General features: G+C 42.7%; 51 protein-coding genes and 2 tRNA genes (2 of these 53 cut by a window edge). 33 read left to right on the forward strand and 20 right to left on the reverse strand.

Annotation, left to right across the window (positions count from 1 at the left end; all coding sequences use genetic code 11):
* From PSF11_RS12225 to PSF11_RS12240, 4 genes are all read right to left on the reverse strand, one after another.
* A protein-coding gene (locus tag PSF11_RS12225; RefSeq protein WP_060561490.1) for an amidohydrolase crosses the window boundary here: on the reverse strand, window positions 1-655 show its start. Its footprint begins 1,067 nt before the window's first position; the window shows 655 of its 1,722 coding nt (coding positions 1-655); the start codon lies at window positions 653-655; its stop codon lies off the left edge, out of view.
* A 104-nt stretch (window positions 656-759) separates the two neighbouring features.
* Window positions 760-2,112, reverse strand: a complete 1,353-nt coding sequence (locus PSF11_RS12230; RefSeq protein ID WP_004915576.1) for an APC family permease — start codon at window positions 2,110-2,112, stop codon at window positions 760-762.
* A gap of 713 nt (window positions 2,113-2,825) precedes the next feature.
* Window positions 2,826-3,716 (reverse strand): EamA family transporter RarD, encoded by an 891-nt coding sequence (gene rarD, locus PSF11_RS12235; protein WP_004915578.1) that lies wholly within the window; start codon window positions 3,714-3,716, stop codon window positions 2,826-2,828.
* Between the two features lie 159 nt (window positions 3,717-3,875).
* Entirely contained in the window at window positions 3,876-4,346 is a 471-nt protein-coding gene (locus tag PSF11_RS12240; RefSeq protein ID WP_014657293.1) for a thioesterase family protein, read from the reverse strand.
* Between the two features lie 186 nt (window positions 4,347-4,532).
* On the opposite strand from PSF11_RS12240, the gene pldA reads away from it, so the two are divergent.
* The 6 genes from pldA (at window position 4,533) to PSF11_RS12270 (ending at window position 11,174) form a co-directional block, all read left to right on the forward strand.
* Entirely contained in the window at window positions 4,533-5,396 is an 864-nt protein-coding gene (gene pldA, locus PSF11_RS12245) for a phospholipase A (protein ID WP_376738356.1), read from the forward strand.
* Window positions 5,397-5,525: 129 nt separating this feature from the next.
* Window positions 5,526-7,352, forward strand: coding sequence for an ATP-dependent DNA helicase RecQ (gene recQ / locus PSF11_RS12250; protein ID WP_004915592.1), 1,827 nt, complete (start codon window positions 5,526-5,528; stop codon window positions 7,350-7,352).
* A 15-nt stretch (window positions 7,353-7,367) separates the two neighbouring features.
* Complete coding sequence (gene pldB / locus PSF11_RS12255; RefSeq protein ID WP_004915594.1) at window positions 7,368-8,363, forward strand: lysophospholipase L2; 996 nt, start codon at window positions 7,368-7,370, stop codon at window positions 8,361-8,363.
* Window positions 8,364-8,376: 13 nt separating this feature from the next.
* Window positions 8,377-9,183 carry a sugar/pyridoxal phosphate phosphatase YigL gene (gene yigL / locus PSF11_RS12260; protein ID WP_004915597.1) on the forward strand — a complete coding sequence of 269 codons (807 nt, stop codon included), beginning with the start codon at window positions 8,377-8,379 and terminating at the stop codon, window positions 9,181-9,183.
* 223 nt (window positions 9,184-9,406) lie between these two features.
* Window positions 9,407-10,120 carry a hypothetical protein gene (locus PSF11_RS12265; protein ID WP_060561488.1) on the forward strand — a complete coding sequence of 238 codons (714 nt, stop codon included), beginning with the start codon at window positions 9,407-9,409 and terminating at the stop codon, window positions 10,118-10,120.
* A 262-nt stretch (window positions 10,121-10,382) separates the two neighbouring features.
* Window positions 10,383-11,174 (forward strand): tetratricopeptide repeat protein, encoded by a 792-nt coding sequence (locus PSF11_RS12270; protein WP_072502701.1) that lies wholly within the window; start codon window positions 10,383-10,385, stop codon window positions 11,172-11,174.
* A 9-nt stretch (window positions 11,175-11,183) separates the two neighbouring features.
* On the opposite strand, the gene PSF11_RS12275 is transcribed toward PSF11_RS12270, so the two are convergent.
* The 4 genes from PSF11_RS12275 to rsgA form a co-directional block, all read right to left on the reverse strand.
* Window positions 11,184-11,516, reverse strand: coding sequence for a hypothetical protein (locus PSF11_RS12275; protein WP_004915603.1), 333 nt, complete (start codon window positions 11,514-11,516; stop codon window positions 11,184-11,186).
* Between the two features lie 70 nt (window positions 11,517-11,586).
* Window positions 11,587-14,928, reverse strand: coding sequence for a miniconductance mechanosensitive channel MscM (mscM, locus tag PSF11_RS12280; protein WP_040132544.1), 3,342 nt, complete (start codon window positions 14,926-14,928; stop codon window positions 11,587-11,589).
* Between the two features lie 38 nt (window positions 14,929-14,966).
* Window positions 14,967-15,923 carry an archaetidylserine decarboxylase gene (gene asd, locus PSF11_RS12285; protein ID WP_004915608.1) on the reverse strand — a complete coding sequence of 319 codons (957 nt, stop codon included), beginning with the start codon at window positions 15,921-15,923 and terminating at the stop codon, window positions 14,967-14,969.
* Window positions 15,924-16,050: 127 nt separating this feature from the next.
* A complete protein-coding gene (gene rsgA, locus PSF11_RS12290; protein WP_040133385.1) occupies window positions 16,051-17,103 on the reverse strand; it encodes a small ribosomal subunit biogenesis GTPase RsgA in 1,053 nt (350 codons plus the stop codon).
* Between the two features lie 117 nt (window positions 17,104-17,220).
* Between rsgA and orn the strand changes: the two genes are divergently transcribed.
* The 3 genes from orn (at window position 17,221) to PSF11_RS12305 (ending at window position 18,300) form a co-directional block, all read left to right on the forward strand.
* A complete protein-coding gene (gene orn, locus PSF11_RS12295; RefSeq protein WP_014657301.1) occupies window positions 17,221-17,763 on the forward strand; it encodes an oligoribonuclease in 543 nt (180 codons plus the stop codon).
* A 346-nt stretch (window positions 17,764-18,109) separates the two neighbouring features.
* A tRNA-Gly gene (locus PSF11_RS12300) sits at window positions 18,110-18,185 on the forward strand.
* A 39-nt stretch (window positions 18,186-18,224) separates the two neighbouring features.
* Window positions 18,225-18,300 (forward strand) — tRNA-Gly (locus PSF11_RS12305).
* A gap of 698 nt (window positions 18,301-18,998) precedes the next feature.
* Here the strand turns inward: PSF11_RS12305 and queG are convergent.
* The gene (gene queG, locus PSF11_RS12310; protein WP_060561487.1) at window positions 18,999-20,156 is read right to left on the reverse strand and encodes a tRNA epoxyqueuosine(34) reductase QueG; all 1,158 of its coding nucleotides are present in this window, start codon (window positions 20,154-20,156) and stop codon (window positions 18,999-19,001) included.
* 241 nt (window positions 20,157-20,397) lie between these two features.
* Between queG and tsaE the strand changes: the two genes are divergently transcribed.
* From tsaE to PSF11_RS12355, 9 genes are all read left to right on the forward strand, one after another.
* Window positions 20,398-20,862 carry a tRNA (adenosine(37)-N6)-threonylcarbamoyltransferase complex ATPase subunit type 1 TsaE gene (tsaE, locus tag PSF11_RS12315; RefSeq protein ID WP_004915627.1) on the forward strand — a complete coding sequence of 155 codons (465 nt, stop codon included), beginning with the start codon at window positions 20,398-20,400 and terminating at the stop codon, window positions 20,860-20,862.
* Between the two features lie 14 nt (window positions 20,863-20,876).
* Window positions 20,877-22,172, forward strand: coding sequence for an N-acetylmuramoyl-L-alanine amidase AmiB (amiB, locus tag PSF11_RS12320; protein ID WP_036942650.1), 1,296 nt, complete (start codon window positions 20,877-20,879; stop codon window positions 22,170-22,172).
* 11 nt (window positions 22,173-22,183) lie between these two features.
* Complete coding sequence (gene mutL / locus PSF11_RS12325; RefSeq protein ID WP_014657304.1) at window positions 22,184-24,139, forward strand: DNA mismatch repair endonuclease MutL; 1,956 nt, start codon at window positions 22,184-22,186, stop codon at window positions 24,137-24,139.
* The gene (miaA, locus tag PSF11_RS12330; RefSeq protein ID WP_004915633.1) at window positions 24,132-25,073 is read left to right on the forward strand and encodes a tRNA (adenosine(37)-N6)-dimethylallyltransferase MiaA; all 942 of its coding nucleotides are present in this window, start codon (window positions 24,132-24,134) and stop codon (window positions 25,071-25,073) included. The genes mutL and miaA overlap by 8 nt, the downstream gene beginning before the upstream one ends.
* 106 nt (window positions 25,074-25,179) lie before the next feature.
* Entirely contained in the window at window positions 25,180-25,476 is a 297-nt protein-coding gene (gene hfq / locus PSF11_RS12335; protein ID WP_004915637.1) for an RNA chaperone Hfq, read from the forward strand.
* A gap of 101 nt (window positions 25,477-25,577) precedes the next feature.
* Window positions 25,578-26,858 (forward strand): ribosome rescue GTPase HflX, encoded by a 1,281-nt coding sequence (gene hflX, locus PSF11_RS12340; RefSeq protein WP_060561486.1) that lies wholly within the window; start codon window positions 25,578-25,580, stop codon window positions 26,856-26,858.
* Between the two features lie 86 nt (window positions 26,859-26,944).
* Window positions 26,945-28,159 carry an FtsH protease activity modulator HflK gene (gene hflK / locus PSF11_RS12345; RefSeq protein WP_004915644.1) on the forward strand — a complete coding sequence of 405 codons (1,215 nt, stop codon included), beginning with the start codon at window positions 26,945-26,947 and terminating at the stop codon, window positions 28,157-28,159.
* Window positions 28,160-28,161: 2 nt separating this feature from the next.
* Window positions 28,162-29,163, forward strand: a complete 1,002-nt coding sequence (hflC, locus tag PSF11_RS12350; protein WP_004915648.1) for a protease modulator HflC — start codon at window positions 28,162-28,164, stop codon at window positions 29,161-29,163.
* 251 nt (window positions 29,164-29,414) lie between these two features.
* On the forward strand, window positions 29,415-30,716 hold the full coding sequence (locus tag PSF11_RS12355; protein WP_014657305.1) for an adenylosuccinate synthase: 1,302 nt from the start codon (window positions 29,415-29,417) through the stop codon (window positions 30,714-30,716).
* 63 nt (window positions 30,717-30,779) lie between these two features.
* Here the strand turns inward: PSF11_RS12355 and PSF11_RS12360 are convergent, their stop codons facing one another.
* The gene (locus tag PSF11_RS12360; RefSeq protein WP_004915659.1) at window positions 30,780-31,982 is read right to left on the reverse strand and encodes a mechanosensitive ion channel family protein; all 1,203 of its coding nucleotides are present in this window, start codon (window positions 31,980-31,982) and stop codon (window positions 30,780-30,782) included.
* A 455-nt stretch (window positions 31,983-32,437) separates the two neighbouring features.
* Between PSF11_RS12360 and nsrR the strand changes: the two genes are divergently transcribed.
* From nsrR to rplI, 7 genes are all read left to right on the forward strand, one after another.
* Window positions 32,438-32,860 (forward strand): nitric oxide-sensing transcriptional repressor NsrR, encoded by a 423-nt coding sequence (gene nsrR / locus PSF11_RS12365; protein ID WP_014657306.1) that lies wholly within the window; start codon window positions 32,438-32,440, stop codon window positions 32,858-32,860.
* A 42-nt stretch (window positions 32,861-32,902) separates the two neighbouring features.
* Window positions 32,903-35,377, forward strand: a complete 2,475-nt coding sequence (rnr, locus tag PSF11_RS12370) for a ribonuclease R (protein WP_040132542.1) — start codon at window positions 32,903-32,905, stop codon at window positions 35,375-35,377.
* Between the two features lie 67 nt (window positions 35,378-35,444).
* Complete coding sequence (gene rlmB, locus PSF11_RS12375; RefSeq protein WP_060561485.1) at window positions 35,445-36,194, forward strand: 23S rRNA (guanosine(2251)-2'-O)-methyltransferase RlmB; 750 nt, start codon at window positions 35,445-35,447, stop codon at window positions 36,192-36,194.
* Window positions 36,195-36,350: 156 nt separating this feature from the next.
* On the forward strand, window positions 36,351-36,746 hold the full coding sequence (gene rpsF / locus PSF11_RS12380; RefSeq protein WP_004915670.1) for a 30S ribosomal protein S6: 396 nt from the start codon (window positions 36,351-36,353) through the stop codon (window positions 36,744-36,746).
* 8 nt (window positions 36,747-36,754) lie between these two features.
* Entirely contained in the window at window positions 36,755-37,072 is a 318-nt protein-coding gene (priB, locus tag PSF11_RS12385) for a primosomal replication protein N (RefSeq protein WP_071599631.1), read from the forward strand.
* Between the two features lie 4 nt (window positions 37,073-37,076).
* Window positions 37,077-37,304, forward strand: coding sequence for a 30S ribosomal protein S18 (rpsR, locus tag PSF11_RS12390; RefSeq protein WP_000135199.1), 228 nt, complete (start codon window positions 37,077-37,079; stop codon window positions 37,302-37,304).
* A gap of 38 nt (window positions 37,305-37,342) precedes the next feature.
* Entirely contained in the window at window positions 37,343-37,792 is a 450-nt protein-coding gene (gene rplI / locus PSF11_RS12395) for a 50S ribosomal protein L9 (RefSeq protein WP_004915671.1), read from the forward strand.
* A gap of 404 nt (window positions 37,793-38,196) precedes the next feature.
* Here rplI and PSF11_RS12400 read toward each other — a convergent pair whose 3' ends face one another.
* The gene (locus PSF11_RS12400) at window positions 38,197-38,838 is read right to left on the reverse strand and encodes a LysM-like peptidoglycan-binding domain-containing protein (protein WP_004915675.1); all 642 of its coding nucleotides are present in this window, start codon (window positions 38,836-38,838) and stop codon (window positions 38,197-38,199) included.
* A 230-nt stretch (window positions 38,839-39,068) separates the two neighbouring features.
* Between PSF11_RS12400 and fklB the strand changes: the two genes are divergently transcribed.
* Entirely contained in the window at window positions 39,069-39,689 is a 621-nt protein-coding gene (gene fklB / locus PSF11_RS12405) for an FKBP-type peptidyl-prolyl cis-trans isomerase (protein WP_004915679.1), read from the forward strand.
* A 95-nt stretch (window positions 39,690-39,784) separates the two neighbouring features.
* Here the strand turns inward: fklB and PSF11_RS12410 are convergent, their stop codons facing one another.
* Window positions 39,785-40,753, reverse strand: coding sequence for a hypothetical protein (locus tag PSF11_RS12410; protein WP_036942656.1), 969 nt, complete (start codon window positions 40,751-40,753; stop codon window positions 39,785-39,787).
* A gap of 586 nt (window positions 40,754-41,339) precedes the next feature.
* Between PSF11_RS12410 and cysQ the strand changes: the two genes are divergently transcribed.
* Window positions 41,340-42,080 carry a 3'(2'),5'-bisphosphate nucleotidase CysQ gene (cysQ, locus tag PSF11_RS12415; protein WP_004915686.1) on the forward strand — a complete coding sequence of 247 codons (741 nt, stop codon included), beginning with the start codon at window positions 41,340-41,342 and terminating at the stop codon, window positions 42,078-42,080.
* Window positions 42,081-42,133: 53 nt separating this feature from the next.
* On the opposite strand, the gene mqo is transcribed toward cysQ, so the two are convergent.
* The 4 genes from mqo to PSF11_RS12435 form a co-directional block, all read right to left on the reverse strand.
* Entirely contained in the window at window positions 42,134-43,627 is a 1,494-nt protein-coding gene (gene mqo, locus PSF11_RS12420; protein ID WP_004915691.1) for a malate dehydrogenase (quinone), read from the reverse strand.
* Between the two features lie 11 nt (window positions 43,628-43,638).
* Window positions 43,639-44,028, reverse strand: a complete 390-nt coding sequence (locus PSF11_RS12425; RefSeq protein WP_014657311.1) for a cupin domain-containing protein — start codon at window positions 44,026-44,028, stop codon at window positions 43,639-43,641.
* A gap of 422 nt (window positions 44,029-44,450) precedes the next feature.
* Window positions 44,451-45,044: an NUDIX domain-containing protein gene (locus PSF11_RS12430; RefSeq protein WP_014657312.1), complete on the reverse strand. Its 594-nt coding sequence runs from the start codon at window positions 45,042-45,044 to the stop codon at window positions 44,451-44,453.
* Between the two features lie 145 nt (window positions 45,045-45,189).
* Window positions 45,190-45,594 carry a YgiW/YdeI family stress tolerance OB fold protein gene (locus PSF11_RS12435; RefSeq protein ID WP_036942658.1) on the reverse strand — a complete coding sequence of 135 codons (405 nt, stop codon included), beginning with the start codon at window positions 45,592-45,594 and terminating at the stop codon, window positions 45,190-45,192.
* Window positions 45,595-45,771: 177 nt separating this feature from the next.
* On the opposite strand from PSF11_RS12435, the gene qseB reads away from it, so the two are divergent.
* Window positions 45,772-46,434, forward strand: a complete 663-nt coding sequence (gene qseB, locus PSF11_RS12440) for a quorum sensing response regulator transcription factor QseB (RefSeq protein ID WP_036942661.1) — start codon at window positions 45,772-45,774, stop codon at window positions 46,432-46,434.
* On the forward strand, window positions 46,431-47,777 hold the full coding sequence (qseC, locus tag PSF11_RS12445) for a quorum sensing histidine kinase QseC (RefSeq protein WP_053110811.1): 1,347 nt from the start codon (window positions 46,431-46,433) through the stop codon (window positions 47,775-47,777). The genes qseB and qseC overlap by 4 nt, the downstream gene beginning before the upstream one ends.
* A 159-nt stretch (window positions 47,778-47,936) precedes the next feature.
* On the opposite strand, the gene PSF11_RS12450 is transcribed toward qseC, so the two are convergent.
* Window positions 47,937-48,497, reverse strand: coding sequence for a YtfJ family protein (locus PSF11_RS12450; RefSeq protein WP_004915703.1), 561 nt, complete (start codon window positions 48,495-48,497; stop codon window positions 47,937-47,939).
* Between the two features lie 307 nt (window positions 48,498-48,804).
* On the opposite strand from PSF11_RS12450, the gene PSF11_RS12455 reads away from it, so the two are divergent.
* On the forward strand, window positions 48,805-49,011 hold the full coding sequence (locus PSF11_RS12455) for a DUF1107 domain-containing protein (RefSeq protein ID WP_014657315.1): 207 nt from the start codon (window positions 48,805-48,807) through the stop codon (window positions 49,009-49,011).
* Window positions 49,012-49,106: 95 nt separating this feature from the next.
* Here PSF11_RS12455 and PSF11_RS12460 read toward each other — a convergent pair whose 3' ends face one another.
* Complete coding sequence (locus PSF11_RS12460) at window positions 49,107-50,474, reverse strand: hemolysin family protein (RefSeq protein ID WP_014657316.1); 1,368 nt, start codon at window positions 50,472-50,474, stop codon at window positions 49,107-49,109.
* Between the two features lie 148 nt (window positions 50,475-50,622).
* Window positions 50,623-51,264, reverse strand: a complete 642-nt coding sequence (gene msrA / locus PSF11_RS12465; RefSeq protein WP_036942667.1) for a peptide-methionine (S)-S-oxide reductase MsrA — start codon at window positions 51,262-51,264, stop codon at window positions 50,623-50,625.
* 132 nt (window positions 51,265-51,396) lie between these two features.
* Between msrA and tamA the strand changes: the two genes are divergently transcribed.
* The 3 genes from tamA to PSF11_RS12480 are packed head-to-tail and all read left to right on the forward strand — an operon-like array spanning window position 51,397 to window position 57,257.
* The gene (gene tamA, locus PSF11_RS12470; protein WP_036944083.1) at window positions 51,397-53,139 is read left to right on the forward strand and encodes an autotransporter assembly complex protein TamA; all 1,743 of its coding nucleotides are present in this window, start codon (window positions 51,397-51,399) and stop codon (window positions 53,137-53,139) included.
* Complete coding sequence (gene tamB, locus PSF11_RS12475; protein WP_072502702.1) at window positions 53,136-56,906, forward strand: autotransporter assembly complex protein TamB; 3,771 nt, start codon at window positions 53,136-53,138, stop codon at window positions 56,904-56,906. Before tamA ends, tamB begins: the two co-directional genes overlap by 4 nt.
* Window positions 56,907-56,909: 3 nt before the next feature.
* Window positions 56,910-57,257 carry a gamma-glutamylcyclotransferase family protein gene (locus PSF11_RS12480; RefSeq protein WP_004915721.1) on the forward strand — a complete coding sequence of 116 codons (348 nt, stop codon included), beginning with the start codon at window positions 56,910-56,912 and terminating at the stop codon, window positions 57,255-57,257.
* Window positions 57,258-57,351: 94 nt separating this feature from the next.
* Here PSF11_RS12480 and ppa read toward each other — a convergent pair whose 3' ends face one another.
* Window positions 57,352-57,671, reverse strand: the 3' portion of a protein-coding gene (gene ppa / locus PSF11_RS12485) for an inorganic diphosphatase (RefSeq protein ID WP_004915724.1). It continues 211 nt past the right edge of the window; only the last 320 of its 531 coding nucleotides appear in the window; its start codon lies beyond the right edge, outside the window — the gene reads right to left on this strand; its stop codon occupies window positions 57,352-57,354.

Genomic DNA, 57,671 nt, shown 5'->3' on the forward strand with positions numbered 1-57,671 from the left:
CCAGTTCAGCAACTTCAATGGCTTGGTCATCGCGAATTGATGGGATGCTGTCTGCTGCACGCATCGCCGGTGCATCTTCTAAAATCCCATTTAGTTCGCCGTTAGCATGTTTACCAATTTTACCATCGGGTGGCTCAGGGGTGTCTTTGGTAATACCAAACAATGCTAAAGCACGGCTATTTGCTAGCAGTGTATGGCAGTCATTGGAAAACAGCACCACAGGGCGATTGGTTTTCAGTTTGTCCATGTCCTCGCGGTACATATCAATACCTGCCGGTAGCATACCTTGGCGTAGCCAAGCTGTGACTTTTAGCCAATCATTTTCCCCGGTACGCGGGTCTTTATCTAAATGATCTTGGACACGTTGTAGTATCTGCTCAATCGTTAGCGACTCGTAGTTGAGGTGGCAGCCAAATAGCTGGATCCCACCCCAAAATGGGTGCATATGGCCATCGATGATGCCGGGCATCATCATTTTGCCTTCTAAATCGATACTCTCAGTTTCCGGCCCAACGTATTGGTGTAATTCCTCTGAAGTACCACTTGCGATAATGTAGCCATCTTGTACGGCAATGGCATCTACAACACTGTTTTGCTTGTCTGCGGTGTAGATATAACCGTTGAAATAAATGACATCTGCAACTTTATTATTCATTTCTAACCAGTCTTTATCAGGGCCCTATCGGTATGGGCAAGAACAAAAATAATGGGGAAATTATGCATCCCCATTATTATCATACGTGTACTAAAGTATAGGTACTAATTGATGATCATATTGGTCTCATCGTCCGAAATTGCGGGTGGACGACGTCTGAAACCATGTGTGAGCAATGTGAGATAAAATGCACCAGCCGCTAGCCAGCACAGGCCCACAGTAAAGGCCTCTTTATCTAGGCTTGTCCATAACCATAGGGTGAGTATGACACCAATCGACGGCATAATCAGGCAAGTGATAAATTTTTTACCATCAAGCGCTTCTTTGCGATCGATATAGAAGTGTTTAATCACGGACAAGTTCACAAAGGTAAATGCAATCAGTGCACCGAAGCTAATCATTGAAGCTACCATGCTGAGCGAAAGCACCAGCGAAAGCAGTGATGCGATGGCAACAAAAATGATTGAATACACAGGGGTATTCAGTTTGGGATGCAGGTACGCAAAAACTGAGCGTGGCAAGACGCCATCACGCCCCATCGCATAGAAAATACGCACAATGCTGGCTTGTGATGTCATGGCTGAGGCAAAGACACCAATGACATAAGCGGTAATAAAGCTAGATGCCATCATTGCGCCGCCGACTTTTTCCATGACCGCGAGGCTAGCAATATCGGTATTTGGAATAAAGTCTTGCCATAATGGATAACTCAAATGGGCGCTGTAAGAGATGATGATAAACAGCGCACCCGCAATAAAAACGGTATAAATAATCGCTTTTGGTAATGTGCTACGCGCATCTTTTGTTTCTTCTGCCATGGTTGAAATGGCATCGAAACCTAAGAAGGCCAAACATAGCACGGCAGCACCCGCGAATAATCCAGGCATTTGATCTGCCGTTAGCGTAATCGGTGCGAGTAGTGCGTCTGTATCTAGCACAAAATTAGTCTTAAAGCTCAAGAACAAGAATACGGCGATAAAGACAATTTGCATGCTAATAATCAGCATATTCATTGAAGAGACGAGTTTGATCCCTAAAATATTCATGATGCTGACAACGGCAATCGTGGTGCAGATAATGACTGGCATTGGAATATTAGGGAAAGCTTCATGCACGAAGATCCCAATCGCAATATAGTTAATAATCGGCAAAAATAAATAATCGAGTAATTGCGCCCAACCGACTAGGAAACCCAATGTTCCGCCAAATGTTTTTTGCACATAAGAGTATGCGGAACCCGAAAGAGGTAGCGCACTCGTCATACGGCAATAGCTCATGGCAGTAAAGAGAACGGCAGCCAATGTCACAAGATAAGCGATAGGCAAATGGCCTTCACTTAATACTGTCACTTGTCCATAGGTAGTGAAAATCCCGAGTGGCACCATATAAGCCAGCCCAAAGAAAATGAGCGCAGGCGTGGTCAGTACACGTTTCATTTGAACGGTATTCTGTTGCATTTTTAAGCCCTTCCCAAAAGCCCTTAACAACTATCAACTCTTTCTGAATACACAGGCGGAGTGAACCTAAAATGCAGCCATATAAACTGACTACACTATTGTATTTAAAAAATTTTTTTAGAGCGGACCTGTATTCAATTTCAGAAAACCTCGCACCAGGACATAAATAAATTACATGTCATCGTGCGCACTTTAATGAAACGTCAGTGATGAATCGGACCATCACCATCCGCTGGGGTGAATACAAGCGGCGTACAATATAGAGTCGATGTTCCTTTAACGCAATGATTAATTATTAAAAAATAAAAAATGACTTTTTTTCAAAGAGTTGGTTTTAATTTAGAGATAAACCGGAATTTAATTTTAGATAAATTTAATAATAGCCTGTTTTAAGCGTAACGCAACCCTATTGGATTATCATTCAACACTTTGATTTTATGGGTTTTTCTTTTGTGCGTAAAAGTGGGTTCTACTGAAAGGTGAGTGTTTTATATTGTCGAGAGTTATGGCTTATTTTAATAATAAATGGGCTTTTTTTAATATATTTAGGTTGAGTTAACATTTAGATAAACGTGATGAATTAGCATATTGTCTATTATGCTTAAAATAAATTAACTCATTCAGTTCCATAAAATGAAACACTGACCTTTTATTCATAAATAAATAAAGGTCAGTGTTTTGGACTTTGCCTTTATATAGGCAATTTACAGGAATTACTTTCTTAACCTTTGTTGTGTGTAAAGTGCATCCAAGGTAAATAAAATTAATGCGACCCAAATAAAGCCAAATGTCACGAGTAGCTCTGATGTCATTTTTTCGCCGTAGATAAATACCGCGAGTAAAAACATAATAGTTGGCCCTAAATATTGGAAAAAGCCCAGTGTCGACAAGCGAAGGTGGTTAGCTGCTTCAGTAAATAGCAACAATGGCACGGTTGTGATAACACCAGCAAGGATTAATAACACATTTAAGTGCCAATCATTCATTGCCATGTTGCTGGTTGGGCTATCGGCAAAGAACAGCAAGAAAATAACGCCCACTGGGAGTAACCACAGGGTTTCAAATGTCATTCCCGTTTGGGCATCAACTCCAAGTTTTTTCCGTAATAAACCGTAGGTTGCAAAAGTCACGGCGAGGCTAAGTCCGATAACCGGAACGGAGCCAAATTGCCATAACTGAATAAGAACACCCGTTAAGGCTAAAATAACCGCGACCCACTGCATGCGGCGAAAGCGCTCTTGCAGAAATAGCATTCCAAATAAAACGTTCACCAGAGGGTTAATAAAGTAGCCTAGGCTAGCTTGCAACATATATCCATGGTTAACGGCCCAAATATAAATTAGCCAGTTGGAAGCGATAGTCACCGCGGTGACGCCTAATATAAGGATTTTTTTAGGCTGCTTTAACACTTGGCGCATATAGCTCCAGTGTTTTGTTGCAGTTAATAAAACCAACATAAAGAAAAATGACCAGATAATACGATGAGTCAGTATCTCTTCTGCCGGCACCTCTTGGATGGTTTTAAAATAAATAGGTGCGACGCCCCAAATTAAATAAGCGCCCAAGGCACATAACACGCCTTTGATGGTATTTTGTTGGCTCATTATTGGCTCTGAATTTGAATAAACGGCTAAAAGTAAGTCGATTGAGATATCGAGCCTTAGAAAATATCGGCTCGATTTATGACCTTATTAATGTGACATTGCTCGAGTTTTTTTACAAGTTATTAGTTGAGTAAGTAACTAATTTTTTACTTTCTCGTTTCATCCAATGAGATAAGTGGCCGTGGCTGTTGCGATATGCTGATTACGTTCGTTATGTAGTTCGCAACGCGTCACTGCAATTTTATTGCCATCGCGTAATAAACTGGCGCTTGCAGTAAACACTTCACCTCGACCAGGACGTAAATAATCAACTCGTAGATCAATGGTGCCCATTTTTGACATTTTATCGACAATATCTTGATGCACTAATGGTGTGATCCGTTGGAGAATACGGTTAATACATACCATGCCACCAGCGACATCTAATATTGATGCAATGACACCACCGTGAAGAATGTTTTGTGTAAAATTACCAATCAATTCTGGACGATTCTTAATTGTTAGTTGGACAAAATCATCATTTATCTGAGCCAATTGTATTCCCAAAAGCTGATTAAAAGGCATTTTATAGATAAACGCATCACTCATGAGCTTACTTGCTTCTTCTAATGTATAAGTACGGTCATTCATCTTATTCATCCTTTAAAAAATATGTGAATAATAAGTTATCACTATGTATAAAATATGTCTCTATGAAATGAACGAATAATCTTTCAGCAGTTGTCAGATTTTGTGTGTAAAATGAGATAAACTTTTTTGGGATTTTTTCAGAATAGGAATAACAGAATGCGCGTTTTTCACAAATTAGTTGGTACTGTGCTCTGTTTTTGGTCTGTATCATTATTCGCCGCAGAAAATACAGATACATTAACTTCCGTAGATACAACAGAGAAAACGCCAATTAGAGGCAGCATTATTTCTGGGTTATTACAAAATTACGAGAGTCCTTTTGTACTTTACCCTTATGAATCCAATTACATTATTTATACCTATACCTCATCTATGAATAAAGAGGCGATAAAAAGCTATGATTGGGGTAAAGATGCATTGCGCGATGAAGTAAAGTTTCAGATTAGTCTAGGTTTCCCTTTATGGCGCGGAATTGCGGGGGAAAACTCCGTATTAGCGGCGTCATATACTCAGCGTTCTTGGTGGCAATTAAGTAATAAAAAAGAGTCTTCACCATTTCGCGAAACCAATTATGAACCTCAGCTATTTATTGGTTGGGCAACAGATTATCAATGGGGAGGTTGGACATTACGAGAGCTGGAAACAGGCTTTAACCACGAGTCGAACGGTCGCTCAGAGCCAACCTCTCGCAGTTGGAACCGCATTTATGCGCGGGCCATGGCACAAAATGGCAATTGGCAAGTTGATTTAAAACCGTGGTATCGCATTCATGAGAGTGAAGGCAGCGATGATAATAAAGATATCACCAAATACATGGGCTACTATCGACTAAAAGTGGGTTATGCTCTAGGTGACAGTGTGATTACCGCGACAGGGCGTTACAACTGGAACAGTGGTTATGGTGCCGCGGAATTGGGTTGGAGCTATCCCATTACCAAACATGTGCGATTATATACCCAGTTGTTTAGTGGCTATGGCGAATCGATGATTGATTATGATTACCGACAAACACGTTTTGGTATCGGTGTGATGCTAAATGATATGCTTTAGTCATTAGCGCTTATTTGCTAGCATACTGCAACTCTATTTCAAGTGATACCTTGAAAAACACCGAGTGCTAACCCGCTATTTAGATGCTGCTCTATTGAGCAGCTATCAGTTTGTCATTTGAGGATCCGCGTGTCTACAGCTGAAGTGATCTCCCAGTTTTCACTGGCTGAAAGTATACTCAATAATACTTTTGGTTATCAGTCTTTCCGCCCTGGGCAGGAAGCTGTTATTCGTGCCATACTCGATAACCGCGATTGTTTGGTGCTTATGCCAACTGGGGGCGGTAAATCGCTATGTTATCAAGTTCCTGCTCTGGTTAAAGAGGGGGTAACGCTGGTGGTATCGCCTTTGATCTCCCTAATGAAAGATCAGGTCGACCAATTACGCCTTCATGGTATCAAAGCAGCTTGTTTAAACTCCTCTCAAACCGCTCAAGAGCAGCGAGACGTGATGGCCTTATGCGCCCAAGGCGCCATCAAGTTGCTGTATGTTGCGCCCGAAAGGTTATTAACTGACTATTTTCTTAGCCAGCTGAGTAGTTGGAATATCAGTTTATTGGCGGTGGATGAAGCACACTGCGTTTCGCAATGGGGGCATGATTTTCGTCCTGAGTATCGCGCCATTGGTCAGTTACGGCAGCACTTCCCTGATGTTCCTATCATGGCATTAACGGCAACAGCAGATGAAACGACACGAGCCGATATCGTACGTTTATTGGCCTTACATGACCCTTTGATACAAATCAGCAGTTTTGATAGACCCAATATCCGCTATACCTTAGTCGAAAAATATAAACCGCTTGATCAGCTTTGGTTCTTTATCAAAGCACAAAAAGGTAAAGCGGGTATTGTCTATTGCAATAGCCGCAGCAAAGTGGAAGAAACGGCAGAGCGTCTGCAAAAACGTGGGTTAAGCGTTGCAGCTTATCATGCAGGGTTAGATAACCAACAACGAGAGTGGGTACAAGATGCTTTTTTAAAAGATAACCTACAAATTGTTGTGGCAACAGTGGCTTTTGGTATGGGGATCAACAAGTCCAATGTGCGCTTTGTGGCGCATTTTGATATCCCTCGCAATATCGAGGCCTATTATCAAGAAACAGGGCGAGCAGGTCGCGATGGGGTTGAAGCGGAAGCCGTACTATTTTATGACCCTGCGGATATGGCATGGCTACGCCGCTGTCTTGAAGAGAAACCCGCTGGCTTGCAGCAGGATATTGAGCGCCATAAGTTGAATGCGATAGCTGCATTTGCGGAGGCTCAAACTTGCCGCCGATTAGTGCTGCTCAATTATTTTGGTGAAAATAGGCAAGCACCGTGTGGCAATTGTGATATCTGTTTAGACCCGCCAAAACAGTATGATGGGCTAGTGGATGCCCAAAAAGCGCTATCTTGTATTTACCGTGTTGGTCAGCGTTTTGGTATTGGTTATATTGTTGAGGTCTTGCGCGGGGCAAACAATCAGCGCATCCGCGAGCTAGGCCATGATAAATTACCGGTATATGGCATCGGTAAAGATCAATCCCATGAGCATTGGGTCAGCGTTATCCGCCAGTTGATCCATCTTGGGATGATCACACAAAATATTACGCATTTTTCAGCGTTGCAATTAACGGAAGCGGCTCGGCCGATATTACGCGGCGAATCCGCTTTGCAACTTGCTGTTCCTCGTGTTTTGGTGGCAAAAAGCCGTAATCAGCAAAGCAAAGTTTATCGAGGAAACTATGATAAGAAGTTATTTGCTAAGTTGCGCAAATTGCGTAAATCTATAGCAGACGAAGAGAATATTCCTCCATTCGTTGTGTTTAATGATGCAACCCTGATTGAGATGGCTGAGCATTGTCCGGCTTCCCCTTCAGAATTGTTGTTAATTAATGGTGTGGGGGAGAAAAAGCTTGAACGCTTTGGTGATGCTTTTATGACATTGATTAGGGACCATCTTGAAGGTTACGAATGACGAAAGGATATACATATGACCCCAGAAAAGCTGAAAGAAAATTGGTTAAACCGAGAAACTCAATTTTCTGCATTTGCTAACGGTCCACTTTTAGACTTTTGGTTGCGCAGAGAAGAAGCCGAATTTCTAGGGGTCGATGATGTTCCTATTCGCTATGTTCGTTTTACCCATTCCCTAAATAATAAAGCCGTTGTTATCTCCCCTGGTCGTAGCGAAAGCTATATGAAATACCCAGAAGTTGCCTATGACTTCTATCACCTCGGTTTCGATGTCTTTATTATTGACCATCGAGGGCAGGGGCGCTCCGGACGTATGTTGGATGATCCACAAAAAGGCCACGTTGAAAAGTTTACTGACTATATTGATGATTTTGCAAAGTTTGTTGAACTTGAAGTGCAATGTCGGCATTATCTCAAATGTTATGCATTAGCTCACTCAATGGGGAGTGCGATCCTCGGCGGCTATTTATTACGGGATAATGTCACCTTTGATGCAGCGGCGTTTTGCGCCCCTATGATTGGGATTAATTTACCGATCCCACACTGGTTAGCGAGCTTTATTGTTGATCGGGCGGAGCTACACCGCAGTGTGCGTAATGACTATGCGATTTCAACGGGGAAATGGCAGCCGTTGCCTTATTTGATCAATGTGTTGACTCACAGTCAGGAACGTTACCGGCGTTATCTCCGCTATTATGCGGATTATCCCGAATTGCGGCTAGGTGGCCCTACCTATCATTGGTTAAAAGAAAGTTTTGCAATTGGCGATGAGCTAATTGCCCGGGCGGGAGAAATTGATGTACCACTGTTGGTGTTAGAAGCAAGTGAAGATAAAGTGGTCAGCAATCGAGAGCTACAGGCTTTTTGTCAAAGTCGGCAAAAAGCACAGACAGGAAGAGAAGAAAAATTACCCCTCGTGATTGAAGGGGCACACCACGAAATCCTGTTTGAAGTGGATGCATTAAGAGCGATGGCGCTTAATGCTATCTGTGATTTTTTTGAGCAGTATTAGCTAGGAATGATTTATGAAATATCCTGTTGTTGCTTCTGATTTGGACGGTACTCTTTTATCTCCTAATCATGATTTAACCGCTTTCACCAAGGAAACACTGAAACAATTAGTAGAAACACAAGATATCCATTTTGTGTTTGCGACGGGTCGTCACCATGTGGATGTTGCACAAATTAGAGATGGTTTAGGTATTGATGCCTATATGATCACGTCGAATGGTGCACGGGTACACAATACAAAAGGTGAATTGATCTTTAAGCATAATGTTGATCCTGAAATTGCTCATGAGTTGTGCTTGATGGAGTTTGATCACCCTGATTTGGTGACCAACTATTACGGGGGAGATGACTGGTTTATTAACCGTGAAAGCCCCGAACAGAAAGAGTTCTTTAAAGAATCGGTATTTCAGTACACGCTATTTGATCGCCATAACTTTGATACTTCAGATGTTTGTAAAGTCTATTACACCAGTGAAGATCACGATATGTTGGTAGATTTACAAAATCGCATCCGTGAACGTTGGCAAGATCGTGTTAATGTGACTTTTTCACTACGTAGTTGCTTAGAGGTCATGGCTGGTGTGGTTTCTAAAGGGGAAGCCCTGCAACAAGTTGCGGCACTTCAAGGTTATCAAGTGCATGACTGTATCGCCTTTGGTGATGGTATGAACGATAAAGAAATGCTGACCTTGTCAGGGAAAGGTTGCATTATGGAAAATGCTCACCAGATGCTTAAAGATGAATTACCTCAACTTGAGGTCATTGGCTCTAATGCCGATGATGCGGTAGCGCGTTATTTAAGAAAGCTCTATTTAGCATAATGTAAAAATTAAATGTTATCCGAAAATAGAGGTCGATAAAACGACCTCTATTTTATTATCGCAAATCTATTCATTCATCTACTGCTTAGCTATTTAAATATTAAATAAAAACAGCGTTTATATGTGAAATATAAATTTTAACTCTAAATTAAGTTAGTTTAAGCTATGTTATTAATATTAAAATAATATTGTTTATCTAGGCTTGAAAATAGAGGGAATTTGTATGGATATCGACGTCAGAGTGGAAAAGCTCCTAGAAAAAATAAGTCTCGCCCATCGTTCAATAAAGCTGTATGAAGAGAGGATATTGCAATTAAATCAATCAGCTAAAATGAGTTTTAACTCAATAGATAATGAGGTTAACGAAGGTGATTTTCAATTTATTTTCAGTATGTTAAATAATCTAAAATCTGATTTGGAAAATAACAAGGAATTATTTGGATTGATTTTAGAAAAACAAATAATATATAAAAATATACTCGATGAAATTAGCGCAATTAATGTTGGTTCAGCATTATATCAAGCCACTCAATTTGATAATGATATTGAAATGCTAAATAGCTTTATAGTATCACAGGAATTTTTCGATAAAGTTAACGATGAATTAAGCCGCATTAGTCATTCTTATTATGGTTCATACCGTCAAATTATTGAGGAAATGCAGCAGTTAATTGAAGTGAGAGGTTATCTTCAATATGACCTACAAGGGATTAATAGTGACCTTGAGCCGATTAAAGAAACATTAGATGTATTTCGGTTAACTGGGGAGCTGCCTCGAGACATTGTGTTATACCGGAGAATACAAGAGAGAGCCGATGAGTTATTGCTATCAAGCCATATTAGTGCGCTCCCTCCAGCAGAAAGCGAAATACCGGTATTTCGAGACAACTCTCTCGATGCTTTTTTACCCAATCAATTGTGCCATGCTAAACCGTAAGCGTGTGTCTTACCATAACGAAAGTAAGGTGTTGCCGACACCTTACTTGGATCAGGAAATATCTCATTTTATACAACAAACTTAAAAAAAGATGCTGAATTTGCAATAAAGTCAATTTTCCTATTCTTTCTGTATGCAAGTGGCATTAAACTATCAACGAGTCGGCAGTGTGTTTAGGCTATAGCTTAGCAGCAGTTTGCCGATAATAATGGATCACACTGTTTTCGCAGTCGGTAATTTGCACTGTTGAGGGTTGTTTAGGATGAAAAAAATTGCGTTAGCGCTATTGTTGGGCTCTGTTTGCTATAGTTCATTATTACTGGCTACTCCCCCGATAAAATCGGCACCTTCACAACAGACAATAGAGCAAATTACGCAATTAGCACAAAAAGGTGATCCAACCGCACAATATCTTCTCGGTCAACGCTATTTTAAAGGTAATGGCATTTCTCAAGATTCTAAAGTCGCTGCCGAATGGTTTATCAAGGCGGGTGATCAAGGCAATGCAGACGCTCAATTCCAATTAGGAACAATGTATGTGAACGGCTTTGGCGTTCGCCGAGACTACGATAAAGCGATGCTTTGGTATCAACAAGCGGCTAAACAGAATGATACACGGGCAGAAACCAATATGGCGATGATGTATGCTCAAGGCCTTGGTGTCGCTCAAGATCTCGAAAAGGCAGCTTATTGGTTCAGAAAGGCCGCTCAAGGGGGCAACGTGATTGCCCAATTCCATATTGGCCAAATGTATTCTATCGGCAGTGGTGTTGATCTCGATAATGAAAAAGCGGTGTTTTGGTTCCGCAAAGCTGCGAAGCAGCGCGATGCAAAAGCACAAGATCGTTTAGGGGTCATGTACTCTGAAGGGAAAGGTGTAAAGAAAAACCTTCAGCAATCTTATGCTTGGCTAACCACCGCGGTGTATAGCGGTAATAAAGAGAGCCATCGGCTGCAAAGTAAAGTCGCAGAGCAATTAAGCGAAAGCGAATTAAAGCAAGCGCAAAAATTAGCAGAGAACTATATTCAATCCTATGGATTTAAAGCAGGTTGAATGATCTGATCATTCGTGGGATATGATCCGATATCCCACCATAATGATCACGGATAATACAAGATAGGCCCAGCTCATACGGTAAAAACGGTTATATCCCCATCCCCGACGCACATCCAACTGTAGTTGCTTATTTGATACTTTACTCACCAAAATACGAAACGCCACAATATATAACAGGGTCAGCACTTGCCATAAATACAGGATGTTGACTGCAAATGATTTACCTACCACCAGTAAGATGATGAGTGGAATAAGAAAAAACAAAATAGAGCCGATCTTCTCAAGTTGAGAGACTCGCAATAAAGTCAGTTCATCTTGTGGTTCAATGGGCGCTTTCATTTTTCTACCTTAATCATCGATTGAGTATTAAGGCCAACGGCTTGATGGCCGCTGACCTTGAATATCGCCATTATAACTCCCCGGATTTACGCGGAGGGTTGCGACCAGAGAGGTTGTTTGTTGCGCTTTGCAGTGCATTCTCCCGTATGTCCACTCGAGCTTGGAATGGTGGGAATGGCAAGGTAATGCCTTGCTCTGCAAATGCTGCCAGTATGTTTTGATGGATTTCATGACGTGCAGGTAACCGATGCCCCATCTCGGCAGCATAAACACGCAATTCAAAGATTTGAATGCCTTGTTGTAAATCAACTAAATAAACCTCTGGGTTCGGGTTATCAAGTATCATCGTGGAACGCTCGGCCGCACTGAGTATGATAGAGGTCACTTGCTGGCTATCTGCATCGGCAGGAGCAGGGATCGTCATCACGATACGCGTGATCGTGTCAGATAAGGACCAGTTAATAAATTGCTCAGTAATAAAGGCCTTATTAGGCACAATAATCTCTTTTCTATCCCAATCTGTTAAGGTTGTGGCTCGAGTATTAATCTTTGTAATACTCCCTGTCAGATTACGGATCGTCACGGTATCGCCAATTCGAATTGGTTTTTCAAATAAGATCATCAACCCAGAAATAATATTGGCAAAAATCTCTTGTAAGCCGAAACCTAAACCAACCCCCATGGCGGCTATCAGCCATTGTAATTTTGACCAATCAATCCCGAGCATTGAGAAACCAACGATGGTACCAATGATGGTCAATGAGTATTTGGTTAATGTCGTGATGGCATACCCTGTACCAGGGGTTAAATCTAAGTGCTGCAATACTGCCAATTCAAGGAGTGCAGGTAAGTTACGCACCAACTGAGTCGTGACGATAATGATCAGTATGGCGATAAAGATAGACCCCATAGTGATCGGCTGAACAGTATCGACCCCATTAATTGTCGAGGTTACATCCCACAGACGAATATTTTCAAGGAACGAAAATGCAGTGTGGAGTTCAGACCAGAGCCAAATGAGAGAAACCAACGCTATCATCGTGAGGATTGAGCGGACTAACCCGACGGATTGCGCGCTGATTGCATCAAGGTCAATCACTTGCTCATCAATATCAATGTTCCCTTCGCCACTCGCATTGGGTTGGTGAATATCCTCTTCCCCTTTGGCCCTTTGCGCTAAGATTTCTGCACGACGTTGTTTGGCTCGTTCAAAGGCTAATTTACGGCGCTGTATTGACATCCAACGGCGGATAGCATGGTAGACAATCAATAATACAAACCATATCGCGACAGAGGTCTCTAAACGGCCAAGCAGGGCTTGAGACGTTGAGAAGTAGCCTAATAGTGAGAAGAATGCAGCGATAATCGGTGCAACCAGCAGCATCCACCACAGTGCTTTATTGATTAGGTTATCCCCTGAACCATGTCTATCAAGGTAGAGAGGCACATGGGTGCGGCGCAAATTGTTTGTCATTAAGCTCAATGCAAAGCACAGTAGCAAGAAGCAGAAGCGACCGATGGAGGCAGAAAATTCCCTATCACTGTAGTGCTCAAAAGTGATCAGCGCCATCATCAGAGGTACGATGACAAATATCGCGAGCCGGTAATAACGCATCGCACGTTTTACCGCATCTTTATCCCACCCAAAGTGCGCAATAAATAGACCCGTTGGGCGTGAAAATGTTTCACTGATCATAAATAGCCATAGCACGGGAGTTGTGGCACTGACACCATAACCTATTGCCGCCGCCATCGGGTATTGCCAAGCACTTTGCAGGCCATAACCAATGGCAGACCACATCATTGGGAGTGGTAGCGCCACAATAATAGACCAAAAAATCGTGCGTATGGTGAGGTAAAAGTGGTCTTGAGTCACTTTACCAATGCGTAAGCTTGCTCTATCTAGAAAGTCTTGATAATGCTTACGCGTGCTAATACTAAAAATCACTAAAATGATCGAGCCAAACAGATATAGGAAGGTGTCTTGAGTTGTTAACATCACTTTAAAGGCACCAGTGAGCTGCGATAAGGTGTCTAAAGAGAGCAACTGAGTAATATCTGTTATCAATAAAACAGGATAGTGGAGTGTCACCGGTGGAGCATCGGCAACCCAAAACAGATAACGGTGTGACGCATCTTTAACATCTTTTAATGCGTCTGTTAGTTGGCTAGTGGCGACATTTAATTTTGTCAGCTCTAACATCTCGGTATCAAAGCCAGAAATGAGCGCGGTTAGCAGCTCTTTACGCGTCTTAATTAATGATGAGTAGACTTGCGCTTGTGCTGGGCTTAAATTATTTTCGGTCTCTTGTGTGGCGGTATCCAGTTTGGATAACCGGTCTAGCATATCTTCATAATTTAGGCGTTGTACCCGTAAATCTGCCATATCACGGTTAAGCTGCTGGCTTTTAGGAATTTCCGGTAAACGTGATAATTGGGTACGAAGTGCCTCACCTAACGTACTTGAACCATCAAGCCACTGCGCTTGCTCGCGGATAGTTGTCAATGCTTGGCGTGCATCTTGTATTCCCGAGGAGATTTCTGCTTGGCTCGTACTGATAGTGTTCATACGAACCGCTTGCTCAGTCAGCTCTTGGGATAGCTTGCGGTTAATATCAATTTGATCTTTAAGGAAAGGGGTCAACTCACCTTGTTCTGCAAGCATTTCGGTGTGTTCGAGTGCTAATACCGCTTTTTGCTGGCGCAACGTATTTTGCACTTCACGTAATTTTTGTAATTCAAGCTCCAGCCGGTTATAACGCTTTTTATTCAGTTCTAAAGCGACGCGTGAAATTTCTTGGCGGTTATTCGCGGATAATTGCGCCATTTCAAGCTCATTAACCTCAGCTTTGCGAGCACTCACTTCGGCTTGAGCTAAGGTTGTTTGGGCTTCTGCTAATGGTGTAGTAGGAGAGCTTAGTGATTGTAAGCGAAATGACGCTTCAGAAAGGAGGCGGCGTGCTTCTGATAATTGTTTTGGTAATGCACTTAGCGATTCACTGATTTCTCGGCCTTTATCTTGCTCCTGCTGTGTCTTTCTTCCCTGATCGAGAAGCTGACTACTCACTTGAATGATTTGTTGTTCAAGCTCAGACAAGCTGATATTGGTTGGAATATTGGTTGGCTCATCGCTTTCATTGAGTAGTTCTTGTCTTAGCCCCTTGATAATTTTAGGGAAATTATCGATGGCGTCTTGATAAGACTTGGCTTTAGCTTCCGACTGATTGGCTTCACTGATCCAGTTAAGTGCGCCTTGAAATGCTTGCGCTATTTCCGCATCTTTAGGGTTTTTACTGGGGTCGAGCTGAGCAAGCTCTTGCTTAATCAGTGCTTCATTTGGCGTACTATTGGAAGCCCCTGCCGCAGAGAAGGCGATTAGCAGGCTGAAAAAAAAACCGATAATCAAACGCACAGTCAGGAGCTCCTTCAAGCAATTAACAATATAAGGTATTACTGGGTTTCAATTTGCTCAGCGGCGGTATCCACTGAGGTATCATTTGCCACGGTTTCCGCCAGTAGCTCTCCCATACGAGTCGCATAGCCGGGGATCAGTGAGGCATTAAAACGAATAGCGTTCGGTTCAAACAGGTTAATGACGGTTGAACCTAGCTTAAAGAGACCCATTTCTTCGCCTTTTTTCAAGAATACGGCACCTTCAGTCAGTTGATCTGGGTAGGTCCAGCGCTTAATAACCCCTTCACGCTGTTGGTTAACACAACCACCCCAGACAGTTTCAATGCTACCAACGATAGTGGCACCGACTAAGATTTGCACCATCAGACCCACATCGGTTTTAAACACACAAATTAGGCGCTCATTACGGGCAAAGAGGTTGGGAACATTGGCGGCGGTCAATGGGTTGACAGAGAATAAATCACCCGGTACATAAATCATCTCGGTTAATAACCCATCGCATGGCATATGTACACGATGATAATCGCTAGGGGATAAATAGGTTGTGATAAACTCACCGCCACGGAATTTATCAGCTAGCTGATAATTACCCGCGAGCAAGGCTTCGACCGTATAATGGTGACCTTTGGCTTGAAAGATTTGGTCATCTTGAATTGAACCTAATTGGCTCACCGCACCATCAGCCGGTTGCGCTAATTGGTGTTTTCCTGTCACTAATGGGCGCGCTTCTTCTTTTAGCGGCCGAATAAAGAAATCATTAAACGTTGCATAAGCGGTGAACTCGCTTTTTTGTGCTTCACTCATATCCACTTTATAGGCTTTTGCAAACAGCTTAATTGCCCATTGAGTGACAAAGCCTGCATTCTTATCGGCGAACCAGCCGGCAAGTCTTGTAAGACCCTGTTTTGGTAGCATATATTGCAAACGTATTTTAATCTTATCTAGCACGTTAACCTCAAATTCGTAAAGGCCAGTTAGCAAAAAGGCAGTCATTGTACCTTTGCTTTTTTAAATAGGCTATTTTGTTTCGATAGGCTTAAAAATCTTTACCATTGATGAATCACCTACCAAAATAAATGTAAGTACTCGCTCACTTGGTTAGTGAGTCGTTAAGCCAAAACTACTTATCTTTACCCGTAAAATTCCCACGAGGCTTAATCTGTTCCATGCTCTCCAAAATACGATGATAATTTTCAAACCGTGATTCGGCGATTTTCCCTTCTTCCGTGGCTTCACGCAGTAGACAACCGGGATCATCCAAATGCTTACAATCGCGGAACTTACAGCCACCTAAATAGTCTTTAAATTCGACAAAACCTTTTGTTACTTGTTCCGTAGAAAGGTGCCATAGGCCGAATTCACGTACTCCCGGGGAGTCAATGACATCACCACCTAACGGAAAATGATATAACCGCGCTGTCGTTGTGGTGTGTTGGCCTAGCCCTGAAGTATCTGAAACGTCATTGACTAAAATGGTTTCTTCATTATGAGGCAAAAGAGCGTTCAGTAAACTGGACTTGCCAACGCCAGATTGACCTACAAACACTGATATTTTGCCGATCAGTGCGTTAGTAAGTGCTTCCATTCCTTCGTTGGTATGGCTAGAAACTTCCAGTACTTGGTAACCAATATCACTGTAAATAGTCATTAATTCGCTGACCCATTCACGGTTTTCTTGGTCTAATAGGTCAATTTTGTTTAGGACAATAATGGGTTGGATGCCTAAAGTTTCGCAAGCCACTAAATAGCGATCGATAATATTCAGAGATAGCTCGGGTAAAATTGAGGAAACGACCACAATTTGGTCAATATTTGCAGCAATAGGCTTTAGCCCATCATAATAGTCAGGGCGTGTTAGGACGGAGTGGCGTTCGTGAACGGCTTCAACAATGCCATTAACTTTGATATCGGCTTGTGTATTCAACGCAGGGCGCCAAACTACGCGATCTCCTGTGACGAGAGATGAAATAGTTCGGCGTAAGTTACAACGCTGTAATGTGCCATCGCTTGCTTCGATGTCAGCATGTTGCCCAAATCGGCTGATCACTAGCCCTTCTTGCGCTTCTCCTAATAGGCTGTCATCAATCTCAGTGACTTTTTGTTTTTTAAGTCTTTTTTGATGATTTGCCTGTACTCGGCGCTGTTGGCCTTTTGACAGTTTCTGCTTAGCCACCTGACCTCTCTTGATATTGTTGGCTGAGTTTTCTTGTTTACTAACTTGAGTGGATCGCGTCGATACCTCAAACGCGTTATCATACACGAACTCCATTGGATCAAGTTAGGGTATATGATGCAAAAGAATGAGAATAATTTAATCTGGATCGATTTAGAAATGACGGGTCTCGATCCTGAGCGTGACCGTATTATCGAAATTGCCACTATCGTTACCGACAGTCAGCTTAATATTTTAGCACAAGGTCCTGTCATTGCGGTTCATCAAACACAAGCACAATTGGATTTGATGGATGAATGGAATGTGAATACCCATACAGCAAGCGGCTTGGTTGAACGCGTTAAAAGCAGTACTTTCAGTGAGCGTGAAGCTGAATTAGCGACGATTGAGTTTCTAGAGCAGTGGGTACCAAAAGGGGCATCACCAATCTGTGGGAATAGCGTTGGTCAAGACCGTCGTTTTCTATTCCGCTACATGCCTGAGTTAGAAAGCTATTTCCACTATCGTTACCTTGATGTTAGCACCCTAAAAGAGTTAGCTCGTCGCTGGAAACCTGAAATTCTCGCGGGCTTCACTAAAAAAGGCACACACCAAGCTTTAGATGATATTCGCGAGTCTATTGCAGAATTGGCTTATTACCGTGAGACCTTTATCAAATAATCAAAGCAGAAAACTGAGATTGGCGACCAAAAGGTGGCCAATTTTTTTAGCGGTTAACTTATTACAGCGCGTTAAAAGTATAAGTAACAGGCATTCGGGTTTTCATGGCATGGACGTCATTGGGCGATGCGTTTTTAGAAAAAAGTAAAAAATGTTAACTGATTGAAATCAGAAGTTTACTTGCAACGCTGATAAAATCATCACAATGCCCAATTTATCAGCAAACAAATAAAAAAGTGAAAAAATTGAGCCAAGGGGCTTGCCTGCCGTGCAATTTCTCGTATAATGCGCTCCCCGTACCGATGAAGATTTTCATGAGTACGGTAAAGCAAAAAGAAAGTATTTTGCGGGAATAGCTCAGTTGGTAGAGCACGACCTTGCCAAGGTCGGGGTCGCGAGTTCGAGTCTCGTTTCCCGCTCCAATCTCTCTTAGTGTTTTAGTTGTAGTTACCTATCCAAATGCGGGAATAGCTCAGTTGGTAGAGCACGACCTTGCCAAGGTCGGGGTCGCGAGTTCGAGTCTCGTTTCCCGCTCCAAAATCCTTAGTCTCTTACCTCTTATTGTTAAAAATCCAACTGCTTTCATTAAGAAAAGACACCTATTTGATGCACTAGGTGAATTGCGTTCGAATCTGTTTATTCATCAACAAATGCTTTTCTTTTAGTGATGATCGGCAGAGAGTGATGATCATCACACTCTTTGGGATCTTTTTCAGATCTTGCGGTTTTTTCTGCTTGCATTCATTAACTTGTCGCCATAGAATAGCCACCCCCTGACCAATAGGGGCGATCAATAAGTATCCAAATTGTTATAATTTCAGTTGTAATAATAAACAAAAAATCCGATTTTTGCAGTTTCAGTGACTTTTTTGTACCAACCTTGTGTTTTAAGCGCTTTAATTTTGCTGAGAGTAGTAAAAAAGAGGACTTATTTAATTTCCTATCATTAATAAGTTATCCACAACCTATCATCAATGCTGTGGTGCTTTTACGCGTCTGTAATACTTTAATGCACCGAGTTATCCACAGGATAGCATGATAGGTAATCGCACATGTTCCAAAAAGCTATTGCTTCGTGGTGATAGATATCTTACTGAATTTAATAGTAAATATTTTTGTTTAAAATGTGGCTAACCTAGCTTGCAAATTCTTTACCTATTGTCAGCTAAGCAATTTTTTATTTTATTCACACGGAGTTGATTTTTATTCGTTTGCAGTATAGGGGTGTATTATTTTTAAGCATCCCTAGGTAAACCTTTAGATATGGCGCGTACAAGGCGTTTCTGCTGTGAAGTTTGAATAGTTACTTGGTTTTCTTCTCGGCGCTGTAATTGTTGTTGTATTGCCCATTGGATATGCTCATCCAACATCTCCCCCATGCCTAACCGTGAGTGCAATGCGTTGACAATCGTGTCCTGATAGGGGGCATTGCCTAACGCGACACTGATATTTCTGAGCCATTTTAAGTAACCAATGCGGCGAATTGCTGAACCTTCAGTCACTTTTAGGAAAGTCTCTTCATCCCAGCTAAATAGTTCAAGAAGTTCGGGCGTGTGTAATACGCGTCTTGGGCTAAAATCTTCTTCATCGGTTAATTGTGAAAAACGGTTCCAAGGGCAGATCAATTGGCAGTCATCACAGCCGTAGATCCGATTCCCCATCAGTGGGCGAAACTCTTCCGGGATCGGGCCATCAAGCTCAATGGTTAGATAAGAAATGCAGCGGCGAGCATCGACGACATAAGGTTCAACGATCGCGCCGGTAGGGCAAGTGGTCATACAGGCCACACAGCGACCACACTGCTCTTCAACAGGTTGATCGATAGGAAGAGGTAAATTAACTAAAAGTTCACCGAGAAAAAACCACGATCCAGCTTCACGATTAAGGATCAACGAATGCTTGCCTGTCCAGCCTAAGCCTGCCTTGACGGCGAGAGGGCGTTCTAAAATAGGGGCAGAGTCGACAAATGGGCGAAAATTGAGATCGTCAGAGCAGATATGTTCTCGGCAGTATGCCAAGATGCGATCACTGAGCATTTTCAAGCGCTTTTTTAATAGCTTATGGTAATCTCTACCTAGTGCATAGCGGCTAATATAACCTAATTCAGGGTTACTTAATGTGCTGGCAAAAGCTGCTTTTGCAGGCAGGTAGTTCATACGCACGCTGATCACGCGCAATGTGCCGGGATGTAATTCGTGAGGTCTTGCTCGCATCATCCCATGGCGTGCCATCCACGCCATCTCACCGTGGTATTGCTTATCGAGCCATGCCTGTAATTTTGGCTCTTCAAGGGAAAGGTCAGTGTCACAAATACCGACTTGCTGGAAGCCAACTTCACTCCCCCATTGTTTGATATTTTGTGCAAGAAGGTTGAGATCGAGATGTGTTGCCATTAGATTTTATATTGATGCTAAGCTGAGTGAAATTGCAGGGGCACTTTACCATGATCCCGTGATTTCACAAAATCATCACTGATGCCTTGTTGTGTGATGTAACAGGATTAGTCGCTTATCTGATATCCACTATCTAAATATTTCTGTAATGTTATTTAAGAAAAATGGATCGGCTTAGGTTAATATAGTCATTATATCTATATTGATCTATTTTTCCTTACTATAGCTGATTGAACTTTCCATGAAAGAACGTATTTTACAACTTGCCAACGAAGAGCAAACAGTGGCGCTAGGGCGCGCTGTCGCAAATGCCTGTCAACGAGGCGTCGTGATTAACTTGTATGGCGATTTGGGCGCTGGCAAAACGACATTTAGTCGCGGTTTCTTACAGGCACTCGGGCACCAAGGTCACGTAAAAAGCCCGACGTATACGCTTGTGGAGCCTTATGATCTTCCTGATGGGCAGGTTTTTCATTTTGATCTTTATCGTTTAGCTGATCCAGAAGAATTGGAATTTATGGGGATCCGAGACTATTTTTCCCCTGAGTCGATCTGTTTAGTGGAATGGCCTCAACAAGGCAAAGGTTTTCTGCCAGAAGCGGATCTTGAACTCCATTTGACTTATCAGGATGAAGGGCGTCAGGCTCACTTTATTGCTTTTTCTGCAAATGGGGAGTCGTTGTTAGAAGAATTACAAGCACTCTAAGGGATATATTGCTCATGACGAATGCATTGCCGAGAAAAATAACAAAAAGAAGTTTTTTCTCCTTCTTATTGCTGTTGATGATTGTTGCATTATGGTTAGTTGCACGACCTGTACAGGCGGCGACCTTATCGAACATACAGGTTGATAATAGCCCATCAAATGCACAGGTGACACTATCCTTCATGGATGGTAAGCCTGATTACAAATATTTTCCCCTGCATTCGCCAGAGCGGCTAGTTATTGATGTTAAGCAAAATGGCGAAATTATCGGCCTACCAATGAGAGTGCCTGCTGGTGATTTGGTTAAAGTGGTTCGTACCAGCCAGCCACCGGATAGCCGACACAAACGTATCGTATTGGAACTGTCAAAAGCGGCAAAAGTACAAACGTCGCTGAAACAAGTCGCTGGGCAGTATCAAGTGGTATTTACGCTTTCCTCGGGGCAAAGTCGTGCACCAACGTCTTTCAATAATACGACTCAACCGATGCAAGTGCCTAATAATGCGGTGCAAGATAAACCGTTAAAAATGAATTCGCAGGCACAGCGACCAGCTGTTGCACCTGCACCAGTTAAAACCAATAAAACAATGCCCAAGGGGGCAAAACAGGTCGTGATTGCTATTGATGCTGGGCATGGTGGCAAAGACCCCGGAGCGATTGGTAAAAACGGCTATCGAGAAAAAGATGTTACGTTAAGTGTTGCACGTAAACTGTATGCAAAACTTGAGGCTGACCCTATGTTCAAGCCAGCGATGACCCGTGATGGTGATTATTTTATTTCTGTCAGTGGGCGTTCAGATGTTGCACGTAAGAAAGGGGCTAACATGTTAGTTTCTATTCACGCTGACTCTGCACCAAATAGTAGTGCGCGAGGCGCTTCTGTTTGGGTATTGTCAAATCGACGTGCAAATAGTGAATTAGGTAACTGGTTGGAACAACGAGAAAAACAATCCGAGCTATTAGGTGGAGCAGGCGATGCATTAAGTGGTGCGGACCCTTACTTGAGCCAAGCGGTACTCGATTTACAATTCGGTCATTCACAGCGGGTTGGCTATGATGTGGCGGTACAAGTACTCCATCAATTAAGAAAAGTGGGTAATATTCATAAACGTAGCCCAGAGCATGCCAGCCTTGGGGTTTTGCGTTCGCCTGATATTCCTTCAATTCTGGTAGAAACAGGGTTTATTAGTAATAGCGCTGAAGAGCAGTTGCTTAAATCCAATGACTATCAAGAGAAGGTCGCCGAAGCTATCCACCAAGGTTTGCGGCAATACTTCCTTGCAAATCCGTTGCAAGCGGCACCTAATTAAGGGGGATGGTGATGGCAATACAGATCCTCTCTCCCCAACTTGCTAACCAAATCGCTGCCGGCGAGGTTGTCGAACGCCCTGCCTCAGTGGTTAAAGAGTTGGTTGAAAACAGTCTCGATGCAGGTGCAACACGCATCGACATCGATATTGAACGTGGAGGAGAGAAGCTGATCCGTATTCGCGATAATGGTAGTGGGATCAGCAAAGATGAACTGGTCTTAGCGTTAGCGCGCCATGCGACCAGCAAAATTGCCACGTTAGATGACCTAGAAGCCATCATGAGTATGGGGTTCCGTGGTGAAGCACTGGCGAGTATTAGCTCCGTCTCTCGTTTGACGCTCACATCAAAACCGGCTGAGCAATCAGAGGCGTGGCAAGCTTATGCGGAAGGGCGAGATATGGCGGTGACCGTCAAACCCGCCGCTCACCCAAATGGCACCACCGTAGAAGTGCTTGATCTATTCTACAATACGCCAGCGCGTCGCAAATTTATGCGTACCGAAAAAACCGAGTTTGGCCATATTGATGAGGTCGTCCGGCGTATCGCGCTTTCTCGCCCTGATGTGACAATCAATTTGAACCATAATGGGAAGCTGGTGAAACAGTACCGCGCTGCAAAAGGGGAAGCTCAACAAGAGCGGCGGCTGGCAAACATCTGTGGTACAGGTTTTATGCAGGGGGCGCTAGCGATATCTTGGGAGCATGGTGACCTTGGCATTAAAGGCTGGGTGGTTTCACCGTCTTCGACGCCAGTGAGTGATATTCAGTACTGTTATGTAAATGGTCGAATGATGCGCGATAGGTTAATTAACCATGCGATCCGCCAAGCGTATGAAGGGCATCTTGATGATAATCAACAGCCAGCCTATGTCCTTTATTTGACCATTGACCCCCAACAAGTGGATGTTAACGTCCATCCTGCTAAGCATGAAGTGCGTTTTCACCAAGCTCGGCTAGTGCATGATTTTATCTATCAAGGTGTGAGAACGGCCTTATTAAATGCGCATGAGCCAGATGAGTTGCCCGGTATTGAACCTGTTACCCATGAATTAACTAATCGTTCATCCGCGGGAGACAACTACTTTTCGTCATCATCCACGCTCAATGAAAACGATGAAAATGAGACGAGTCGTACGGCGCAACAGCAACATGACAGCACGGGCAGTAGTCGTTCGCATTCAGCCCCTTCCGTAGCGGCTACATCGCCGACATCAACAAATCATTTTAGTCGAGAAAAAAGCGCGTTTACGCCTTCTAATACGCATTATGACCGAAAAGCGGGGCAACTGTACCAAGCATTGATGTCTGTTCCTGTTGCTGAAGAAGATAAAAAGCCACTATTTCCTAGTCGGCAACCATTAGATGTTCCAGCAGTTTCTTCGCAATCAGTGGAAGAAAATACCAATAACTTCACATTTGGCAAAGTATTGACAATTTACGCAAAAAACTTTGCATTAATTGAGTCTTCATTAGGGCTAATCCTGTTATCCTTATCAGAAGCAAATTATTTACTGAAGTTGGCTCAGTTATCACCTGATGGCGAAGCGTTAAAACCTCAACCGTTGTTGATCCCGCTAAAATTATCACTTAATTCTGATGAAATTGCGGTTTTTCAGCGTAACAAGGAACAATTGACATTATTTGGTATTGAAGCCACGATATCTCATGGAAAAGTAACTATTCATGCGGTATCGTTACCGTTAAGAACGCAAAATTTATCTCAGCTTTTTTCGGGTTTACTGAATTTTTTGTCGACAAAAGAGCAGGCATCTCGTCAAGATATTGCTCAATGGCTTGCAAAAACAGTTTCACAAGAAAAAACACAAGAAAGCTGGAGCTTAGCACAAGCAGTTCAGTTACTCGCTGATGTTGAGCGGCTTTGCCCGCAGTATGTTAAAAAGCCGTCACCAACATTATTACAATTAATTAATTTACAATCCGTGGTAGCTACACTAACAAATGAGTGAACTTGTAACTCAGAAAAAACCGAATGCAATATTCCTGATGGGGCCAACGGCCTCAGGCAAGACAGCGTTAGCTATTGCTCTACGCCAACACTTGCCTGTTGAGATAATCAGTGTCGATTCGGCGTTGATCTACCGTGGTATGGACATCGGCACAGCGAAGCCAAATGCAGAGGAGCTTAGTCAAGCGCCTCATCGTCTGATCGATATACTCGATCCCTCTTTACCATACTCCGCTGCTGATTTCCGGCGAGACGCATTAAATGTAATGGAGGAAATAACTTCTCAAGGTAAAATTCCATTACTTGTGGGGGGCACAATGCTTTATTTTAAGGCATTACTAGAGGGGCTTTCGCCTTTGCCTTCTGCAGATCCCGCTACTCGTGCTGAGATTGAAAAAATTGCACAGCAGCAAGGGTGGGGTGAAATCCATCGTCGTTTAGCGGAGGTCGATCCGGTTGCGGCAGCGAGGATTCATCCTAATGATCCACAAAGATTATCCCGAGCTTTAGAGGTATATCTCATTTCAGGGCAAACTTTGACTGAAATGACACAAACAGCAGGTGAAGAATTACCTTATAATGTGTTTCAATTTGCTATTGCGCCCCAAGATCGTAAAATTTTACATCAGCGCATTGAACAACGTTTTCATCAGATGTTAGACGCCGGTTTTGAAGAGGAAGTTCGTGCTCTTTATGAACGGGGTGACCTCCATGTTGATTTACCCTCTATTCGTTGTGTGGGGTATCGGCAAATGTGGTCGTACCTAGAAGGCGAAACAGATTATGATGAAATGGTTTATCGGGGAATTTGTGCAACACGCCAATTGGCAAAACGTCAAATTACCTGGTTGAGAAGCTGGGAAAATGTTCATTGGTTAGATAGTGAACAACCACAGCAAGCGCTTAAGGCTGTTATGCAGGTTGTATGTGCATAGAGCTATGGTTTGTGTACAATTAGAACGCTAAGCGCAATTTTTGAGTAGTTAATTTTTGGAATCGAAAGGTTCTCATTTAAAAACAACAAAATAAGGAAAACATAGAATGGCTAAGGGGCAATCTTTGCAAGATCCGTTCCTGAACGCATTACGTCGTGAAAGGGTTCCGGTCTCAATTTATTTGGTTAACGGCATCAAATTGCAGGGTCAGATTGAATCTTTTGACCAGTTTGTCATTTTACTAAAAAACACGGTTAGTCAGATGGTTTATAAGCATGCTATCTCTACCGTTGTCCCTGCTCGCCCTGTTTCTCACCATAGTGGCAGTGCTACTGGCGGTGCGGGTAATGGTAACTACAACTCTGGTGCTTCAACTCAACAGGATGGCGAAGCTGCTGAGTAATACCAGTTGTGCGTTAAAATTCAAGGAAAACATGGGTAGGGAGACTTTACCTGTGTTTTTCCTTTGTATTTCTAGTGATTAAGCCTAAGAGGTTATAGCCCTTGTTTGATAGGTATGAAGGCGGTGAACTGGCTGTATTGGTGCATGTCTTTTTCTCCCAAGAAAAGGACACTGAAAATCTGGCAGAATTTGAGTCACTCGTGACATCGGCGGGTGTGAAACCTGTACAGATAGTAACAGGCAGTCGTAAGTCTCCCCATCCTAAATATTATGTTGGAGAAGGGAAAGCGGAAGAAATCGCTGAAGCTGTGAAGGAAAGTGGCGCAGATGTGGTGCTATTTAACCATACGCTGAGTCCAGCACAGGAACGTAATCTCGAAAGGTTATGCCAATGTAAGGTCGTTGACCGTACAGGGGTGATTTTAGATATTTTCGCTCAAAGGGCGCGGACACATGAAGGTAAACTTCAAGTTGAATTAGCGCAGTTACGCCATTTATCGACCCGTTTGGTAAGAGGATGGACGCACCTTGAGCGGCAAAAAGGTGGGATTGGTTTACGTGGTCCTGGTGAAACTCAGTTAGAGACAGACCGTCGGTTATTAAGGGGCAAAATTAGCCAAATTTTATCCCGTCTCAGCCGAGTAGAAAAACAACGTGAGCAAGGGCGCCAAGCACGAAATAAAGCGGATATTCCGACAATTTCGCTGGTGGGTTATACCAACGCCGGTAAATCAAGTTTATTTAACCGGATGACGGCTTCCGATGTTTACGCTGCTGACCAACTATTTGCAACACTTGATCCAACATTAAGACGTATTAACGTGGAAGATGTTGGGCCAGTAGTACTTGCGGATACTGTTGGTTTTATTCGTCACTTGCCACATGATTTGGTTGCTGCCTTTAAAGCAACACTGCAGGAAACGCGTGAAGCAACGTTATTGCTCCATGTTATTGATGCAGCAGATAGCCGTTTGGATGAAAATATTCACGCGGTCGAAAGTGTATTGGAAGAAATTGAAGCAGATGAGATCCCAACACTTTTAGTCATGAACAAAGTGGATATGCTGGAAGACTTCATCCCGCGTATCGACAGAGATGAGGATAACAAGCCTGTTCGTGTCTGGGTATCAGCACAAACGGGTGACGGTATCCCCTTGTTGCTACAAGCATTGACGGAACGCCTTTCAGGTGAAATCGCACACGTTGAAATGCGTTTGCCACCGAGTGAAGGCCGCTTACGTAGCCGTTTTTATCAACTCCAAGCCATTGAACGCGAGTGGCAGGAAGAAGATGGTTCAATTGGCCTTGAGGTGCGTATGCCGATGGTTGATTGGCAGCGTTTGTGCAAACAGGAACAACAATTGCCTAGCTATGTGATTTAACATATCGCTAGGAAATGGAATTGATATTAAGAGTTATTTGTTGCTCTTAACCCGAAAAATCAATCATAAAGATATGGAGCTAAAACATGGCGTGGAATCAGCCCGGTAATGACGGACAAGACCGCGATCCGTGGGGAAGCGGCAATAAAGGCGGCAACTCTGGCGGGAATAAAGGTGGTCGAAAACGTGGGGCTTCTGATCTCGACGATCTCTTTCGTAAGCTGAGCAACAAGCTTGGCGGTAAAAAAGGCGGCAGCGGTGGTGGTGATGGTGATAATAAACAGCCATTCCAAATCAGCGGTCGCTTTGGTGTATTGGCTCTCGCGGCAGTCGTCGTTGTATGGGCGGGTTCAGGTTTTTATACCATCAAGGAAAGTGACCGAGGTGTGATACTACGCTTTGGTGAATACAGTGGTATTGTCGGACCTGGTTTGAACTGGAAACCAACTTTTATTGATAAAGTGATTCCAGTTAACGTTGAAACCGTTCGTGAACAAGCGACGAATGGTATGATGTTAACCTCAGACGAAAACGTGATCCGCGTTGAGATGAACGTGCAGTATCGTGTGACTAATCCTAAAGAATATCTATTCAGCGTCACTAACCCTGATAACAGCTTACGTCAGGCACTTGATAGTGCAGTCCGTGGCGTAATCGGTCAGTCAGCGATGGAACAAGTGCTTACAACGAATCGAGCATTTATTCGTGATGTAACACAAAGGGATCTGGAAGCGACGATAGAGCCATACAAAATGGGGATTACGGTACTCGATGTTAACTTCCAAGCTGCTCGTCCGCCTGAAGATGTTAAGGCTGCCTTTGATGACGTAATTGCAGCACGGGAAGAAGAGCAAAAAACGATTCGTGAAGCACATGCTTATCGGAACGAAGTGCTACCAATGGCAAAAGGTAATGCGCAAAAACTGATCGAAGAAGCTGAAGCTTATAAGGCGAGTGTGGTCTTTAAAGCAGAGGGTGAGGTTGCAAGTTTTGCAAAAATGTTGCCTGAATATCGTGCAGCACCTGAAATTACCCGTGAACGACTCTACATTGATACCATGGAGCGTGTTTTAAGTAATACACGTAAAGTTATCGCTAATGATAAGAGTAACAGCATGTTAGTACTGCCATTAGAGCAATTAATGCGTGGTAATAACAACAATACAGCAGCACCAAAAACGGGCTTAGAACCAAAAGTGATGAATCCAAATACGACTAACAATTCATCATCTTCGGGTACTCAGCCTGCACAGCAAAGCAGTAATGTGCGCGGTGATACTGTTCGAGTAGGGAGACAATAATCATGCGTAATTCGCTAATTGTTATTATTATTGCTATTTTGGCAGTCGCTTACGCATCCATTTTTATTGTCCCTCAAGCCGATCGCGGTATTGTGCTGCGTTTTGGTAAGGTTGTGCGTGACGCTGACAATAAACCTATCATTTATGAGCCAGGTTTGCATTTTAAAGTGCCTTTCATCGAAACGGTGAAAATGCTTGATGCGCGTATTCAGACATTGGAAATCCAAGCTGACCGCTATTTGACAAGTGAAAACAAAGACTTGATGGTAGACTCCTACCTGAAATGGCGCATTACTGACTTTAGCCGTTATTATGTGGCAACGGGTGGTGGTAGCTCAGATCAAGCTGAAACATTCTTAAAACGTAAGTTTAGTGACCGTTTGCGCTCTGAGTTTGGTCGTCTGAGTGTTAAAGATATTATTACAGACTCACGTGGTCGTTTGACTGTTGATGTACGCGAAGCTCTGAACGTAGGTTCAGCATCTGATGAATCGACTAAGGAAGTCGATGCAGAGATTGCTTCTGCGGCAGCGCGCGTTGAAGAAGAGACTAACTTAACGCCGTTAGTCGCTAACGCAAACAGTATGGCTGCTTTAGGGATTGAAGTTGTTGACGTTCGTATCAAACGTATTGAGTTACCGAACGAAGTTTCTGAGGCTATCTATGCGCGTATGCGTGCAGAGCGTGAAGCGGTTGCACGTCAGCATCGTTCACAAGGCCAAGAAGAAGCCACGAAGATCCGAGCGGTGGCTGATAAAACTGTGACTGAAACGTTAGCAGAAGCTGAACGTACAGCATTGACTCTACGCGGTGAAGGGGATGCGATGGCAACAAAACTGTTTGCTGACGCATTCAACCAAGACCCAGAGTTTTATGCCTTTATCCGTAGCTTACGTGCCTATGAGCACAGCTTTAATAGCGGTGAGGACGTGATGGTATTAAGCCCAGACACAGACTTCTTCCGCTTTATGAAAGCACCAACCAAGTTGCGTGCAACGGATTAAAATAACTGTTAAGCTAATAAAGAAAAGCCCGCTTCGCGGGCTTTTTTTACGTCTGTCTCTTTAAGTATTAGATTTTTCAGGGAAAACTAATGCTGTCTAATCTGGTCGCTATCAGTTGGATTGATGACAGAAATAAAAAAGGCCATTTTTTCTTGCTTTCCAGAAAAAAATTTTTTGCTGTGCAAAAAATCACTGGAACAGATTATTTTAGATGGTAGAATTCATTTTTAAGCAACCGAGTGTATTTTGAAATGGGTAAGAACGTTGTCGTACTGGGCACCCAATGGGGTGACGAAGGAAAGGGCAAGATCGTCGACTTGCTGACAGAGCGTGCTAAATATGTAGTTCGCTATCAGGGCGGCCATAATGCTGGCCATACTCTTGTTGTAAACGGTGAAAAAACCGTTCTCCACTTAATTCCATCCGGTATTCTTCGTGAAAATGTCATCAGCATTATTGCTAATGGTGTCGTACTCGCGCCTGACGCATTGATGAAAGAGATGAAGCAATTAGAAGATCGCGGTGTTCCTGTTCGCGAACGCTTACGTATTTCTGAAGCATGCCCACTGATCCTGCCTTATCATATCGCATTAGACAATGCGCGCGAAAAAGCGCGTGGCGCGAAAGCGATTGGTACTACGGGTCGTGGTATTGGTCCTGCTTATGAAGACAAAGTTGCTCGCCGTGGCCTGCGCGTTGGCGATCTGTTTGACAAAGCAACCTTTGCTGAAAAACTAAAAGAAATTGTTGAATACCACAACTTCCAGTTGGTGAATTACTATAAAGAACCCGCTGTTGATTATCAGAAAACCCTTGATGATATCATGGCAGTCGCTGATATTCTGACTGGCATGGTAGTTGATGTTTCTGATCTGCTCTATAAAGCACATCAGAAGAATGAATTAGTCATGTTCGAAGGTGCACAAGGCACTTTATTGGATATTGACCACGGTACTTATCCGTACGTGACCTCTTCCAACACAACCGCGGGTGGTGTTGCGACAGGTTCAGGCTTAGGCCCACGTTATGTAAGCTATGTTTTGGGTATCATTAAAGCTTACTCTACTCGTGTAGGGGCTGGTCCATTCCCAACTGAGTTATTTGACGAAACGGGTGATTTCCTACGTGAAAAAGGCCAAGAGTTCGGTGCAACAACAGGTCGTAAGCGCCGCACGGGTTGGTTAGATATCGTGGCGATTAACCGTGCTGTTCAGATCAACTCACTGTCTGGCTTCTGTATGACGAAACTAGACGTTTTAGATGGCCTGAAAGAAGTAAAAATTTGTGTAGGCTATCGTCGTCCAGATGGTACTGTTCTTGAAACAACACCATTAGCTGCTGATGAGTGGGAAGGTTTAGAGCCTGTCTATGAAGTATTACCAGGCTGGAGCGAAACAACGTTCGGTGTGAAAGACAGAGCGCTGTTACCACAAGCTGCGTTAGACTATATCAAGCGTGTTGAAGAGTTGACTGGTGTTCCGGTTGATATCATCTCAACAGGTCCTGATCGTTCTGAAACGATGATCTTACGCGACCCGTTTGACGCTGAATAATATCGAGCCTAATCTTTAGGTTTAGAGAAAAAACACCGAATATTTCGGTGTTTTTTTTATCAATTAATCACGTTTTAAATGGGCTAAATCGCTACCGGATGGGTGTTGATAGATCCGTAATTTGAAATATTTAGCGGATGCGTTGACGTACTCGAATATTTCCGACTGCACTTCTTCATAATCCACCCAAGTTGTGGAACGAGTAAAACAGTATATTTCGACAGGAAGACCATTAGGTGTTGGTGGCATGGTTCTGATCACTAAATACATATCAGCTCTGACATCTCCACGCATTTTTATCCAATTCAAAATATATTTTCTAAACAGTTGGAGATTGGTCACGCCATTGTCAATCATCCATTCATTGATATTACCGAGTTCGCCTTTCTCTTCGAGCATCGTTTCTAGGCTTTTACGCAGTGGTGCCGTATTCTTTAATTCATTCAATAACGCTTCGGTTGCAAATTCAATTGATGATTGGTCGATATAAAAACTACGCTTAATCCTACGGCCACCCGAAGAGAACATGGGTTGCCAGTTTGTGTATTTCTCCGTGAGAAAATCTTTAGTCGGAATACGTGAAATCGTGTTATCCCAATTACGAATGGTGATGGTGTGCAGTGCGATATCGATGACTTCACCGCTAATATTACTACTTGGTAGCTCTATCCAATCATAAAGTTTTAAGACTTTCCCATTAGAAACTAAAATATTTGCTACAAACGACAGTAAGGTATGTTGGAATACAAACATTAATACCGCTGCGATTGCACCAAAACTGGAAATAATAATGACAGGTGACTGGTCCGTCATTAATGCGATAATAAGGATAAATGAAATAATCCAAACAATAATTTTGGCGATTTCAATATACCCTTTGATGGAGTTATTTCGATGCAAAGTTCGGGTCGTTTGCCGTAAAATAAAGACATCAAGGCCATCATTGACTAGCCCTGCACCATTGATCACAATGAGCGACCAACAAATGGTTTTGAAGGTTATATTGACTTCATCGGAGAATGAGGGCAGCAACTGATTAAGGTAAAGTACCAAGGTTACAGCGACAATCGAGGCTATTTTCTTCGCAACACCATCAATCAAGTCATCATCGGTTAAGTTAGTCAGTAACGGTAGCAACCGTCGGGCAAACCGCAAAAAAATCACTTTTCCCACAAACCAAGTGAGCAGCAGGATCACGACTAAAAGCGAGGTCATTAATAGGGTGTTGTTCGAGATAACATTATAAATTTCAGCAAGTTGTTCCATAGTATCCTACATCATATCCTCAATGTGCTGATGGCTTATTATAAAATGAGCAAACTAAAAAGAATTGATGATAAAAGTGATATATAGGTTTTCGGTTCACTCTAATATCCTTTTAGATAGTGCAAATCCACGAGTGGCCTTAGCAATCTATGTTATTATAGGTATGATTAGCGTTATGGCATTACTCGCTATTGACATATTATTAGTCAAATTATGTCAATAAAACACCGCATAATGGCAAATAATCATAGATATGTATTGTTATTGAGGGGATATTACCTCTTTGTGGTAAGCTAAACTAGAATGAAAAGGTCGCTTATGGTTGCAAATTAAAGCGTTATTCGTCGTAGTTATTGGGTATAAAACAGTAACGGGGTGTGATGTCGCTACAATTTGAAATTAATAAGTCGGTAAGGTCAGATAACCATTGGCAAAGCCGAAATTTTGAGGTGATTGTGCAACTAACGAGTTTTACAGATTATGGGTTACGTGCTCTGATTTACTTGGCATCCCTTCCTGAAGGGAAAATGACCAGTATCACAGAAGTTACTGAAGTTTATGGAGTCTCCCGCAATCATATGGTTAAGATTATTAATCAGCTCAGTCATCTTGGTTATGTTAAAGCAACGCGAGGTAAAAATGGCGGGATCACCCTAGGCCAACCCGCGGAAACGATCCGTGTTGGGGATGTAGTAAGAGCTCTGGAACCTCTGACACTGGTGAACTGTAGTGGTGAATTTTGTCATATTACGCCAGCCTGCCGTTTGAAGGGTGTGCTTCATCAGGCAATACAACAATTTTTAAAAGAACTCGATAAACATACGCTGGCTGATATGGTGAAAGACAACAGCCCGCTTTATCAATTACTGCTTGATTAAATGATGCGGTAATTACAAATTCTGATGACAACGGAGGTAACGATGTCACGCGATCCTTTTCAGGAAAGAGAAGCAGAAAAATACGACTCCCCAATTCCTAGCAGAGAATTCATTCTCGAACTCCTCACTAAGCGCTCGGCTCCAGCAAAACGTGAAGAAATTGCACAATTATTAAACCTCTCTTCTGAAGAAGAGTTAGAAGCATTACGCCGTCGCCTGCGTGCAATGGAGCGTGATGGGCAATTGGTGTTTACCCGCCGCCAATGTTACGCACTACCTGAGCGTTTAGACCTCCTCAAAGGAAAAGTAATAGGTCACCGTGATGGTTATGGCTTCTTGCGAGTTGAAGGTAAAAAAGAAGATTACTATTTGTCACAAGACGAAATGAAACGTGCATTGCACGGTGATGTTATTTTAGCACAAGCTTATGGTCAGGACCGTAAAGGGCGTACAGAAGTACGTGTGGTCCGTGTCCTTGAGCCTCGTAATAACCAAATTGTTGGTCGCTATTTTATTGAGTCAGGTATGGGGTTTGTTGTGCCTGATGATAGCCGCTTAAGCTTCGATATTTTGATCCCTAAAGACCAAATTAATGGTGCGCGAATGGGGAACGTGGTGGTGGTTGAATTAATCACGAGACCACAGCGTCGCTCTCAGGCGGTAGGTCATATTATTGAAGTATTAGGGGAAAGTATGGGAACGGGAATGGCAGTCGAAATTGCCTTGCGTACCCATGAAATCCCACATACATGGCCCCCTCAAGTGGAAAAGCAGGTCGCTGACTTAAATGAACAAGTACCAGAGTCTGCTAAAAAAGGCCGCGTCGATTTACGTGATTTGCCACTCGTGACTATCGATGGTGAAGATGCTCGTGACTTTGATGATGCAGTACACTGTGCGCCGAAAAAAGGCGGTGGCTGGCGCTTGTGGGTTGCGATAGCTGATGTTAGCTATTATGTTCGTCAACAAACCGCCCTTGATGATGAGGCGCGTAGCCGCGGTAACTCGGTCTATTTCCCATCACAAGTTGTTCCGATGTTACCGGAAGTGTTATCGAACGGCCTGTGTTCACTGAATCCAGGTGTCGATCGCTTGTGTATGGTATGCGAAATGACCGTGTCGGCATCTGGTCGCTTATCATCATATAAATTCTATGAAGCGGTGATGAACTCTCACGCAAGATTAACCTACACTAAAGTATGGAAAATCTTGCAAGGTGATGAAGAGTTACGCGAACACTACAAAGCATTAGTGCCTCATATTGAACAGCTTCATGCTCTGTATAAAACGTTAGATAATGCACGTATTGACCGCGGGGCCATCTCTTTTGAATCTGAAGAAGCGAAGTTTATCTTTAATGCTGAACGTCGTATTGAGCGTATTGAGCCTGTAGAGCGTAATGATGCTCATAAACTGATTGAAGAGTGTATGATCTTAGCCAACATTGCGGCGGCTCGTTTTGTTGAAAAACATGAAGAGCCTGCATTGTATCGTGTGCATGATCGCCCGAAAGAAGAGAGCGTGATGAATTTACGTTCTGTATTTAGTGAGTTAGGGTTAACCTTGCCGGGGGGAATGAAACCGGAGCCGAAAGATTATGCACAGGTCATGAATGAAGTGGCTGACCGTCCTGACCATGAGTTGCTGCAAACCATGATCTTGCGGTCAATGAAGCAAGCCATTTATGATCCAGAAAACCGAGGTCACTTTGGGCTTGCTTTAAAATCCTACGCTCACTTTACATCGCCAATTCGTCGTTATCCTGATCTAACGTTGCATAGAGGTATCAAGTACTTACTGGCTAAAGAGCAGGGGCATACCGATCATCGTTGGACGCCAACAGGTGGCTGGCACTACGATATGGATAGTATGTTGCAGTTAGGTGAACATTGCTCAATGACTGAGCGCCGTGCCGATGAGGCGACTCGCGATGTGGCGGATTGGTTAAAATGTGACTTTATGCAAGACCAAGTTGGTCAAGTGTTTACTGGGTTGATTACCAGTGTGACAGGCTTTGGCTTCTTTGTACGCCTTAATGATTTGTTCATTGATGGCTTAGTGCATGTTTCGACGCTGGATAACGATTACTATCGCTATGATGCTGTGGGTCAACGTTTGATTGGTGAATCATCGGGAACCACATATCGACTTGGTGATGAAGTTGAAATTCGTGTTGAAGCCGTGCATATGGATGAGCGTACGATTGATTTCGCGTTGATTTCAACGACACGTAAAGCTAAAAATCCGGGTAAAACAGCCCGCGATAAAATGAAAAAAGAAGTCAAAAATGCTACTAAATCCGCGCGTGGTAAACGCGATGTAAGCCGAGATAAAAACTTCGAGCCTGATTCAGCATTCCGTCGCTCAGACAAAAATGGCAAGAAAACGGATAAAAAAGCGGGTAAGAAGGCAGAGACAAAGGCGAAAGGTAAAAAAGCCTCTGACAAAACGAAGAAAATCAGTGCAAAATTAAAAGCAAAACGTGCAGCGAAAAAAGCCCAGAAGCAAGAAGGGTAATTGACCCTGCTGAATCAAATAAGGTGGCGTAATGCCACCTTGAATTCTATCAACAAAAAAGATATTTATGAGCGAAATTATTTACGGCATTCATGCGGTGAAAGCCTTGCTTGATCGTGACGCATCACGGTTCAAAGAAGTCTATATTTTAAAAGGGCGTGAAGATCGCCGTCTAATGCCGATTATCCAGGAAATCGAGTCACTGGGTATTGTTGTACAAGTGGCGAATCGTCAATGGATGGATGCACAAACAGAAGGCGCGGTTCATCAAGGGATCATTGCGAAAGTGTTGCCGGGTAAACAGTACCAAGAGGGTGATTTACCTGATTTTCTTGAAAGTACAGACACGCCTTTTTTATTAGTTTTAGATGGTGTTACTGATCCTCATAACTTAGGGGCATGCTTGCGTAGTGCTGATGCCGCTGGTGTTCATGCGGTGATTGTGCCAAAAGATAAGTCTGCACAGTTAAATGCGACAGCAAAAAAAGTGGCATGCGGTGCGGCTGAAAGTGTTCCGCTATTCCGTGTGACAAACTTAGCCAGAACATTGCGTCTGTTAAAAGAGTACAATGTGTGGATTGTTGGTACTGCTGGTGAAGCCGATCATACGCTTTATCAAAGTAAGCTCACAGGGCCAATGGCATTGGTGATGGGAGCGGAAGGTGAAGGTATGCGCCGTTTGACTCGTGAACATTGTGATGAGTTGATCAGCATTCCTATGGCGGGTACGGTTTCGTCACTGAATGTCTCTGTTGCAACAGGGATTTGTTTGTTTGAAGCGGTTCGTCAACGTGCCGAGAAGTCAGCCGTAGAATAAATATTCTCTGATATTTGTCTCCATCCCTTGAGTTTTTTCTCAGGGATGGGTATAGTTACGCGTCAATTTTTTAGCCGCACTCAACAAGTTCCTTGCCTCCGCGGGCCGCGGTTAACCCTGACAGGAGGCTGAATAATCCGTAAGGAGCAACTACTAATGCGTCATTACGAAATCGTTTTTATGGTCCATCCTGACCAAAGCGAACAGGTTCCGGGCATGATCGAGCGTTACAGTGCGACAATCACTAACGCACAAGGTCAGATCCACCGTCTGGAAGACTGGGGCCGTCGTCAACTGGCTTACCCAATCAATAAACTGCACAAAGCTCACTATGTTCTGATGAACGTAGAAGCTCCACAGGAAGCGATTGATGAGCTGGAAACTAACTTCCGCTTCAACGATGCCGTTATCCGCAGCATGGTTATGCGCGTTAAACACGCGGTGACAGAAGCTTCTCCAATGGTTAAAGCTAAAGACGAACGTCGTAGCCGTGACCTGGCTGATGAATATCAGGATGAAGAAGCTGAAGAAGCTGGGGATTCTGAAGAGTAATTGCGCAGGTGTTCACTAATCGTTTGGTGCTCACAGGCACGGTCTGTAAAGCATTAATTCGAAAAGTGAGTCCGTCGGGTATTCCTCACTGCCAGTTTGTTTTAGAACATCGTTCACAACAACAGGAAGCGGGATTGACTCGGCAAGCATGGTGCAGAATGCCCATCATTGTTAGCGGACAAGCCTTACAAGCCCATACTCACAGTATAACGGTCGGCAGTCGAATTACAGTGACAGGTTTTATTAGTACCCATCAAGGGCGCAATGGACTGAGTAAACTGGTTCTTCATGCCGAGCAGATTGATTTGATAGATTCTGGAGACTAGCCATATGGCACGTTATTTCCGTCGTCGCAAGTTCTGCCGTTTCACAGCGGAAGGCGTTCAAGAGATCGACTATAAAGATATCGCAACGCTGAAAAACTATATCACTGAAAGTGGTAAAATTGTACCAAGCCGTATCACCGGTACTCGTGCAAAATATCAGCGTCAGCTCGCTCGTGCTATCAAGCGCGCTCGCTACCTGTCTCTGTTGCCATATACTGATCGTCATCAGTAATTGGTACAGTCCATTAACGACTTTAAGAGGATAAGGTAATGCAAGTTATTCTGCTTGATAAAGTAGCTAACCTAGGTAGCCTGGGTGATCAGGTTAACGTTAAATCGGGCTATGCTCGTAACTACTTAGTTCCACAGGGCAAAGCTGTTCCTGCAACTAAGAAAAACATCGAATTCTTCGAAGCTCGCCGTGCTGAACTAGAAGCTAAATTGGCTGAAGTTCTGGCAGCAGCTCAAGCTCGTGCAGAAGCTGTTAATGCACTGGGCTCTGTGACTATTGCTTCTAAAGCAGGTGACGAAGGTAAACTGTTTGGTTCTATCGGTACTCGTGATATCGCTGATGCAGTCACTGCAGCAGGCGTTGCAATCGCGAAAAGCGAAGTTCGCCTACCAAACGGCGTTCTGCGTACTACTGGTGACCACGAAGTTCACTTCCAGTTACACAGCGATGTTTTTGCTGAGCTGAACGTTATCATCGTTGCTGAGTAATCAAAAATGATGGTAGTACTATCGGACTTATTCGATGGTACAAAAAAACACCGGCTTGTCCGGTGTTTTTTTATTGCCTAAAAACCGTTATTTTTACTTAAAAGTCGTGAGCGTTTTACCTATCCTGCTGCTTTCCACGAAATAACCTTATTCACACCACTCCATCCTATATCAAGTACAGTGATACCACTGATTTGCGACTTTGATAGAAAATGGCAATAGCCTAATTTTCTCAAGTGTGAGTTAGAGTCGGAGCAATCGAGCTAAATGCGATTGCGTAATAGCAAATTTACCGCGTAAGGTTGATTGACAGTATGTGGCATAAAGCGAAATGGGATTTTTTGTATAAACATTAATGCCCCAGCTATTGCCTGATAGTGGAGCGTTAATGTTTTAACGAATAACTAAGGTGTACGGTAGTAACTACCATCACTTAAACGGGCAAAACTAACCGTTTTACCTTCCGCAGTTGTCACTTCTAAAAGCTGTACTTCACCTTTGGCATTCGCTTTCAAACGAATTTTCTGCCCTTGGCGCAAGTTACTCAATGGTTTTTCTGGGCCTTCAACGCGTGCCATGATAAATGCATCGTTGGCTTGCAGATGATTATCACGAAATAACTGAGCCAGTGTTTTTCCTTTTTGGACTTGATAATTTTGCCAATTATTAGTGGAAGGACGCGTAGCTGGACGCTTCTCTTGCTCTGTTGGTGTGGTCTGTTTTGGCTCTGATGGTGTGACCGGTTGCTTAGGTTGCTCGACAGTGGTAGGTGGAACGGTTTCAACGGGAGGCTCTTGAATAATTTCAGGCTCATTAGGTAAACGCGTTTGTGTGTCGTCTGTTCCACTACTGATGGTTGGCTCCTCCGAAGGGGCTTGGGTCACAATTTCCGGTGCTGTGGGTGGTGGAACTACAATAGGTTGTGGCTGATTTTGTGCTATTTGCTGATCGCTGTTTTTGTCATCGACAGGTATAAAAAACGCCGCGATGATAATGATCGTTAAAACAGCAATACCAATACGATGAAATATTGAAAGTTTAAACATGACTCCTCCTTGATTGAGGAAACCCTAACAACAGGCAAAATAACTTGTGATAACAAGAATACTAGCACTGATTTGTAGTAATTTGATTACCCTAAGTTATTTTTCAGAGAACACTGAGCGGGATCAGGCTGTCCGAAAGGCTTTTATTCTTGATAGGCATTGTTTAGGTTTACCCATAAGAGAGGGGCTGTTATCCTTGGTTTTTTATCAAAAACCATACAGGTATTTTCATGGCAAACCAAAATTTTGATTCAGTAGAAGCTCAAGCAAGCTACGGTATTGGCCTGCAAGTTGGTCAACAACTATTAGAGTCTGGCTTAGAAGGCCTAGAGCCGGCAGCTATCTTAGCGGGTCTTACTGACGCATTAGAAGGTAATATGCCTTCAGTTCCCGTCGAAGCGCTACATAAAGCGTTACGTGAAATCCATGAGCGTGCAGATGCTGTTCGTGTAGCTCGCCAAGAAGCGATGGCCGCAGAAGGCCGTGCATTCCTTGAAGAAAACCAAAAACGTGAAGGTGTCTCAACCACTGAGTCTGGTTTGCAATTTTCTGTCATTAACCAAGGCGAAGGCGCAATTCCTACACGTACAGACCGTGTTCGCGTACATTATACCGGTCGCTTGATTGATGGTACTGTATTTGACAGCTCAGTGCAGCGCGGTCAACCCGCAGAGTTCCCTGTTAGCGGCGTTATTCAAGGTTGGATTGAAGCATTAACACTGATGCCTGTCGGTTCTAAATGGGAACTTTATATCCCTTCCGAGCTTGCTTATGGCGAACGTGGTGCAGGCGCATCTATTCCGCCATTCAGCACGCTAGTCTTTGAAGTTGAGTTACTCGAAATTCTGTAATCTTGGCGGTCAGTATAACTGACTAAGCTACTATCAGGGCTTTGCAGGTCAGCCTTTTTATTATGAAGGCGAGGCCGCAAAGCCCTTTTTATGTTTTAAGCGGTAGGCGTAATTGTGGGTGAATCTTTTTTCGTTCTAAACACCCGTTTATTTATAAGACGTGCAATGATAATAAAAATCACAATACCAACGATGACGAAGAACTTATCTAAAGTGGCGATTTGTTGATTGGCCTTTATTGATAAATAGAGTAAGAATGCTAACAGGCTCATTATCGCCAGTAGTATAATGGTATTAATGAACGAAAGAAGCATTAAACGTTTTACCTTGAGTTGACTTCCTTGGAAAGGAATTGATCTATATATACTTAAAAGGAAGATAACGATAGCAGCTGCTGTTGCAGGAAATAACATGTCAGACGCTTGGTAACTCAGAAGCAAGAAACCTTTTAATATCAGTTGATTCTCCTTGAATAATGCAATGCTATATACTGTGATAAAGGTAATAACAAGCGTAAAACATAACATGGTTATGGTATAGAGTGCATTGTAAATTAACCCATGATTTTTTTTTGTTAATACGAAATCATGACGCGCTTTTTTACAAAAAAATATTCTTGGTATAAATAGCAAAATAAGTATCAAGACGTTGATAATGCTAACTATAATGGAAAACCTGTAGGCATACACTAAGCTGGGGCGATGATATAATCCTATCCCTCCAAATGTCTTGTTCATGACTATGCCACTTAAGTGTTGCGTAAATTTGAGAATAAAAAAGTAGACAATGGCAATACCCGCAACAATAAGGATATTTTTAAGGTTAGCTTGGTTCAATTTGGTGTAGTAAAAGATAAGGCAAGTGGAAAGTAGGAAGATAAAAATCTTAATGAACCACTCTACCCTTAGGCCATATATAATCGAATTTAAATAATGCGGTGGCGCGTATAATAATGGTTGGATTGTCACGCTATAAAACCACAAATATTCAGTGAGGATCCAAACACTCACAAATATGGCGGGTAATCTAAAAAAAGAGAGTTTGGCTGCATTTGATTGACTCATTTTTATTCCTAAATTTTAGAGAATCACATAATTGATAGCGGTGATATATAAATAGAAGATTACATTCCCGTTCAAAAATGCTATCAAGCTTACTGTCATTTTTACTTATTGTTCTGTATGGCATTAAATCATAATGCGTTGTTGCTACTCGAGAATGGATCATAACGTTTGCTATCTTAATGTTGCCATCGGGCATAAATATAGGAATTTTTCTTAGTAGCGTGAGAGCTAAAAACCTAAACTAACTTCGGATATATATTCACAATCTATAATTGCTTTTATTTAAAAGAAGCTCACGGCTCTCGCTTATTTGTTTCTTACGCATACAAAACAATGGATTAAGCAATATCACTATTGCAAATGTCGAGTAATAAATCAAACTTAAAGCAAAATATAAAGCACTATTCTGATATAACGCAACATTTCCCCAAGAACACTATTCTTTTCATTAATTGAAACTACTTAGAAAGAAAATAATGTAGATTGATAAGGTAAGTGTGAACGGTTTCTGTGGCTTCAATTAGCGTGCACTTACTATCTATGGCTGTTAATCTTAAGGTAAAGAGTGATGGAAAAGAGGTGAATCATGCTAAAACAAATTTGTGAACTGGCTATCGATGCAGGCTCTGCCATTATGGAGATCTATCATGCTCAAGAACCGCTACAAGTTGAGCAAAAAAGCGATAAATCTCCGGTGACGGCTGCGGATATTGCCGCTCATCAAATTATTACAGCGGGTTTGACTCGCATTGCACCGGATATTCCTCAGTTATCTGAAGAAGACCCCCCTTCATGGAATGAACGCAAAGGTTGGCAACGGTATTGGTTGGTTGATCCACTTGATGGCACAAAAGAATTTATTCATCGTAATGGGGATTTTACCGTTAACATTGCCTTGATTGAAAAGGGTATGCCCGTTATGGGGGTTATTTATGCGCCCGCCAAAGGCTTGCTCTATTATGCGGAGGGTAATCAAGCGTGGAAAGAAGAGGGTGGGCATAAACAGTCAATCCATGTTAAAGATATAACACCTCCAATCATAGCGATTAGCCGCTCTCATCAAGACGCTGAATTACGTGATTACCTTGCACAATTGGGGAACCATGACACGGTAGAAATTGGCTCATCATTAAAATTTTGCTTGGTAGCGGAAGGGAAAGCGCAGCTCTATCCTCGCTTTGGGCCAACTAACATTTGGGATACAGCAGCAGGGCATGCAATCGCAATGGCAGCTGGGGCTAAGGTGCTTGATTGGAATGGCAAAACATTAGATTACACACCACGTGAATCCTTTTTAAACCCAGGTTTTCGCGTAACGTTATTTTAAACTATGGTGAAATAATGTCGGGTAAATAACTTTATTTACCCGACAGCGCTGAATTAATTATCCAGTTTGAGCACTTTTGCCGTTGCCGCACGGATATCAGAGCAAGCTTTTGCATCGACTTTTAAGTCAATACCATAAGTTGGAATGATCTCTTTTAAGCGTGCTTCCCAGCCATCTGCACTAAGCTGCTCGGCAAAACAAGTTTTCAAAACGTTTAGCGCGATAAAGGCTGCAGTAGAAGCGCCCGGTGATGCTCCCATTAATACGGTGAAGGACTTATCTGCACTGGTAATTAGCTCCGTGCCGAATTCCAAGACCCCTTTCTTATCATGATCTGGCTTAATGATTTGTACACGTTGACCCGCGACAACTTCTTTCCAGTCTTCATGTTGTGCTTCAGGGTAGAACTCTTGTAGCATCGCAAACTGATGTGCTGATGTTTGTAATACTTGTCCAACTAAGTATTCCGCCAGCGACCAGTTATCTTTAGCAACTGCCAGCATCGGTTCGATGTTATTTAAGCGCACAGATTCAAACAAGTCTAAATAAGAGCCATGTTTAAGGAACTTACTGGAAAAACCCGCGTAAGGTCCGAATAGAAGTGAACGTTTGCCGCCAATGATACGTGTATCTAAGTGAGGCACTGACATCGGAGGGGAGCCTTTGCTTGCTTTACCATAAACTTTTGCATGATGGCGATTAGCAATCTCTTCGTTGTCGCAACGTAGCCAGATACCACTTACAGGGAAGCCACCGAAGCCTTTACCTTCTGGGATGCCTGATTTTTGTAGTAGCTCTATTGCACGTCCACCCGCGCCCACAAACACAAATTTCGCTGATGTGATGGTTTTTTCGTGAGTGAGTAGGTTTTTAACCTCAATATTCCATCGACCCTCTGCGGTTTTCTTAACATCAACCACTTCATGCTTGTAATGAACAGTGAAACCCGATTGCTGTGTTAATTGCTCCATCAATAAATGGGTCAATGCACCATAATCTACGTCAGCCCCCGTTACCACGCGTGTGACTGCAATGGCTTCTTTTGGATCACGGCCTTCCATAATCAACGGTGCCCACTCATTGATCTGCTTAGGATCATCACTGTATTCCATGTTTTGGTAGCAGTGGTGAGCAGACATTTGGCGATAGCGTTGCTGGAGGAATTTTACGTTATCATCACCCCAAACAAAGCTCATATGTGGGCAAGGGTGAATGAAGTCACGGGGATCTTTGATTTTACCTTTGGTGACAAGATAGGACCAAAGTTGACGTGATAGGTCAAATTCAGTATTAACTTCAAGCGCTTTGCTGATATCCACTGTACCATCTGGGTTCGGTGGCGTGTAGTTCATTTCACAGTTTGCTGCGTGACCTGTTCCCGCATTATTCCATGGGTGGGAACTTTCTTGAGCACAGTCATTGAGTCTTTCAAATATCGCAATATTTAGCGATGGCTCAAGCTCTTTTAAAAAAGTTGCGAGTGTGGTGCTCATGATACCTGCGCCAATGAGCGCAATATCAACTTGTTCTGAAATAGGCTTACTCATTCAAAAAACTCCTAAGACTTAGAGGGTTTAAAACACAGTTCAGTGCCTTCTTGATAAACAACATAAGCACGGCGCCATGGTTCATCACCAATTAAACGCCATTTATGGCCAGTACCTGTGTTGTCTTGTGCGAGTAAAATATCACCAGGCTTGATAATAAAAGTTGAGCCGTCTTTGGTTTCGAATTCTAAAGTGCCTGAAAGTGTGATGACATAACGTGGTACAGGATCTTTATGCCAATCCCAAGACCCACCAGAGGTTGTTTCACGAAATGAAAGTTCACTGACGGCAATAGCAGGCGTTTCTTTATCGCCTCTAGCTTCACCACTTAATTCAATCGTACCTTCTTCAAAAAGAGAATTGCCATCTTCACCGGTCCACATACGAACACAACGTATCATATTATTAACCTCTTACATTTTATATGGCTGAACAAACAACTTAATTGGTAAAAGAGTGAGACTTTCAATAAAGGACTTTCTAAAAAAGACTAAACTGAAAATTAATAATTAACCTACTCGTTATTGTTGTAAATATAAAATATCACATTATTTGATTGTATCGTGTTTTATTTAAAATAAACACTGTAGTTATTAGATTAATAGTTCCTGATAGTATATTTGTGAATAAAAAATTATCGTAACCTATTGATTGTAATTTGATATTTTTATTTATTTTTTGAGCTGGGATAAGAAATGTCAATATTTCTAGTATAGAGGAAATAAAACGTATTAATGTAAAAATATAAGAAGAAATAAACCCTATTTAATTTTCCTTCTTGGTTCTTATCAAGAAGGAAAATAGAATAATATAAATAGTACTTTTAATGACTCTTTAAAATATTATTTAGGGCAATGTGTTGTATAAGCATAATCGTTTTTCCATCAACAATCTCACCACTTTTTATCGCGGCTAATGCTTTTGGGAATTCCCACTCTAATACTTCAATATCTTCACCTTCCTCGGTAAGCCCACCTCCCGAATTGATGCGGTCGCCATCGTGATATTCGGCAATATAAAAATAGAGTTTTTCGGTGACGGAGCCTGGGCTCATATAGGCTTCATAGACTTTTTCTATTTTTTCGATACGAAAACCTGTTTCTTCTTCTGTTTCGGCAATAATGCGTTCTTCGGGCGATGCATTATCAAGCAACCCAGCCGCAGCTTCGATAAGAAAATGAGGATAGCCGTTGATATACAAAGGAAGGCGGAATTGGCGGATCAGTATAATGGTATTTTTCGCTTGGTTGTAAAGTAGGATAACAGCCCCGTCTCCTCTGTCATATGACTCACGGGTTTGCTGCTGCCAACGACCATCGCGGCGTTGAATTTCGTAAGTGTATTTTTTTAAGGTATACCAATTATCAGAGAGTAAAGTTTCACGAATATGACGGATTTGGGGAGTTTTAGCAGACATGATGTTACCTTCGTAATAGGGGTAACGGTTAATTTAGCACTGTGGTCACCATCCTTAAATAAGAGTTTATGCCAGTTTTATCACATCAATCTCTATCAATATAAATAAGGCAGCCGTAGCGGCTACCTTAATTTTTACCAAAAGATTATTTTATAATTTGGATCTGTTTGACTTCCACTTCGCGTGTATTCCAGTCTTTGTCGATTTTACCGCGGATCTCTACTTTATCTTTTGGCGTGACATTAATGCCATTCCAGCGTTTTGGGCTAATTTCGAGATTGATGGTGCCTGTCCCATCGGTAAACTCATAATGTTTTTGATCTAACTGCTTAACAATATTACCACGCAAGATCACCCAGCTATCATCGGATAAATCGAGAGCTTTAGCGACCGTAGTTTCGCCGCTATTTGGGCCAGAAAAGCCACCAGCTTGGTTTGTTTGATTGGTGGTCGTCTGAGCCGCGCCTGGTCCATCAAAGCCACCATTTGCAGCGAGTACAGGTGCAGAAGCTAATGCAGCAATTAACGCGATTAAGGGTAATTTTTTCATAGTGGTCCTCTCCATTTGTTACCAAAATTTGTTTACGGGAGCTATTAAAACAAGAAATTCTTAACAGGATCTTAAGAACCCACAGAAAAAAAATATATTTTAAATTTAGTTCATAACAACTGGTCATATCCAAATTAATCGGATAAATATAACAATATTCTAATAAAGGAGAAAATCATGCGTATTTTGCTGATCGAAGATGACCGGTTAATTGGCGATGGTTTAAAAGTAGGATTAAGCCAACTTGGCTTTACCATTGATTGGTTTGCCGATGGTAAGCAAGGGCAAGTCGCCTTATTCGATGCGCCTTATGATGCCGTGATACTCGACCTTTCTCTGCCGAGTGTAGATGGTATGGAGATTTTGAAGTTTTGGCGCAAAGAAGGGCGTGATGAGCCTGTTTTAATATTAACCGCAAGAGATGCCTTGGATCAGCGAGTTCAAGGGCTACAACAAGGTGCCGATGACTACCTTTGTAAGCCCTTTGCGCTTGCAGAAGTTGCTGCGCGTTTGCAGGCATTAATTCGCCGGCGTAGCGGGCAATTGTCGCCAATATTAAAGCATGGTCATATTGAAATGGATCCTGTTGCAATGACTGTCACCTGTCACGGTGAACGTATCGAATTAAAAAGTAAGGAGTTATCTCTATTATCCTTGTTTTTACATAATCCAAACAAGGTGCTGTCTCGTGCCTTCATTGAGGAAAAATTGTATAACTGGGATGAAGAGGTATCCAGCAATGCCGTCGAGGTGCATATTCACCATTTACGGCGTAAGTTAGGTACGCGTTTTATTCGAACAGTTCATGGTGTCGGCTACCGTTTAGGTGAGGAAGTATGAAAACCTTTAGCTTACGCTTAAAATTGACACTCATGCTGTTGCTACTCGCGCTAATGACGTGGGGAGTGGCGAGTTTACTTGCGTGGCATCAAACATATAAAACGATCAATGAACTGTTTGATACTCAGCAAATGGTATTTGCTAAACGTTTGTCTGTATTACCTTCTGATCTCGATTTTAATGATGTTTCATTAGCAAAAACGAAGAAAATCTTACGTAAAAACCGTGGTAATCAAGATGATGATGCGCTGGCATTCGCCATTTTCACACCTCAAGGGGAGATGGTACTGAATGACGGTGATAATGGTCGCAAAATCCCGTTTAACTTTAGCCGAGAAGGGTTTACCGAAGGCAAAATTAAAGGAAGTGATGATGAATGGCGCTTTGTTTGGCTAAGATCATCGGAAGGGCAATATATTATTGTCGTGGGGCAAGAGTGGGAATATCGGCAAGATATGGCGATGGAGATTATGGTTGCGCAGTTTTTACCTTGGCTAATTGCGCTGCCTATCATGCTAATCCTGTTTTTATGGTTATTAACGCGTGCATTGAGGCCATTACATCAAGTCACAACCCAACTCTATCAACGGCGGCCCGATGAGCTGAGTTCAGTGCATGTTGAGCGGCTCCCCTCAGAAGTCAAGCCAATGTTAGATGCACTCAATAGCTTATTTACGCGTATTCAAGCGATGTTTGCTCGTGAACGCCAATTTACCTCGGATGCGGCCCATGAGCTACGTAGTCCGTTGGCAGCACTGAAAGTGCAGGCCGAAGTTGTGCAGATAGCAGGGCATGATCCTACCATTCGAGAACATGCGGTTGCTAACTTATCCGAAGGGATCGATAGAGCCACACGTCTTGTCGATCAGCTATTAACGCTTTCTCGTTTAGAGTCATTGTCACAGCTTGATGATGTGGAGCAACTTTCATGGTTAGCCTTAATTGAGTCTGCACTGCAAGATATCTCATTAGAGGCGAAAGCTGCACAGACGACAATGGATGTTGTAGTGGTTAATGAGCCACCATTATTGACTGGGCAGCGTCTGTTATTAGCTATCCTTTTAAGGAATTTGCTACATAATGCCATTCGCTATGGTAAGGCTGGTGGAAAAGTAGATATTGTACTGAATAAGGATCACCTCACGATCCATGATGATGGGCAAGGGGTAACTCAGGATGTTCTTAAACGGTTAGGTGAACGCTTTTATCGTCCACCGGGGCAAGAGAAAACAGGTAGTGGTTTAGGGTTATCTATTGCGAAACAGATTGCTGAGCTACACCATTTCAGATTGACTTTTGCAAATGGCGAAAATGGCGGTTTTTGCGTCAAAATCGCTTGGTAATAATGCTTGGTTATTAATAAATTCCAAATAATTATTCACCATATAAATTTAGTGGCTAATAAGTCTTTTTAGAATAACTCACTAGTGATAGATAAAGTCACACCTCTCTTTTAATATGTGCACGACAGCGATGTTTCCGTGCACGAGAGGTGATGAGCGCTATTGAGCAAGTTCAGATTTAATTAATGTGATCACTTTATCCACTTCAGGGGCAGTGAGCGCACCGTCTTTGAAATAAAGCACTTTTCCTTGTTTATTCAAGATGATAATCGCTGAACTTTCTGGTGCGAGATGCCATGCTTTTTTAACGACACCATCGCTATCAACGATAAATTGCGAATAAGGAAACTCTTTTTTGCTGTCTTCAACACTGTTACTGACGAAAACACCTGTGCCAAAAATGGCATCATCCGCATTGATAATTGAGGTTGTTTGATAAGCATCATGGGGAAAATTCGCTTTTTTGATCGCTTCAATCAATGGTGCATTCAGCTCTTTAGCGGAAGAGCGCCCCGCAATGTGTTGAACTGTACGGACTTTTCCTGGTAATTGTTGGCTTTTCCACTCTTGATAGGAAAATTTCCCCTCTTGACTTAATAGCATCTCTCCTTTGTCTGTAACAGAAACTGCCGGTACAGGTTGATTTAGTTGGATTTGGCTTGCGAAAGCTGTGGATGATAAAGTGAGTAGGCAAGCAAGTAAAAAATTCTTTTTAATCATTATATTACCTCATTATTACTTGGTTTGAGAGTGTCATGCAATGACTGAAACATGGCAGTCATGTTTTGCGCTTACAGTTATAGCATAGCTCATCCGATGAGTTGTGAAACTGAAATTAACATTTTTGCAAAATTTAGCATAACTACAAAGTTTTTGAGGTTATTGACAGAATGTTCGTAGTGTCATTTTCTGTAAATGAATTGAATAAAACTGCAATAATAGAACCAAAGTAAATATTACTGGTCTATTATTAACGAGCGGTATGAGTGAACGAGTATCGTATGACAAAAGGAAAGGAAAAGTTCTAATGAAAATATTTAACCGTTATAACCCATCCAAAATTGCACTCTACGTTAAAACGCTATTCCGTGGTCGTATTTACATCAAAGGCTTTGGTGCATTTGAATTCAATTACGGCAAAATCTTACCACCTAAAGTGGGTGATAAGCGCCACTACAATGTAATGAGTGAGGTGAATAAACAAGTTCTGGTTCTACAATCTGAGTTGGGGTAAATGCTGTTGATTTAATTAAATAGTTGTTCGCTATTTAATTAAAAGCAGCGCCACACAAGGTGGCGCATCAAATGAAACGGCTTCGCTGTAAAGTATTACTCTTTGACTTTTTGTGTTGGTTGTTCTGCGTTAGCCGTTTCTGTGTTGTTTTTACCCGCTTGAACCACGACAGGTGCGGGTGGCGTTGTAATTCGGGTGACAAGCAACTGATCAATCTTATAGTTATCGATATCGACAACTTCAAATTTATAGCCTGCATATTTCACATAATCAGTACGTTTCGGCATTTTCCTTAAACGGTACATCATAAAGCCTGCGATGGTCTCGTAATTACTCACATCAGGGAATTCATCGATATCTAAAATACGCTGTACATCTTCAATCGGAGTACCGCCTTCAACAAGCCATGAGTTTTCATCCCGCGTGATAATCTGCTCTTCTTGGCCTGGCCCAATCAGATCACCCATTAATGTTGTCATAACGTCGTTGATCGTAATAAGTCCCATCACAAGAGCGTACTCGTTGAGAATGACGGCAAAATCGACCCCATTTGTTTTAAAAGCTTCGAGTGTATCGGAAAGCGAGAGGGTATCGGGGATCATCAGCGCATTTTGAATATGAACGCCATCTTGTAAGTTAAGGCTTTGACCATTCAAAACACGATTTAGCAAGACTTTTGAATCAACAAAGCCAATGACATGGTCAATATCACCACTGCAAACTAAAAACTTAGAATGCGGCTCGGTTGAAATTTTATGTTTAATACTCTCCTCTGACTCTTCTTTATCAAAGAAGATAATACTTTCACGTGGCGTCATTGCAGAGGGAACGGTGCGTGATTCAAGTTCAAATACGTTTTCAATCAGTTCGTGCTCTTGCTTACGCAGCACACCTGCAACCGCCCCCGCTTCGACCACAGCAAAAATATCATCGGAGGTAATATCTTCATTACGTGCCGTTGGTAACTTGAAAATTTTGAAGATCAGGTTTGCAAGACCATTAAAAAACCAAACTAAAGGGCTTAATACGGTCAAACAAAAACGCATTGGATTGACAATTCGCACTGCGATGGCTTCAGGTTTCACCATTCCAATACGCTTAGGCGTTAGATCCGCCACTAAAATAAATAGGCTGGTGACAATCGTAAATGAAAGAATGGATGCGGTTTGCTGTGCCCAAGTTGGTGATAAGAAATGAATAAATACCTCTTGTAGTGATGGCGCAAAAGCAGATTCGCCGACAATACCTGCTAAGATGGCGACGGCGTTAAGGCCAATTTGCACTACGGTAAAAAACATACCCGGCATTTCTTGTAATTTTAGAACACGAGCGGCATTAACATTGCCCTCATCAGCCATGAGTTTCAATTTAATGCGGCGAGATGCTGCCAATGATATTTCTGACAGCGAAAAAAATGCGCTGATAGCACATAATAAAAGTACGATTAGTAAACTGTTAAGCATAAATTATCCAGACATTACCTTCAGGTATAACGGATCTTGATTTGAGATCACCTGAAGGTAACTCGTTCTACTACATAGGTAAAAATAACGCGGAGTGCGCAAAAATTCGGTTAGTGGCGTTATTATAGCATTAGGTTAAATTTTCTGCCTAGTTTATGTTCTGTGGTGGTAAACAAATGCCGATTCCACCTAAACCACAATAGCCTGCTGGGTTTTTGTGAAGATACTGTTGATGGTAATCTTCCGCAAAATAAAACACTTCAAATGGCATGATTTCTGTGGTGATTTGGCGTGGATCACCCTGTGCTGCCATCGCTTGTTGATAAGCGTCCCGCGTCTTTGTGGCTTGCTGTAATTGCGAATCAGAGACGGTGTAGATAGCCGAACGGTATTGGGTGCCAATGTCACCCCCTTGGCGCATACCTTGTGCTGGATCGTGGTTTTCCCAAAACAGGGTCAGTAAGTCTGCATAACTAATAGTTTGTGGGTCAAAGACGACTCTCACGATTTCAGTATGGCCGGTGAGACCCGTACACACTTCTTCGTAAGTTGGATTTGGCGTAATCCCGCCACTATAGCCAGCGGATGTTGAGTAAACGCCCGGTTGCTGCCAAAATAAACGCTCAACTCCCCAAAAACAGCCCATCGCAAAATAGGCAATTTCAGCGTTCTTCGGAATATTGTCAATCGAATGATGGTTAACCGCATGGTATGGTGAATGGGGAATAGCACTTTGCCTACCGGGTAGCGCTTGGGAAATATTTATGGGTTGTGACTGATTAGATGACATAACTATTCCTATGAGTAATGTTGTGCACGTTAGGTAAAAATTAGGATAAAAACTTGTATCTAAAATTTATTTTACTCAAAATAAATTGATATGGAGTCTTTAGTCAAACTATCAATGAACTTAGGAGCGGGCGTGTCAAAATACCCTATCATTTGTTTTCTCAGCTTAACGGCGGCGGTTTCTACGGCATATGCTGCAAATCTTCGCCTTAATATTGAAGGGCTTGAGGGGCAACCGAATCAGAACGTCCGAGTTCAATTATCTACGATTTCTCAAGATGAAGTTGTGCCTAATGGCCGCTTCCGCGCTCGGGTAACAAAAGCGATTGAGGATGGTTTAAAGCCGTTAGGCTACTACCAACCAAAAATTGAATTCAGCTATCAAGAAAATAAGCCACCAGCGCGTTCTGTGCTGACAGCGAAAGTGACTTTGGGTGAACCCATTCGAGTACAGGGTGTAAATATTGAATTAGAAGGGGGAGCCAAAAACGACCCTGACTATGCCAAAATGATTAAAAGTAATACACCCAAAATTGGTACGATCCAAAATGATGGTGAATATGAAAGCTTTAAAGGGAAGTTTAGTAGCCTAGCGATCCGTAAAGGTTATTTCGATGCGATAATGGAAAAAAGTCAGTTAGGGATATCGCTAGACCACCACGCGTCTTATTGGGATTTTAATTTTAATAGTGGTGAGCGTTATCGATTTGGTGCTATTTCCTATGAAGGTTCTCAAATTCGCACGGATTACCTAAATAACCTTGCTCCCTTTAAAGAGGGGGAATATTACACGTCAGAGCAATTAGCTGAATTTAACCGCCGATTAGTCGAAACTGGCTGGTTTACTTCGGCTATTGTCACTCCAAACATCGCTAAAGCGCGAGAAGATGATACTGACATATTGCCGATGGAAGGGGTGATGGTGCCTCGGGCAAAAAACTTTGTTGAATTGGGGGGCGGTTATGCGACAGACGTGGGGCCGCGTGTCAAAGCAACATGGAATAAGCCATGGGTCAACTCTCGTGGGCAAAGTATTACATCCAATATTAGCCTATCACAGCCAGAACAAATTATTGATGCAAGCTATAAGATCCCCCTTAAAGCCAATCCACTTGAACAATATTATGCCGTTCAAGGGGGGTATAAACGTACTGATTTAAACGATACGGAGTCTGATACCACAACGTTAAATCTGTCTCGTAACTGGGATTACTCCAGCGGTTGGCAGTATGGCGTCAATATGCGTTGGATGCTCAGTCACTTTACTCAGGCAGATGTCACAAATACCACGATGCTGCTCTATCCAGGGGCAAATGCGAGTCGCATTCGTCAACGCGGAGGGGTGATGCCAAGTTGGGGTGATAGCCAACGTTATTCTGTTGATTACTCAAATGAAATTTGGGGATCAGATATTGATTTTCTCGTGTTACAAACAAAACAGGTCTGGATCCGTTCTCCTTGGGAAGGGCACCGTTTTGTGTTTAGAGGCAACTTAGGTTGGATTGAAACTAATAACTTTGACAAAGTACCGCCAGACTTGCGTTTCTTCGCAGGGGGTGATGGCAGTGTACGTGGTTACGGTTACCAAAAAATCTCTCCAGAGGATAGTAAAGGCAAGCTAACCGGGGCATCTAAACTGGTTGTCGGCTCTATCGAGTATGATTACAACTTCACAGGTAATTGGTGGGGCGCCGCGTTCGTTGATACCGGTGAAGCAGTTAACGATATTAAGAAAAGCGATTTTAAAACAGGGGCCGGTGTAGGCGTCCGTTGGGTTTCTCCTGTAGGGCCAATTAAATTCGATTTGGCCACCCCAATTGGAGATTCGGATAACAATAAAATTCAATTTTACATCGGCTTGGGGACAGAACTATGAAATGGATGAAGTGGTTAAAATGGACTGGTCTCACCATTTTATTAGTCTTGATCTTGGTTTTTGCCGCGCTAGGCTGGGTACTTGGCACACAATCGGGCCTGCATTTTGCCTTGAACAGCGCCACCCGTTTTGTATCGGGGTTAGAAATCCGTTCGATTGAAGGGGATATCAATAATCTCACCTTGACCGACGTAAAATACCAAATGCCAGGTGTTGATGTGAATGCTGGAAAATTACATCTGGCGTTACGTTTAGGCTGTTTGACTAATCGGGAATTATGTATTGATGATCTTTCGACCGAAAATGTGGTCGTTAATGTTGATACATCCAAAATGCCACCTTCAGAAGAGACACCACCTTCTGAGCCATTAACAGAGTTAAATGCGCCACTGACCATCAACCTAAATCAACTACAACTGACTTCAACGCAAGTCAATGTGGATGGAATGGCGATTGATTTAGGGAAGTTTAAAACGGGTATTTACTGGCAGAAAAAAGCGTTAACGGTAACGCCAACCGATATTATTGATTTGGCGATTAATTTACCTGAAAACAAAGAGGCACCACCAGAAGAGCCCGTCAAAGAAGTCGCGACTGGCGAAGAAAAATCTATTGGTGAAACGCTAAAAACATTATTCGCCAAACCGTTATTAGCGGAATTGCCGGAAGTGCTTTTGCCTGTTGATCTAAATGTTGAAGGTATTAATGGTTCAAACTTGCAACTGACGGGAGCAACCGAAGCGGTTATTAATAGTTTGAATTTAACGCTTTCAAACGATGGGCAAAACGTTTTACTTAAGAAATTTACGATTGATTCACCGCAAGGTAATGTCGCCTTATCAGGCACCGCAACATTACAGGATAAGTGGCCGGTTTCTTTGTCGATAACAGGGGAAAGCCGCCTTGAAGATCTTAATGGACAAAAGATTGATTTATCCCTTAAAGGTGGATTGCTCGAAGAGTTAAAACTGGCACTGAATCTCAGTGGGCCAGTGAATGCGACGTTGAATGCTCAGACCGATCTTGGTCAGGCAGACTTACCTATTCAATTAACGCTAGAGAGCCAAAAATTGAGCTGGCCGCTGGTGGGAGAGGCTCAATATCAGCTTGATGGCACTCGTTTACGCTTAAATGGGCGTCCTTCGGCTTATGATTTATCCCTTCGCTCTGCGATTACCGGACAAGATATTCCACCTTCAACGCTAATGTTGGATGCGAAAGGTAATGAAGAGCAAATTAACCTTACGCGCCTACGTTTAGCGGCGTTGCAAGGTAATGCGGATATTACGGGGGTGGCTGACTGGAGCAAAGCGATCAGTTGGAATGCAGTACTGACGTTATCAGGCATCAATACCGCAAAACAGTGGCCTGAATGGCCAGCAAAAGTCGATGGTAAGATTGCTACTCGCGGTAGTCTTTATGGCGGTAGCTGGCAGTTACAAGTCCCTGAGATTAGCTTAGACGGTAACGTCAAGAATAATCCGCTAAAAGCACGCGGTCAGGCTTCAGGTAATGCGGCAGGGCAATGGAATATACCTGATCTGAAACTGTCATTGGGTAAAAACCACCTTGATGTTAAAGGAAGCCTTGCGGACAAATGGAACCTAGATACTAAAATCAATGCACCGGGCCTTGATGGCATATTGCCGGGGCTAGGTGGTGTGATCATCGGTGATGTAAAACTACGCGGTGATCTCGACGCACCAGAGGTACAAGCGGATCTTACCGCTCGTGGGGTGAGATGGCAAAAAGACCTATCCATTGATAATGCGGTTATTAAAGGAAAAGTCACATCGGGTGAGCAAATCAAAGGGGATTTATCCGTCGTTGTTCGCCAACTCAAACAGGCTGACTTGGTGATCAGCCAGCTAACATTAGATGCGAATGGGAGCGAGAAAAAACATACCGTAAAATTGGATGTGAAAGGTGAGCCAGTTTCGGGGCGCTTAACGTTAGCAGGTGGTTTCGATCGCCAAACTGAAACATGGAAAGGTAATCTCAGCAATACCTTATTTGAAACGCCAGTGGGTGAATGGCAATTAAGTAAGGTCATGGCGCTGGACTATGCAAACCAAACGCAAGAAGTGACTATTGGTACTCACTGTTGGGTGAATACCAATGCACGCCTTTGTGTTCCCAAACCGATTAAAGCAGGGAAAAGCGGTAGCGCCGATGTTGTGTTAGAACGCTTTGACCTTGCGATGTTAAAACCGTTCCTGACAGATGAGACACGCGTCAAAGGCGTATTTAGCGGTAAAGCCAATGTGGTATGGAAGGATGATGGCAGCTTGCCACAAGCTAAAGTCGATCTTAAAGGTGATGGTGTTAAAGCTGTTCAATTGGTTCAAGGTACACTATTACCGTTAGAGTTTGAGACTCTGACCTTGAATGCCGCATTGAAAAATGGCAAAGCAGACCTGAATTGGTTGTTTAAAATTGCCAACAATGGGCAGTTAAAAGGCAATGTTCATATTGCTGATTTGGAAAAGAGACGGCAGCTTTCAGGTAATGTCGAAATCAATGCGATTACCTTAGCGTTAATTAAGCCGTTATTAGGCGAGAAAGAAGTTGCCAATGGTAACCTAAATGCCAATTTACGTCTTGGCGGAACGGCGAATAACCCATTGCTAAATGGTAATTTATCCCTTTCAGGCTTAGAGCTTAAATCGTCATTGATCCCATTTGATATCAAAAGTGGTCAATTAGGTATTGCCTTTAATGGCGCCAGCTCAGTCATGACGGGGCAAATTAATACGCCAGAAGGTTATCTGAATATTAATGGTGATGCGGATTGGCGTAAGGCAGAGGCATGGCACGCTAAAGTCATGGCCGTGGGTAACAATTTACGTGTATCCATGCCGCCAATGATCAAAGTGGATGTGCAGCCTGATATTGTGTTTGAAGCTTCACCGACCTTACTGACGTTAAACGGAAGTGTGAATATTCCGTGGGCAAGAATTACGGTTCAAGAAATTCCTGAATCAGCGGTAGGGGCTTCTTCCGATGTAGTGATGTTAGACAGTGACCTGAAACCTATTGAGAAGACAAGCACACCAATTCCAATTCAAACCAATCTGGATATTAAGATCGGCAACGATGTGATGTTGGATGCGTTTGGTCTGAAAGCTCGCTTAACAGGCATGTTGAAGGTACTGCAAAATAAACAAGGTCTGAGCTTAAATGGGCAAATCGATATTCCATCAGGGCGTTTCCGTGCTTATGGGCAAGATTTGATCGTGCGTAAAGGGCAAATCCAGTTCTCAGGTCCTCCGGAACAGCCTTTCTTGAACTTAGAAGCGATTCGTAATCCTGAAAACACAGCTGATAATGTGATTGCTGGTGTTAAGGTGACAGGGCTTGCAGACAAACCGAAAGTCGAGATATTCTCTGAGCCAGCCAAAACGCAACAAGAAGCTTTATCCTATTTGCTACGCGGAGAAGGATTAGAAAGCGGAGATGCTAATGGTTCACAAATGACATCAATGCTAATTGGACTCGGGGTGGCTCAAAGTGGGCAACTCGTAGGTAAGATTGGTGAAACATTTGGAGTATCTGATTTAGCCCTCGATACGCAAGGGGTTGGTGATAAATCACAAGTCGTGGTGAGCGGTAAAATTACCAATGACCTTCAAATTAAGTACGGTGTTGGTATATTTGACTCACTGGCAACGCTAACATTGCGTTATCGATTAATGCCTAAATTATATTTGGAAGCGGTGTCTGGTGTGAATCAGGCGCTGGATCTTCTTTATCAATTTGAGTTTTAATATATGCGTGTAATTGTTTATGGCAGTTTAAGGCGCAAGCAAGGAAATCATCACTGGATGACTTACGCTCAGTTGTTAGGCGAACATAGCTTAGAAGGCTATGAGCTTTATGACTTGGGGTATTATCCAGCGGTTATCAAAGGTGAAGGTGTGATTGAGTGCGAAGTGTATCGCATCAATCCCTCTATCTTGACTGAGTTAGATGAGTTAAAGAAAAATTCACAGGACTATGTTCGTGAATTAATCCCTACGCCATATGGCAATGCTTGGATTTATCTTTATCGGCATTCCGTTGAAGGCTTGCGTCGTATCAAATCAGGTGACTGGTTAAAACGTCACGAAGAAGAGTAATAAAGCGCCGGTAGCCAATGGGTTATCGGCGCTTTTTCTATAAAAAAGGCTCTCGTGTTACCACCAGAGCCTTCCCTTCCCGAGTTAGGGGAAATTATTTTTTAGCAGCGCGTTCGAAAGAAGAGATAATTTCAGCTTTAGCCGCTTCAACGTTATCCCAACCGTCTACTTTCACCCACTTACCTTTTTCTAAATCTTTGTAGTGTTCAAAGAAGTGTGTGATTTGTGCGCGTAGCAGCTCTGGCAGGTCATTCACATCTTTAATGTGATCGTATTCTTTGCTCAGTTTAGTGTGTGGTACTGCAACTAATTTGGCATCTTCACCTGATTCATCAGTCATTTTTAATACGCCGACTGGACGGCAACGAATAACTGAGCCTGGTTGTAATGGGTAAGGTGTTGGTACCAGTACAT

It is taken from the genome of Providencia sp. PROV119 (assembly GCF_028482435.1).
Classification (GTDB): Bacteria; Pseudomonadota; Gammaproteobacteria; order Enterobacterales; family Enterobacteriaceae; genus Providencia; species Providencia stuartii.

Bases quoted from the DNA above. Each gene is read 5' to 3' on its own strand.
- PSF11_RS12230 (WP_004915576.1), bottom strand. From the start codon at position 2,112: ATGCAACAGAATACCGTTCAAATGAAACGTGTACTGACCACGCCTGCG.
- rarD (WP_004915578.1), bottom strand. From the start codon at position 3,716: ATGAGCCAACAAAATACCATCAAAGGCGTGTTATGTGCCTTGGGCGCT.
- PSF11_RS12240 (WP_014657293.1), bottom strand. From the start codon at position 4,346: ATGAATGACCGTACTTATACATTAGAAGAAGCAAGTAAGCTCATGAGT.
- pldB (WP_004915594.1), top strand. From the start codon at position 7,368: ATGACCCCAGAAAAGCTGAAAGAAAATTGGTTAAACCGAGAAACTCAA.
- yigL (WP_004915597.1), top strand. From the start codon at position 8,377: ATGAAATATCCTGTTGTTGCTTCTGATTTGGACGGTACTCTTTTATCT.
- PSF11_RS12265 (WP_060561488.1), top strand. From the start codon at position 9,407: ATGGATATCGACGTCAGAGTGGAAAAGCTCCTAGAAAAAATAAGTCTC.
- PSF11_RS12270 (WP_072502701.1), top strand. From the start codon at position 10,383: ATGAAAAAAATTGCGTTAGCGCTATTGTTGGGCTCTGTTTGCTATAGT.
- PSF11_RS12275 (WP_004915603.1), bottom strand. From the start codon at position 11,516: ATGAAAGCGCCCATTGAACCACAAGATGAACTGACTTTATTGCGAGTC.
- asd (WP_004915608.1), bottom strand. From the start codon at position 15,923: ATGACTGCCTTTTTGCTAACTGGCCTTTACGAATTTGAGGTTAACGTG.
- orn (WP_014657301.1), top strand. From the start codon at position 17,221: ATGCAAAAGAATGAGAATAATTTAATCTGGATCGATTTAGAAATGACG.
- queG (WP_060561487.1), bottom strand. From the start codon at position 20,156: ATGGCAACACATCTCGATCTCAACCTTCTTGCACAAAATATCAAACAA.
- tsaE (WP_004915627.1), top strand. From the start codon at position 20,398: ATGAAAGAACGTATTTTACAACTTGCCAACGAAGAGCAAACAGTGGCG.
- amiB (WP_036942650.1), top strand. From the start codon at position 20,877: ATGACGAATGCATTGCCGAGAAAAATAACAAAAAGAAGTTTTTTCTCC.
- mutL (WP_014657304.1), top strand. From the start codon at position 22,184: ATGGCAATACAGATCCTCTCTCCCCAACTTGCTAACCAAATCGCTGCC.
- miaA (WP_004915633.1), top strand. From the start codon at position 24,132: ATGAGTGAACTTGTAACTCAGAAAAAACCGAATGCAATATTCCTGATG.
- hfq (WP_004915637.1), top strand. From the start codon at position 25,180: ATGGCTAAGGGGCAATCTTTGCAAGATCCGTTCCTGAACGCATTACGT.
- hflK (WP_004915644.1), top strand. From the start codon at position 26,945: ATGGCGTGGAATCAGCCCGGTAATGACGGACAAGACCGCGATCCGTGG.
- hflC (WP_004915648.1), top strand. From the start codon at position 28,162: ATGCGTAATTCGCTAATTGTTATTATTATTGCTATTTTGGCAGTCGCT.
- PSF11_RS12355 (WP_014657305.1), top strand. From the start codon at position 29,415: ATGGGTAAGAACGTTGTCGTACTGGGCACCCAATGGGGTGACGAAGGA.
- PSF11_RS12360 (WP_004915659.1), bottom strand. From the start codon at position 31,982: ATGGAACAACTTGCTGAAATTTATAATGTTATCTCGAACAACACCCTA.
- rnr (WP_040132542.1), top strand. From the start codon at position 32,903: ATGTCACGCGATCCTTTTCAGGAAAGAGAAGCAGAAAAATACGACTCC.
- rlmB (WP_060561485.1), top strand. From the start codon at position 35,445: ATGAGCGAAATTATTTACGGCATTCATGCGGTGAAAGCCTTGCTTGAT.
- rpsF (WP_004915670.1), top strand. From the start codon at position 36,351: ATGCGTCATTACGAAATCGTTTTTATGGTCCATCCTGACCAAAGCGAA.
- rpsR (WP_000135199.1), top strand. From the start codon at position 37,077: ATGGCACGTTATTTCCGTCGTCGCAAGTTCTGCCGTTTCACAGCGGAA.
- rplI (WP_004915671.1), top strand. From the start codon at position 37,343: ATGCAAGTTATTCTGCTTGATAAAGTAGCTAACCTAGGTAGCCTGGGT.
- PSF11_RS12400 (WP_004915675.1), bottom strand. From the start codon at position 38,838: ATGTTTAAACTTTCAATATTTCATCGTATTGGTATTGCTGTTTTAACG.
- fklB (WP_004915679.1), top strand. From the start codon at position 39,069: ATGGCAAACCAAAATTTTGATTCAGTAGAAGCTCAAGCAAGCTACGGT.
- PSF11_RS12410 (WP_036942656.1), bottom strand. From the start codon at position 40,753: ATGAGTCAATCAAATGCAGCCAAACTCTCTTTTTTTAGATTACCCGCC.
- cysQ (WP_004915686.1), top strand. From the start codon at position 41,340: ATGCTAAAACAAATTTGTGAACTGGCTATCGATGCAGGCTCTGCCATT.
- mqo (WP_004915691.1), bottom strand. From the start codon at position 43,627: ATGAGTAAGCCTATTTCAGAACAAGTTGATATTGCGCTCATTGGCGCA.
- PSF11_RS12425 (WP_014657311.1), bottom strand. From the start codon at position 44,028: ATGATACGTTGTGTTCGTATGTGGACCGGTGAAGATGGCAATTCTCTT.
- PSF11_RS12430 (WP_014657312.1), bottom strand. From the start codon at position 45,044: ATGTCTGCTAAAACTCCCCAAATCCGTCATATTCGTGAAACTTTACTC.
- PSF11_RS12435 (WP_036942658.1), bottom strand. From the start codon at position 45,594: ATGAAAAAATTACCCTTAATCGCGTTAATTGCTGCATTAGCTTCTGCA.
- qseB (WP_036942661.1), top strand. From the start codon at position 45,772: ATGCGTATTTTGCTGATCGAAGATGACCGGTTAATTGGCGATGGTTTA.
- qseC (WP_053110811.1), top strand. From the start codon at position 46,431: ATGAAAACCTTTAGCTTACGCTTAAAATTGACACTCATGCTGTTGCTA.
- PSF11_RS12450 (WP_004915703.1), bottom strand. From the start codon at position 48,497: ATGATTAAAAAGAATTTTTTACTTGCTTGCCTACTCACTTTATCATCC.
- PSF11_RS12455 (WP_014657315.1), top strand. From the start codon at position 48,805: ATGAAAATATTTAACCGTTATAACCCATCCAAAATTGCACTCTACGTT.
- PSF11_RS12460 (WP_014657316.1), bottom strand. From the start codon at position 50,474: ATGCTTAACAGTTTACTAATCGTACTTTTATTATGTGCTATCAGCGCA.
- msrA (WP_036942667.1), bottom strand. From the start codon at position 51,264: ATGTCATCTAATCAGTCACAACCCATAAATATTTCCCAAGCGCTACCC.
- tamB (WP_072502702.1), top strand. From the start codon at position 53,136: ATGAAATGGATGAAGTGGTTAAAATGGACTGGTCTCACCATTTTATTA.
- PSF11_RS12480 (WP_004915721.1), top strand. From the start codon at position 56,910: ATGCGTGTAATTGTTTATGGCAGTTTAAGGCGCAAGCAAGGAAATCAT.